Annotated in this window: 50 protein-coding genes, 1 other RNA gene and 3 pseudogenes (2 of these 54 running past the window's edge); 33 read left to right on the top strand and 21 right to left on the bottom strand. The window is 53.6% G+C overall.

Annotated features, from left to right (window positions below; all coding sequences use genetic code 11):
* The 6 genes and pseudogenes from NF683_RS19710 to NF683_RS19685 form a co-directional block, all read left to right on the top strand.
* A protein-coding gene (locus tag NF683_RS19710; protein WP_089037630.1) for a YhdP family phospholipid transporter crosses the window boundary here: on the top strand, nucleotides 1-3,411 show its 3' portion. The gene continues 501 nt to the left of window position 1, outside the view; the window shows 3,411 of its 3,912 coding nt (coding positions 502-3,912); its start codon lies beyond the left edge, outside the window; the stop codon is at nucleotides 3,409-3,411.
* Nucleotides 3,411-4,865 (top strand): metalloprotease TldD, encoded by a 1,455-nt coding sequence (gene tldD / locus NF683_RS19705; RefSeq protein WP_089037631.1) that lies wholly within the window; start codon nucleotides 3,411-3,413, stop codon nucleotides 4,863-4,865. Before NF683_RS19710 ends, tldD begins: the two co-directional genes overlap by 1 nt.
* An 18-nt stretch (nucleotides 4,866-4,883) precedes the next feature.
* Nucleotides 4,884-5,087, top strand: a pseudogene (locus NF683_RS19700) (class II histone deacetylase); the annotation flags it as partial.
* Between the two features lie 56 nt (nucleotides 5,088-5,143).
* Nucleotides 5,144-5,997, top strand: a pseudogene (locus NF683_RS19695) (aminotransferase class IV).
* A gap of 115 nt (nucleotides 5,998-6,112) precedes the next feature.
* The gene (locus NF683_RS19690) at nucleotides 6,113-6,823 is read left to right on the top strand and encodes a response regulator transcription factor (protein ID WP_089037632.1); all 711 of its coding nucleotides are present in this window, start codon (nucleotides 6,113-6,115) and stop codon (nucleotides 6,821-6,823) included.
* Between the two features lie 80 nt (nucleotides 6,824-6,903).
* On the top strand, nucleotides 6,904-8,751 hold the full coding sequence (locus tag NF683_RS19685; protein WP_157697978.1) for a sensor histidine kinase: 1,848 nt from the start codon (nucleotides 6,904-6,906) through the stop codon (nucleotides 8,749-8,751).
* A 193-nt stretch (nucleotides 8,752-8,944) separates the two neighbouring features.
* Here the strand turns inward: NF683_RS19685 and NF683_RS19680 are convergent, their stop codons facing one another.
* The 5 genes and pseudogenes from NF683_RS19680 to yjgA form a co-directional block, all read right to left on the bottom strand.
* Nucleotides 8,945-10,615, bottom strand: a complete 1,671-nt coding sequence (locus NF683_RS19680) for a ShlB/FhaC/HecB family hemolysin secretion/activation protein (RefSeq protein ID WP_232471458.1) — start codon at nucleotides 10,613-10,615, stop codon at nucleotides 8,945-8,947.
* Nucleotides 10,612-10,746, bottom strand: coding sequence for an ESPR-type extended signal peptide-containing protein (locus tag NF683_RS21460; RefSeq protein WP_157697979.1), 135 nt, complete (start codon nucleotides 10,744-10,746; stop codon nucleotides 10,612-10,614). Before NF683_RS21460 ends, NF683_RS19680 begins: the two co-directional genes overlap by 4 nt.
* A gap of 257 nt (nucleotides 10,747-11,003) precedes the next feature.
* Nucleotides 11,004-20,348, bottom strand: a complete 9,345-nt coding sequence (locus tag NF683_RS19675) for an MBG domain-containing protein (protein ID WP_253920763.1) — start codon at nucleotides 20,346-20,348, stop codon at nucleotides 11,004-11,006.
* Nucleotides 20,349-20,518: 170 nt separating this feature from the next.
* Nucleotides 20,519-21,138: pseudogene (locus tag NF683_RS19670) on the bottom strand (hypothetical protein).
* A 73-nt stretch (nucleotides 21,139-21,211) separates the two neighbouring features.
* Nucleotides 21,212-21,733: a ribosome biogenesis factor YjgA gene (gene yjgA / locus NF683_RS19665; RefSeq protein ID WP_089037693.1), complete on the bottom strand. Its 522-nt coding sequence runs from the start codon at nucleotides 21,731-21,733 to the stop codon at nucleotides 21,212-21,214.
* A gap of 96 nt (nucleotides 21,734-21,829) precedes the next feature.
* On the opposite strand from yjgA, the gene pmbA reads away from it, so the two are divergent.
* On the top strand, nucleotides 21,830-23,170 hold the full coding sequence (gene pmbA, locus NF683_RS19660) for a metalloprotease PmbA (RefSeq protein ID WP_089037694.1): 1,341 nt from the start codon (nucleotides 21,830-21,832) through the stop codon (nucleotides 23,168-23,170).
* A 52-nt stretch (nucleotides 23,171-23,222) separates the two neighbouring features.
* Here pmbA and NF683_RS19655 read toward each other — a convergent pair whose 3' ends face one another.
* The 10 genes from NF683_RS19655 to NF683_RS19610 form a co-directional block, all read right to left on the bottom strand.
* Nucleotides 23,223-23,492, bottom strand: coding sequence for an HPr family phosphocarrier protein (locus NF683_RS19655; RefSeq protein WP_089037695.1), 270 nt, complete (start codon nucleotides 23,490-23,492; stop codon nucleotides 23,223-23,225).
* Between the two features lie 45 nt (nucleotides 23,493-23,537).
* Complete coding sequence (gene rapZ / locus NF683_RS19650) at nucleotides 23,538-24,452, bottom strand: RNase adapter RapZ (RefSeq protein WP_089037696.1); 915 nt, start codon at nucleotides 24,450-24,452, stop codon at nucleotides 23,538-23,540.
* 75 nt (nucleotides 24,453-24,527) lie between these two features.
* Nucleotides 24,528-24,998 (bottom strand): PTS IIA-like nitrogen regulatory protein PtsN, encoded by a 471-nt coding sequence (gene ptsN / locus NF683_RS19645; protein ID WP_089037697.1) that lies wholly within the window; start codon nucleotides 24,996-24,998, stop codon nucleotides 24,528-24,530.
* Between the two features lie 4 nt (nucleotides 24,999-25,002).
* Complete coding sequence (gene hpf / locus NF683_RS19640) at nucleotides 25,003-25,311, bottom strand: ribosome hibernation-promoting factor, HPF/YfiA family (RefSeq protein WP_009721972.1); 309 nt, start codon at nucleotides 25,309-25,311, stop codon at nucleotides 25,003-25,005.
* 98 nt (nucleotides 25,312-25,409) lie between these two features.
* Nucleotides 25,410-26,825, bottom strand: coding sequence for an RNA polymerase factor sigma-54 (locus tag NF683_RS19635; RefSeq protein WP_089037698.1), 1,416 nt, complete (start codon nucleotides 26,823-26,825; stop codon nucleotides 25,410-25,412).
* 105 nt (nucleotides 26,826-26,930) lie between these two features.
* Entirely contained in the window at nucleotides 26,931-27,656 is a 726-nt protein-coding gene (gene lptB / locus NF683_RS19630) for an LPS export ABC transporter ATP-binding protein (RefSeq protein ID WP_089040829.1), read from the bottom strand.
* 66 nt (nucleotides 27,657-27,722) lie between these two features.
* Nucleotides 27,723-28,226: a lipopolysaccharide transport periplasmic protein LptA gene (gene lptA / locus NF683_RS19625; RefSeq protein ID WP_089037699.1), complete on the bottom strand. Its 504-nt coding sequence runs from the start codon at nucleotides 28,224-28,226 to the stop codon at nucleotides 27,723-27,725.
* Between the two features lie 8 nt (nucleotides 28,227-28,234).
* Nucleotides 28,235-28,807 (bottom strand): LPS export ABC transporter periplasmic protein LptC, encoded by a 573-nt coding sequence (lptC, locus tag NF683_RS19620; RefSeq protein ID WP_198361449.1) that lies wholly within the window; start codon nucleotides 28,805-28,807, stop codon nucleotides 28,235-28,237.
* Nucleotides 28,807-29,349: a KdsC family phosphatase gene (locus NF683_RS19615; RefSeq protein ID WP_089037700.1), complete on the bottom strand. Its 543-nt coding sequence runs from the start codon at nucleotides 29,347-29,349 to the stop codon at nucleotides 28,807-28,809. The genes lptC and NF683_RS19615 overlap by 1 nt, the downstream gene beginning before the upstream one ends.
* Nucleotides 29,350-29,384: 35 nt before the next feature.
* Nucleotides 29,385-30,371, bottom strand: coding sequence for a KpsF/GutQ family sugar-phosphate isomerase (locus NF683_RS19610; RefSeq protein ID WP_083005806.1), 987 nt, complete (start codon nucleotides 30,369-30,371; stop codon nucleotides 29,385-29,387).
* Nucleotides 30,372-30,664: 293 nt separating this feature from the next.
* Here NF683_RS19610 and NF683_RS19605 point away from each other — a divergent pair, with 293 nt between their 5' ends.
* The 9 genes from NF683_RS19605 to hisD all read left to right on the top strand — a co-directional run bounded on the left by NF683_RS19605 (nucleotide 30,665) and on the right by hisD (nucleotide 37,454).
* Nucleotides 30,665-31,486, top strand: coding sequence for an ABC transporter ATP-binding protein (locus tag NF683_RS19605; RefSeq protein ID WP_089037701.1), 822 nt, complete (start codon nucleotides 30,665-30,667; stop codon nucleotides 31,484-31,486).
* A complete protein-coding gene (gene mlaE, locus NF683_RS19600) occupies nucleotides 31,487-32,287 on the top strand; it encodes a lipid asymmetry maintenance ABC transporter permease subunit MlaE (protein WP_089037702.1) in 801 nt (266 codons plus the stop codon).
* 16 nt (nucleotides 32,288-32,303) lie between these two features.
* Nucleotides 32,304-32,768, top strand: a complete 465-nt coding sequence (gene mlaD / locus NF683_RS19595) for an outer membrane lipid asymmetry maintenance protein MlaD (RefSeq protein ID WP_038485491.1) — start codon at nucleotides 32,304-32,306, stop codon at nucleotides 32,766-32,768.
* Between the two features lie 38 nt (nucleotides 32,769-32,806).
* Complete coding sequence (locus NF683_RS19590) at nucleotides 32,807-33,466, top strand: MlaC/ttg2D family ABC transporter substrate-binding protein (RefSeq protein WP_089037703.1); 660 nt, start codon at nucleotides 32,807-32,809, stop codon at nucleotides 33,464-33,466.
* The gene (locus NF683_RS19585) at nucleotides 33,463-33,795 is read left to right on the top strand and encodes an STAS domain-containing protein (RefSeq protein WP_089037704.1); all 333 of its coding nucleotides are present in this window, start codon (nucleotides 33,463-33,465) and stop codon (nucleotides 33,793-33,795) included. Before NF683_RS19590 ends, NF683_RS19585 begins: the two co-directional genes overlap by 4 nt.
* 122 nt (nucleotides 33,796-33,917) lie before the next feature.
* On the top strand, nucleotides 33,918-34,166 hold the full coding sequence (locus tag NF683_RS19580) for a BolA family protein (protein WP_038485481.1): 249 nt from the start codon (nucleotides 33,918-33,920) through the stop codon (nucleotides 34,164-34,166).
* Nucleotides 34,167-34,179: 13 nt separating this feature from the next.
* Nucleotides 34,180-35,442 carry a UDP-N-acetylglucosamine 1-carboxyvinyltransferase gene (murA, locus tag NF683_RS19575; protein ID WP_038485478.1) on the top strand — a complete coding sequence of 421 codons (1,263 nt, stop codon included), beginning with the start codon at nucleotides 34,180-34,182 and terminating at the stop codon, nucleotides 35,440-35,442.
* A gap of 28 nt (nucleotides 35,443-35,470) precedes the next feature.
* A complete protein-coding gene (hisG, locus tag NF683_RS19570) occupies nucleotides 35,471-36,124 on the top strand; it encodes an ATP phosphoribosyltransferase (RefSeq protein WP_038485475.1) in 654 nt (217 codons plus the stop codon).
* Nucleotides 36,125-36,137: 13 nt separating this feature from the next.
* Nucleotides 36,138-37,454, top strand: coding sequence for a histidinol dehydrogenase (gene hisD, locus NF683_RS19565; protein ID WP_089037705.1), 1,317 nt, complete (start codon nucleotides 36,138-36,140; stop codon nucleotides 37,452-37,454).
* Nucleotides 37,455-37,507: 53 nt separating this feature from the next.
* Here the strand turns inward: hisD and NF683_RS19560 are convergent, their stop codons facing one another.
* Entirely contained in the window at nucleotides 37,508-38,752 is a 1,245-nt protein-coding gene (locus tag NF683_RS19560; RefSeq protein WP_089037706.1) for a Do family serine endopeptidase, read from the bottom strand.
* Nucleotides 38,753-38,890: 138 nt separating this feature from the next.
* On the opposite strand from NF683_RS19560, the gene NF683_RS19555 reads away from it, so the two are divergent.
* Nucleotides 38,891-39,652 (top strand): Nif3-like dinuclear metal center hexameric protein, encoded by a 762-nt coding sequence (locus tag NF683_RS19555; protein ID WP_089037707.1) that lies wholly within the window; start codon nucleotides 38,891-38,893, stop codon nucleotides 39,650-39,652.
* Nucleotides 39,653-39,714: 62 nt separating this feature from the next.
* Here the strand turns inward: NF683_RS19555 and NF683_RS19550 are convergent, their stop codons facing one another.
* Nucleotides 39,715-40,161 (bottom strand): ZapG family protein, encoded by a 447-nt coding sequence (locus NF683_RS19550; RefSeq protein ID WP_089037708.1) that lies wholly within the window; start codon nucleotides 40,159-40,161, stop codon nucleotides 39,715-39,717.
* A 232-nt stretch (nucleotides 40,162-40,393) separates the two neighbouring features.
* Here NF683_RS19550 and zapE point away from each other — a divergent pair, with 232 nt between their 5' ends.
* The 8 genes from zapE (at nucleotide 40,394) to NF683_RS19510 (ending at nucleotide 46,793) form a co-directional block, all read left to right on the top strand.
* Nucleotides 40,394-41,575: a cell division protein ZapE gene (zapE, locus tag NF683_RS19545; protein WP_089037709.1), complete on the top strand. Its 1,182-nt coding sequence runs from the start codon at nucleotides 40,394-40,396 to the stop codon at nucleotides 41,573-41,575.
* A gap of 224 nt (nucleotides 41,576-41,799) precedes the next feature.
* Nucleotides 41,800-42,228, top strand: coding sequence for a 50S ribosomal protein L13 (rplM, locus tag NF683_RS19540; protein WP_009721993.1), 429 nt, complete (start codon nucleotides 41,800-41,802; stop codon nucleotides 42,226-42,228).
* A 13-nt stretch (nucleotides 42,229-42,241) separates the two neighbouring features.
* Nucleotides 42,242-42,631 (top strand): 30S ribosomal protein S9, encoded by a 390-nt coding sequence (gene rpsI / locus NF683_RS19535; RefSeq protein ID WP_038485457.1) that lies wholly within the window; start codon nucleotides 42,242-42,244, stop codon nucleotides 42,629-42,631.
* Between the two features lie 208 nt (nucleotides 42,632-42,839).
* Nucleotides 42,840-43,439 carry a ubiquinol-cytochrome c reductase iron-sulfur subunit gene (petA, locus tag NF683_RS19530; RefSeq protein WP_089037710.1) on the top strand — a complete coding sequence of 200 codons (600 nt, stop codon included), beginning with the start codon at nucleotides 42,840-42,842 and terminating at the stop codon, nucleotides 43,437-43,439.
* Entirely contained in the window at nucleotides 43,439-44,698 is a 1,260-nt protein-coding gene (locus tag NF683_RS19525; protein ID WP_089037711.1) for a cytochrome b, read from the top strand. The genes petA and NF683_RS19525 overlap by 1 nt, the downstream gene beginning before the upstream one ends.
* Nucleotides 44,698-45,465 carry a cytochrome c1 gene (locus NF683_RS19520; protein ID WP_089037712.1) on the top strand — a complete coding sequence of 256 codons (768 nt, stop codon included), beginning with the start codon at nucleotides 44,698-44,700 and terminating at the stop codon, nucleotides 45,463-45,465. Before NF683_RS19525 ends, NF683_RS19520 begins: the two co-directional genes overlap by 1 nt.
* Nucleotides 45,466-45,615: 150 nt before the next feature.
* Nucleotides 45,616-46,242, top strand: a complete 627-nt coding sequence (sspA, locus tag NF683_RS19515) for a stringent starvation protein SspA (RefSeq protein ID WP_089037713.1) — start codon at nucleotides 45,616-45,618, stop codon at nucleotides 46,240-46,242.
* Nucleotides 46,243-46,304: 62 nt separating this feature from the next.
* Nucleotides 46,305-46,793: a ClpXP protease specificity-enhancing factor gene (locus tag NF683_RS19510; RefSeq protein WP_193061302.1), complete on the top strand. Its 489-nt coding sequence runs from the start codon at nucleotides 46,305-46,307 to the stop codon at nucleotides 46,791-46,793.
* A 128-nt stretch (nucleotides 46,794-46,921) separates the two neighbouring features.
* Here the strand turns inward: NF683_RS19510 and NF683_RS19505 are convergent, their stop codons facing one another.
* From NF683_RS19505 to NF683_RS19490, 4 genes are all read right to left on the bottom strand, one after another.
* A complete protein-coding gene (locus NF683_RS19505) occupies nucleotides 46,922-47,494 on the bottom strand; it encodes a BON domain-containing protein (RefSeq protein WP_089037715.1) in 573 nt (190 codons plus the stop codon).
* A 106-nt stretch (nucleotides 47,495-47,600) separates the two neighbouring features.
* Nucleotides 47,601-48,194: a phosphoheptose isomerase gene (locus tag NF683_RS19500; protein ID WP_038485436.1), complete on the bottom strand. Its 594-nt coding sequence runs from the start codon at nucleotides 48,192-48,194 to the stop codon at nucleotides 47,601-47,603.
* 22 nt (nucleotides 48,195-48,216) lie between these two features.
* A complete protein-coding gene (locus NF683_RS19495; protein ID WP_089037716.1) occupies nucleotides 48,217-48,606 on the bottom strand; it encodes a YraN family protein in 390 nt (129 codons plus the stop codon).
* The gene (locus NF683_RS19490; RefSeq protein ID WP_089037717.1) at nucleotides 48,596-50,101 is read right to left on the bottom strand and encodes a penicillin-binding protein activator; all 1,506 of its coding nucleotides are present in this window, start codon (nucleotides 50,099-50,101) and stop codon (nucleotides 48,596-48,598) included. The genes NF683_RS19495 and NF683_RS19490 overlap by 11 nt, the downstream gene beginning before the upstream one ends.
* A gap of 113 nt (nucleotides 50,102-50,214) precedes the next feature.
* Here NF683_RS19490 and rsmI point away from each other — a divergent pair, with 113 nt between their 5' ends.
* From rsmI to mraY, 8 genes are all read left to right on the top strand, one after another.
* Complete coding sequence (rsmI, locus tag NF683_RS19485) at nucleotides 50,215-51,072, top strand: 16S rRNA (cytidine(1402)-2'-O)-methyltransferase (RefSeq protein ID WP_089037718.1); 858 nt, start codon at nucleotides 50,215-50,217, stop codon at nucleotides 51,070-51,072.
* Nucleotides 51,073-51,104: 32 nt separating this feature from the next.
* Nucleotides 51,105-51,465, top strand: an RNA gene (gene rnpB / locus NF683_RS19480) — RNase P RNA component class A.
* 52 nt (nucleotides 51,466-51,517) lie between these two features.
* The gene (gene rsmH / locus NF683_RS19475) at nucleotides 51,518-52,474 is read left to right on the top strand and encodes a 16S rRNA (cytosine(1402)-N(4))-methyltransferase RsmH (RefSeq protein ID WP_089037719.1); all 957 of its coding nucleotides are present in this window, start codon (nucleotides 51,518-51,520) and stop codon (nucleotides 52,472-52,474) included.
* A gap of 2 nt (nucleotides 52,475-52,476) precedes the next feature.
* Complete coding sequence (gene ftsL / locus NF683_RS19470) at nucleotides 52,477-52,812, top strand: cell division protein FtsL (RefSeq protein WP_089037720.1); 336 nt, start codon at nucleotides 52,477-52,479, stop codon at nucleotides 52,810-52,812.
* Nucleotides 52,809-54,515, top strand: coding sequence for a peptidoglycan D,D-transpeptidase FtsI family protein (locus tag NF683_RS19465; RefSeq protein WP_089037721.1), 1,707 nt, complete (start codon nucleotides 52,809-52,811; stop codon nucleotides 54,513-54,515). Before ftsL ends, NF683_RS19465 begins: the two co-directional genes overlap by 4 nt.
* Before the next feature lie 13 nt (nucleotides 54,516-54,528).
* On the top strand, nucleotides 54,529-56,022 hold the full coding sequence (locus tag NF683_RS19460) for a UDP-N-acetylmuramoyl-L-alanyl-D-glutamate--2,6-diaminopimelate ligase (RefSeq protein WP_089037722.1): 1,494 nt from the start codon (nucleotides 54,529-54,531) through the stop codon (nucleotides 56,020-56,022).
* Nucleotides 56,022-57,380, top strand: a complete 1,359-nt coding sequence (locus tag NF683_RS19455) for a UDP-N-acetylmuramoyl-tripeptide--D-alanyl-D-alanine ligase (protein ID WP_089037723.1) — start codon at nucleotides 56,022-56,024, stop codon at nucleotides 57,378-57,380. Before NF683_RS19460 ends, NF683_RS19455 begins: the two co-directional genes overlap by 1 nt.
* Before the next feature lie 9 nt (nucleotides 57,381-57,389).
* A protein-coding gene (mraY, locus tag NF683_RS19450; protein ID WP_089037724.1) for a phospho-N-acetylmuramoyl-pentapeptide-transferase crosses the window boundary here: on the top strand, nucleotides 57,390-57,671 show its 5' end (the start). The gene runs 801 nt beyond the window's last position; the window shows 282 of its 1,083 coding nt (coding positions 1-282); the start codon lies at nucleotides 57,390-57,392; its stop codon lies off the right edge, out of view.

Below are 57,671 nucleotides of genomic sequence, written 5' to 3'. Positions count from 1 at the left end.
AATACTCGTCTGGTGCTGCATGGAAGCCAGCAGGCCGTCACCTTGCACGCGCCTACCTTACTGCTCAATGGCGATGAGCGGCGAACGCGCTTGGAAGGTGCCGTCACGATCTTAGAATCTCAAGGTGTGATTTCGCAAGGAGCAGGGTCTCAAGAAGTTGAGGCCCAAGAAGCACAGGCACAAGAAACGCTGCCGGCCATTGCGATGAACGTGGAGATGCAGCCTGGAGAGCAGGGTTTCCGTGATTTTTCAGCGGCCCTGCAACTGGACATGCAACTGGATCATCTAGTGGCACTAGCCGCTGTTTTACGTCCCGACCGTATGCCTTCCCTAGAGCAAATGGGAGGCGAGGTTACGTTGTGGGGGCGCTGGCATGCCGGGCGCTTAGATGAGGTTCGCTTGGCTGTCGATGTTCCACAGTTGACCCTGCGCCACAAGATTCAATACGCCGTACTGCAAAACATTCAGGCCAATGGCCTTTGGCGGCGAGACGGTGAGGGCGGCGAAGCCTGGCTTAGTGGAGATGCTGAAAACGTCGAGTGGGCGCGTCCAGAAGGTGGAAGTGGTGGCCCAGCCTTACCGCGGCATTGGTACTTATCCCACCAGCCTGATCAATGGGAGGTGCGCACCAGCGCATTTGAACTGGCTTCTTTGGCGGCTTGGCGCGACTATATTTTGTTGCCTGAATCGCTTACTCGAGTGTTACAGACACTATCACCCCGTGGCCAGGTCCAAGGTTTGCGTTTAGGTCAGCATGAAGGCCATTGGGGGGTTGATGCGGCGTTAACCAATGTGGCGGTGCTGCCTTGGGAGCAAGCACCAGGAGGCGGCCCGTTAGATGCTTGGGTACAGGCAAGAGACTTTCGCGGCAGAGTAACGTTTAACAGTGCTGGAAGCAGCTCGCTTAATTTTCCTGAATTGTTTGAATCACCCATGCTGTTGAGCCATGCCGAGGGTGTGGTGGAGTGGGTGTATGACGGCCCGAGCACCATGATCAGTGGTAGGGATCTACGCCTAGATTGGGATGGTGCCGCAGTGAGTGGCGGTTTTGGTCTGATTGCGAGTGAACAAGGCGGCCAGTTTGGGCTTGATATTGCGTTTGCCAATGTTGATGCGCTTAATTACCCGCTCTCTCAGTGGCTGCCCGTCAAAGCTCTTGACCCTGAACTTCGTGAGTGGCTATTAACCGATATAGGCGGTGTTGTTCCCCATGGCTCGCTCAAGCTTAGCTTTCCCTTTACTGGGGAAGAAGCAGGTTCAGAAAGTCAGTTTGCAGATCAAATCTCCTCCACGTTGGCCCTCTCTGTCACCCAGGGGCGATTACCTATCGCGCCTGAGTGGCCCATGCTTGAGGAGGTCGAGGGCAGATTGGTTTGGAAGGATCAGGTGTTGGAGGCGGCTATTCAGCATGCTGAAAGTCAGGGCATTAACGTCTCTGATGGGGTGCTAAAGATGGCTGATGAGACGCTTAATTTGTCGGGAAGTGTCAGCAGTGATAGTGATTCACTGCTGGCGTTTCTCCAGGCAATGCCTGAGATTGATCTGCCTCTGCTTAACGATGTTCGTGCAGAGGGCCGGATCGAGGGTGACATCGCTTTATCGTTACCACTGAGCGCGCCGGACTCATTGGCGCTGGAGATTAATGCTCGACCAAATGTCACAACGCTTGCTTTTCAGCCTGTCGACATTCCGCTAGAAGATCTTCAGGGGGAGGTGACGTGGCAGCAGCACGGTGAAAAAAGCGCTTTGCTCGGGCATGTCTCGGGTCTGTGGTCAGGTAATTCCATCGAAGCGGATATCAATGTTCCGGACGATGGTATTGCCTTGAGCGGTAACATTGATGTCGCCACCTTATTTCAACTGGCCAATATTCCCGCTGAACAAGCTCGCCAGCTGTTTGAGGGGCGTGCTCAGTGGCGTGGGCAGGTCAACCTACAGCCATCACCGTCGATCGTCCTTGAAAGCCGCTTGCTTGGTATTACAAGCAGGTTGCCAGCGCCATTTAGCAAGTCCGCTGAACAGCCATGGCCATGGCGGTTAAGTGCGGACTTCGACAGTGGCCGCTTAACAACACAGTTAGCCGATATCGTTAATGCTCGCGTACAGCTTGATCATGATGAGCTGGCAGGGGTAATTGCTTTGGGCAGTGCTGCCACACCGAGTGGCTGGCCAACACAGCCAGGTTGGAGCGTTGTCGCTCAGGTTGAAGAGTTGCCTCTCGATGACTGGCAGGAGGCGTTGTCACCGTTGATGCAGGCGTCATCTTCGTCGAATGGCGATAGTGAGGATACGCCAATATCAGTCATACTTAGTACGCCTTGCGTGCATTTCCGTGATGCGTGTTTTGGTCGCTTAGAAGCGACAGGCAATATTGAAGGAGACCGCTTGGCTATGCAGTTAAGCGGTGACCTTGTGTCAGGTCGAGTGACTTATCAGCCCGGTAGCGCGCTGCCGCTTGATATCGCTATCTCGTCGCTGGAAGTAGATCGGCTATTTGATATGCCTGCTGCAGCGCATGACAGCAGTGCGCCGACCCCTGGCTCTTGGATGGATGCTGTTGAAACGCAGCACACCACACCAATTGCCATGCCAGAATGGCTTAACCAGCTGCCGGATGGCAGGCTCAGACTAGCCGATATTGGCGTTGGGGAAGGGCGTTTCGGACCGTTAACCGCTTATTGGCAAAGCCAGGGGCAACGTTTTACTCTTTCCCCGGTCGGCCTGACATTAGGGCAGCTCTCTGCCCGCGGAGAACTGGTATGGGAAGGCGACGCTAACAGTAGCCATACCCGCGCTGATGTTTCGATACAGGGGGGTGATGTAGGCACTGCGTTAGAGCGTCTAGGCCAACCAGTCGCCATGCGTAGCCGCTCCACGGATGTCAGCGCAGCGCTGACGTGGCCAGGCGCTCCCTGGCAATTTGAATTAAGTCGGGCGGAAGGCGATATTCGAACCGATGTACGTGATGGGCGCTTTGTGACGCTGGAATCAACACCGGCTCGCTTGGTTGGTCTGCTTAATTTTGACAATATACTGCGCCGCTTGCGTTTCGATTTTTCGGACGTGACGGGACAGGGAACTGCGTTTGATCGGGTGCATGGCACGGCAGATGTCGCCGCGGGCCAATTACTGCTGCGCGGTCCGCTTTCCATTGAAGCGCCATCTACCACGCTAACCCTGACGGGAAGCGTCAATCTTATACAACGTGAACTTGATCAGCGACTAGGCGTCACACTACCTATTAGCCAGAGCTTGCCTATCGCAGCCATAGCCGTAGGTGCTCCGATTGTAGGTGGCGCTCTTTTTGTAGCGGACCAGCTGTTTGGTAGCGCGTTAGATCAAGCAACCACTATCCACTATCGCGTGCGAGGTCCGTGGACGTCGCCGCAGATCACTCTAGAAGGCCCTTAATGACCGCACATAAGAGCGATGTAAATACCGCTGTTTCCATTTTGTTGACACCGAGTGGCCTGGATTTGGATGCCTTAGATACAGGGCTGTCTTATGCCATGGGAGCGGGTATTGATTATGCCGACCTCTACTTCCAGCGTACTTGGCAAGAGGGGTGGGTGCTGGAAGATGGTGAAGTAAAAGAAGCCAGCTATAACATTGATGGCGGCGTTGGTGTGCGCTCCTTAGCAGGTGAAAAGACAGGCTTTGCCTACTCCAATCAAATTACCGCAGATGCGCTAATGGATACTGGCCGTACAGCAGCGGGCATTGTAAGAAGTGGTAAGCAGCTACCTGGACAGCCGGTAGTGGCTGTCAGCGCTGTCGGTCGTTATGCAGGGCTTGATCCGTTGGCGGGGCTTACCGCTGACGAAAAAGTGGCAATGTTAAAAGAAGCAGACCGCATCGCGCGTGCAGCTGACCCCTGTATTAGCCAAGTGAGCGCCTCATTGTCAGGCACTTATGAAGTGGTGTTAGTGCGTGCCAGTGATGGCACCTTAGCGGCAGATATCCGCCCATTAGTCCGTTTTAATGTGAGTGTTATCGCGGCTAAAAACGGTCGGCGAGAGCGAGGCGGTGCTGGCGGGGGCGGTCGTTACTCTATGTCCCGGCTGCGAGATGAAAACGTAGCGGAGCGCTATGCAAAAGAGGCTGTTCGCCAAGCCTTGGTTAACCTAGAGGCAGTCGATGCACCTGCTGGTCAAATGCCGGTTGTTCTCGGCGCTGGCTGGCCAGGTATTTTGCTTCATGAAGCGGTGGGCCATGGACTAGAAGGCGATTTTAATCGTAAGGGCAGTTCAGCGTTTGCAGGGCAGATGGGGAAACGTGTTGCGGCGAAAGGTGTGACGGTTGTCGACGATGCTACCGTTGCTGACTGCCGTGGTTCGTTAAGCGTGGACGATGAAGGCACGCCAGGGCAATACACGCCGCTGATTGAAGACGGTATTTTAACTGGCTATATGCAAGACAAGCTTAATGCACGGTTAATGGATATGGCACCAACGGGTAATGCGCGGCGTGAATCTTTTGCCCATTTGCCGATGCCGCGTATGACCAATACTGTCATGCTGGCAGGCCAGGATGAACCCGCCGACATTATCAAAAGTGTTAAGCGCGGTATCTATGCGGTCAGTTTTGGTGGCGGTCAGGTCGATATTACATCGGGCAAGTTCGTATTTTCCGCTAGCGAAGCCTACCTCATTGAAGATGGCAAAATTACTGCGCCTGTTAAAGGGGCAACCTTGATTGGCAACGGTCCTGAGGCAATGGGGCGTGTTTCAATGATTGGCCATGATATGGAAATGGATACAGGAATAGGTGTCTGCGGCAAAGAGGGGCAGGGAGTGCCGGTAGGCGTCGGTCAGCCCACCCTTAAGCTGGATGAGCTGACGGTCGGCGGTACCCAGTCTTCGTGACTTGATTGCCATCACTAGGTCTTTATTCACGAAGGTGGCTATTCAGAAGCCTATGCACCTCTCTGCGGCCACGCGGTGAGCCAAGCCCTGGCAGGCAGTACTATTGCCGTGCCCGATCCGCAAAACGATGAAATTGCCGCTTGGGGCTATCAAGCCCTGCAACCGCACCAGCAAGCATTAATAGGCGAATGGAGCCAACAGTGGGAACAAACAACCCGATGACACCTCTTTATAACCGCGACGGTTGGGTTTGGCAGGACGGCGAATGGCGCACCTGACTGAGCTGTTTTGAGGGTGTGCGTGCATACGCTGGCCCTAACGGCACGCATTTATTTCGTGCTGCTGAACACGCTCGCCGCTTGGCAGAAAGTGGCCATTCTCTGGATATGCCGCTGTCGTTTAACGAAGCTGAATTGATCAATGCCCGGTGCGAGTGCCTGACCAATAATGGCCTGAATAATGCCTACCTGAAACCTATTGTATTTTTTGGTCTAAAGGCTTAGGGCTACGGGCCCGGGGGCTAACTAATCATGTGATGGTGGCAGCGTGGTATTTAGGCCCCTATATTTCACCACAGGCCGCCACCCACGGTTTGCGCGCTGGGTGTGCCGCCGTCAATATCAGCCTCTGACGGGCGAAAACCAACGGCCACTACGTCAACTCGATATTGGCACTGAACACGGCGATCAAGGCTGTGCTCGATGAAACCATTATACTTGACCCGGAGGGCTATGTGGCTGAAGCCTCGGCGGCGAACGTCTTCTTTCTCCGCAATAGCGTGCTGCACACTCCGGAAGTGACCTCCTGCCTGCAAGGCTTCACCCGAGATAGCGTGATTCAACTGGCGCAAAAAGTGCTGGGTATTGAAGTGTGTGAGCGGCGGGTTAGCCGTGATGAGTTATACACCGCCGACGAGGCGTTTTTAACTGACATCTCTGCGGAAATACTTCCTCTACGTGAGCTGGATGGACGCTATATCGGTGGACGGACGGGAGCGTCGAAACGAGGTGGGTCGATTGATGCTGATAGTGTCACAGGCAAGCTACAGCGTCTCTATCGTCAGGCGGTGCGGGGTGAGCTTGAAGCGTTTCAGCGCTGGCTGGCACCCATTGCAATGCAAAGAGTGAGTTGAACGCCTACAGCTTTATTAATCTCGGCTCAAAATCACTACTTTCAGGGATGCATTGAAGTAGTAACCACGCAATAATAGTGGCCAGATAGCCTGCCGAGTACAAGGATAGCATGTCATGACAACCAGTGAGCAGTTGCTACCTATTCCGGTGTTGTTGGTCGAAGATGAGCCAGAAATGCGTTTACGCTCAGCACGTATTTTACGCGATATTGGCTACCATGAATCAGCTATTGATCATGCCGATTGTGTTAAGAGTGCGCTGGAGTATCTCGCCAATCAGACGCCCTCTATGGCACTTGTTGATCTCGGTCTGCCTGATGGCAGTGGCGCTGATGTAATTGCAAGCTTTCGTCAGCACAGTCCTGCTATGTTGATTTTGGTCATTTCTGGGATGAGCAGCCAAGAAGCTATTTTGGGTGCGCTGATAGCAGGAGCCAACGGCTATTTACTAAAAGAGAGGGATGATCTAGAAATCATGCTTTCAATCCGCTGTGTAATGAGGGGGGGGGCACCAATTGACCCTTTTTTGGCTAGAAGTATCATCGATAATTTTATGCTCTTCAATAAAAGCAAAGTGGGTGGAAAAGAGGGTCACAGTGAAAAAACCTTGAGCGCCGTATCGGAAAGCCATGAGACGCTCACCTCACGACAAATGTGTATTTTACAGCTGGTGTCAGATGGCTTGAGCAATAGGGAAATTAGTGAGCACCTTTGCATTTCCAAGTATACTGTTGAAAGTCATATAAAAAATATTTATCAAAAGCTTACAGTATGCAATCGTGTTTCTGCCGTTATTACCGCACGTTCTTTGGGGCTACTCTCATAATCTTGAGCTTGGCTTCTTCACCGCTATCTGCCGCTCAGCTACCCTGCAGTGAAGACATTATTAGTGCAGAGGTCGCTAAGGTGTCTTCTATTCCAGTTCCCCTGCATACGCCTGATGATGTATGGAGTGAAGTTAGCCTACCCGACCTGCGCTGGCATGAGCGCTGGCCTGATTATCAAGGATGGGCATTATACCGTATAACGTTTCGGGCTGACTGTTTTCAAAAGGGGCAGTTGGATGACCCTTTAACGCTGGTAATCAGCTATTTGAATGCCGCTGGCGCAGTCTATGTAAATAGCCAGTTATTGCATCGTGATATTTCCTTGAGCGAGCCATTAACCCAAGGGGTAAATACGCCGCGTCACTGGGTATTAACAGACTCTGATAGCCATGCCGATAACCTGAATACTCTCCATGTTTATGTGAAAGGGGTGCCTCAGCGTATACCTGCTGGGCTAGGTAGCATAGTCATTGCGCCCTACCATGAGGCCATGCCCATTTATAACACTTGGCTGTGGAGCAAACTGCGCATTCCCTGGATAAGCATTATGGTTTCGTTTGCTTTTGGTTTGACAAGCCTAGTGGTATGGATAAAGAATCGGCAACTAAAAGTGTTCTTCTGGTATGGCGCTGTTAATTTAGCCTGGGTGTTTTTTTATGGCGTGTTACAGTTACAGGATCCCTGGCCACTATCTGGTACACAGGCGATATTAAAAGTGAGCAGCATAGCCTTTGTGTTCTATGTGGCCTGCTTCTGTATGTTGCTATGGAGATTTGCTGAGCGCAGGTCACCACGCTTGGAGTCTAGCCTATGGACAAGTGTGGCGATCGCTAGCGTAGCGTTGCTTTATGTGCCGAACTCCTCTTTGAGGCCCATCGTTGATGTGGCTGTGTTTCTGCTGTTTGTTATTCTGCTATTAAGTGTATTCATCCAGTTCATTATCTTTACCGTTGCATATCCCCGTACGGAGCGTGTCATTGTTTCTGCTACCTTAATTATTTTTGCCCTGATTATGCTCCACGACCTTTCCTTGATTTTTGCCTCTGCTAAGAGCGGAGAGCTCACTATGTGGGCTCCCTATGCTACGTTACCGGCAGGTGTCTGTATGGCAGTAGTGTTGACTTTGTTTAGTCGACGCACTATCCAGCGGCTAACATCATTCAACGCAGAGTTGGAAAGTGAAGTCGAGGCGGCGCGTCAAACGTTACACAAGCAAATGGAAGAGCAGCAACGCTTGCGTATTGCTAACTCAAAACTTCACGAGCGCTTGAAATTAGGACGTGAGCTTCATGACGGTTTAGGAAGTTCGCTGGTGAGTGCCATTGCTCGTATGGAAAGGCATCAAGGCACTTCTCAGCATAATACTAAAACGCATCGAATTGCTCTCGCGACACTCAAGCTGCTGCGTAATGATCTCCGGCATATTATTGATAATGCTTTTACCTCCTCACAGCAAGCCTCCTCAGAGCCAGGGCCATGGATTGCCCCTATAAGGCAGCGTTACAGTACATTATTTGATGAACTGGACATGCGTTTGATTTGGTGTATCCCGACCAAGTGGCACCAGCCCCCCACTGCAGAGCGGTGTATGGCACTGGCACGCATTATGGAAGAAGCACTTACCAACATTATCAAGCATAGCCGAGCCAAAACGGCACGTATTACCATACGCCAAAATAGACATAACATCTTTTTGGCGATTGAAGACGATGGCATTGGCTTTGATGTGTCGCTAGTGAAAGAGGCCGGTTTTAGCGTTGGTATTCAAAGTATGCAAATTCGTGCCAAGGGGCAGTCAGGACATTTATGGTCCCACTCTCACCCTGGTATTACTCGCTTAGTAGTACGACTGCCGAATAAGGAAGTTTTGGGCACTAAGCGCTGGAGTGACGAGTCGCTGGAACATCCTGGTGCCGTGCATAGTTAATGCTGTCTTATTGTTGATTTTGTAGTGTCAAAGAGGCAACTCCGCTAGTGGATATCGTCCCTATGCATCGCGAGTCGCCTACTTTTCTCTAAAACTTTTCGTTGGTTTTCGGTAACAGCCTGGGCTGCGTGGATCAGTCGTATTCGGCAAGATTTAACGGTCTCAAAGCCTTGCTATCTTGTACTGAGAATGATCAGAAACGATAGCTTGTTGAAGCCCAGACGGTAGGGGTGCGCTGCTGGTTATCAGCCTGGGCATCGCCGCCATCCAATTTCCATGCGCTACTGACATTTAGGCTAATGCGTTCATGTTGATAGCGCAGCCCGATACCGGCTCCCGAAAGCGACCGTGTGTCATCATCGTTATCGCCTCCAGGGGTGCGTCCGCCATCTACAAATACATACGGCACCATGCTGTTGCCTACATGGTAACGAGCCTCTAGTTGAGCTAGCCAGCCACGACTATCCGACCCTTCGCCAACGGGATAAGCGCGTACTCCGTATGGCCCTCCTAAAGAGAAACTTTCAGAGCCGTCAAGACTATCAACATCTGCCCACTGGGCATTGACGCGGCCATATATTTCAAAACCACTGCCTAGTGCTTGAACCCTGGCTGCGTCCAGCGTTATGTAAGTAAAGCCGTAGTCAGCATCGTCCAATCCAGTTTTTGCTTGGGAGAGTGTGCCAGGTGCCAGTGTCACTGTGCCGTAGGTAACACCCCCTGCACCTAAAGCATCCCGGTGATCAAAACGTATACCCAATGGTAAGCTATGGCTACTAGTGGCTTGGCGATAGTTAAAGAGATCAATATCATCGTGCAGGTCTTTATAGAGATATCGTGCGCTTAATGACACATTAGACTGTTGGCTTCGTACTAGTGGATAGTAGACACCCATAGAATAAGCGTCCGCTGTGCCGGTATACCCTTCAAATCCTTTACCGAGAGCATAATCGGTATAAGCATAACTTAGTTCACCGCGCAGACCGCTGGTACCCAGTGGGCTTGAATAGCGTAAATCGCCTAACCAGGTACTCTCGTTGGAGTAAAGGCTAGTGAGGCTTAACTCGTCGCCCAACGTCGCTAAATGATGTGCTGAAAGGCTAACTCGGCCACGGTATTCCCCGGAAAAACGGCTACCGTGGTTATCAGCTCCAATGCTACCCATAATACGCTGACGGCTATGCACTTGAACCTCCAAATCGCCCTCACCCAGGTCGGTGCCAGGGCGCATAATAGGGGTGAACGATACTCCTGGCAGGTCACCCAAAAGCAGCACTCTACGCTCCAAAGAAGTAGACTCAATAGGCATGCCTGTACGTAAAGAGGATAACCAGGGGCTGGTAGCCGCGGCTAGAGTAGGGTCATCGCTGGTAGCCGTCACTTGACCATAGCGCCCTTCAACTACCTGAAGCTCAAGTATGCCATTATCCAGTGATTGTGCAGGAATAAGGGCTTGTGCAAAAGAATAGCCGTTATCGCGGTAATGCTGGCTGATTCGGTTAGCAATCGCCTGAATGCCCGCCAGATCCTGTGGGCGATTTATCTGATCTTGAACAAGTTGGAGAAGCTCGCTGGTGGTGAAGTGGCTATTACCTCTAAAGCGAATACTGTTCAAACTGATTTGCTGTCCACCTGGGGTAGCCTCAGCAAGCGGCTGCCCTTGGAGGTTCAACTGAACCGTTGAAGATTGAGGGCCAGCAGTGCGGGGCTCGCTTTGTTGCAATATCTGCCCTGCATCGGGCGGTAGTTGAGCGAAAGCGCCACCGCTCATTAACAAGTAAGTGCAAAGAGACAGATTGTATTTTAATCGATTAGCTGGTCGAAAGAGGGGGCTGGTGTAGGCCCGTGAGTAGCGCTGTTTCATTCAGTACTCCATCTAAGTTGTTCAGCCAGCAACATATTGGCGAGACTATTTTTGGTAGAAATTCCTGGCTCCGAAATGGCTTGCCAAACACCCTTGCGATGGTTCCAGGCGATACGGTAACAACGATTCATAAACACGGCTTCCAGGTGATTCCCGTGGTTCATCATCGCTGTGTATGAAAAACGGGGATAACAGTGATGAGAGGTACTTATAAACTCCGCACCCATGTAGGCAGAATTTAAGCAGGTACTCCCGTCTATCGTTATCCCTGTAATTAGGTATATTGAGGTTAAAACCTGAAAAGGAATTACCCGCGATGAGGCTGCTTGGTCGCGGGTAATTCAGTGGCGTCCCTTTGCCAGTCTTCATAAGGGACGCCGTATTCTGGTTAGTGCTCGTCCTCGCTGTTGTTAGATAATTGAATACCGTGTTGGATGACCACCAGCGGCATAGTGCCATCCTGGACGTTATCGAGAGTCGTGGCACGCGCATTATTGCTCGCGGCGTTAGCCATTTCCTGTTGCAACATGTTGATGGCAACCTGAGCACGCCAATCAGGGTGACCCTGTTCCGGCTCGGGCTCGGGCTCGGGCTCGGGCGTTGGCGTTGGCTCAGGTTCAGGCGTTGGCTCAGGTTCAGGCGTTGGCTCTGGCTCAGGTGTTGGCTCTGGCTCAGGTGTTGGCTCTGGCTCAGGTGTTGGCTCTGGCTCAGGTGTTGGCTCTGGCTCAGGTGTTGGTTCTGGTTCTGGCTCAGGCGTTGGTTCTGGCTCAGGTTCTGGCGTTGGCACTGACGCTATGACTAGCTCGCCAGGCTCGAAGGTAATCGCGTAATTGGTATTGTGGTTGTCCGTTACCGTGCCCTGTTGGATCGTGTATTGGCCTGCCCCTTCTCCTGCATCACGTTCGAGCTGGCCTGCGAGGTGTTCACCTTCGGCGAGGCCACAGTCGGCGCTAAGCGCGCCGCAACCGGCTTGCCAGGTCAACTCGGGGTCAGGGCTATTTTCGGTTTTACGCTGATGGTCAGCGGTGACGGTCACGGGTCGGCGTTGGACGGTCAGGGTGCCGTCCACAAAGGTCAGGTCGTAGTTGCCATCGGTGCCGCTGGCGGTGTGCGTGTAGGTACCGGCGTCGGTGCCGCTGCCGCCGGTGGTGGTTACGTCTGCCAGCACGCTGGCGTTTTCACCACCCACCAGGCCGGTGGCGGTAAAGCCGCTGACGTTTTGCAGGCCGCCGTTGTAGGTGGTTGTGTTGCTATTGGCGGTAACGGTGGCCGTTGCCTTGTCGATGGTTAAAGCACCGTCCACAAAGGTCAGGTCGTAGTTGCCATCGGTGCCGCTGGCGGTGTGCGTGTAGATACCGGCATCGGTACCGCTGCCGCCGGTGGTGGTTACGTCTGCCAGCACGCTGGCGTTTTCACCACCCACCAGGCCGGTGGCGGTAAAGCCGCTGACGTTTTGCAGGCCGCCGTTGTAGGTGGTCGTGTCGCTATTGGCGGTAACGGTGGCCGTTGCCTTGTCGATGGTCAGGGTGCCGTCCACAAAGGTCAGGTCGTAGTTGCCATCGGTGCCGCTGGCGGTGTGCGTGTAGGTACCGGCGTCGGTGCCGCTACCGCCGGTGGTGGTTACGTCTGCCAGCACGCTGGCGTTTTCACCACCCACCAGGCCGGTGGCGGTAAAGCCGCTGACGTTTTGCAGGCCGCCGTTGTAGGTGGTTGTGTTGCTATTGGCGGTAACGGTGGCCGTTGCCTTGTCGATGGTTAAAGCACCGTCCACAAAGGTCAGGTCGTAGTTGCCATCGGTGCCGCTGGCGGTGTGCGTGTAGGTACCGGCGTCGGTGCCGCTACCGCCGGTGGTGGTTACGTCTGCCAGCACGCTGGCGTTTTCACCACCCACCAGGCCGGTGGCGGTAAAGCCGCTGACGTTCTGGCTGCCGCCGTTGTAGGTGGTTGTGTTGCTATTGGCGGTAACGGTGGCCGTTGCCTTGTCGATGGTTAAAGCACCGTCCACAAAGGTCAGGTCGTAGTTGCCATCGGTGCCGCTGGCGGTGTGCGTGTAGGTACCGGCGTCGGTGCCGCTGCCGCCGGTGGTGGTTACGTCAGCCAGCACGCTGGCGTCTTCACCACCCACCAGGCCGGTGGCGGTAAAGCCGCTGACGTTCTGGCTGCCGCCGTTGTAGGTGGTCGTGTCGCTATTGGCGGTAACGGTGGCCGTTGCCTTGTCGATGGTTAAAGCACCGTCCACAAAGGTCAGGTCGTAGTTGCCATCGGTGCCGCTGGCGGTGTGCGTGTAGGTACCGGCGTCGGTGCCGCTGTCGCCGGTGGTGGTTACGTCAGCCAGCACGCTGGCGTCTTCACCACCCACCAGGCCGGTGGCGGTAAATCCGCTGACGTTTTGCAGGCCGCCGTTGTAGGTGGTCGTGTCGCTATTGGCGGTAACGGTGGCGCTAGCCTTGTCGATGGTCAGGGTGCCGTCCACAAAGGTCAGGTCGTAGTTGCCATCGGTGCCGCTGGCGGTGTGCGTGTAGGTACCGGCGTCGGTGCCGCTGCCGCCGGTGGTGGTTACGTCAGCCAGCACGCTGGCGTCTTCACCACCCACCAGGCCGGTGGCGGTAAATCCGCTGACGTTTTGCAGGCCGCCGCTGTAGGTGGTCGTGTCGCTATTGGCGGTAACGGTGGCCGTTGCCTTGTCGATGGTTAAAGCACCGTCCACAAAGGTCAGGTCGTAGTTGCCATCGGTGCCGCTGGCGGTGTGCGTGTAGGTACCGGCGTCGGTGCCGCTGCCGCCGGTGGTGGTTACGTCAGCCAGCACGCTGGCGTCTTCACCACCCACCAGGCCGGTGGCGGTAAATCCGCTGACGTTTTGCAGGCCGCCGCTGTAGGTGGTCGTGTCGCTATTGGCGGTAACGGTGGCCGTTGCCTTGTCGATGGTTAAAGCACCGTCCACAAAGGTCAGGTCGTAGTTGCCATCGGTGCCGCTGGCGGTGTGCGTGTAGGTACCGGCGTCGGTGCCGCTGCCGCCGGTGGTGGTTACGTCAGCCAGCACGCTGGCGTTTTCACCGCCGACCAGGCCGGTGGCGGTAAAGCCGCTGACGTTTTGCAGGCCGCCGCTGTAGGTGGTCGTGTCGCTATTGGCGGTAACGGTGGCCGTTGCCTTGTCGATGGTTAAAGCACCGTCCACAAAGGTCAGGTCGTAGTTGCCATCGGTGCCGCTGGCGGTGTGCGTGTAGGTACCGGCATCGGTACCGCTGCCGCCGGTGGTGGTTACGTCAGCCAGCACGCTGGCGTTTTCACCACCCACCAGGCCGGTGGCGGTAAAGCCGGTCACGTTCTGGCTGCCGCCGCTGTAGATGGTCGTGTCGCTATTGGCGGTAACGGTGGCCGTTGCCTTGTCGATGGTTAAAGCACCGTCCACAAAGGTCAGGTCGTAGTTGCCATCGGTGCCGCTGGCGGTGTGAGTATAGATACCGGCATCGGTACCGCTGCCGCCGGTGGTGGTTACGTCTGCCAGCACGCTGGCGTTTTCACCACCCACCAGGCCGGTGGCGGTAAAGCCGCTGACGTTTTGCAGGCCGCCGTTGTAGGTGGTCGTGCCGCTATTGGCGGTAACGGTGGCCGTTGCCTTGTCGATGGTCAGGGTGCCGTCCACAAAGGTCAGGTCGTAGTTGCCATCGGTGCCGCTGGCGGTGTGCGTGTAGGTACCGGCGTCGGTGCCGCTACCGCCGGTGGTGGTTACGTCTGCCAGCACGCTGGCGTTTTCACCACCCACCAGGCCGGTGGCGGTAAAGCCGCTGACGTTCTGGCTGCCGCCGTTGTAGGTGGTCGTGTCGCTATTGGCGGTAACGGTGGCCGTTGCCTTGTCGATGGTTAAAGCACCGTCCACAAAGGTCAGGTCGTAGTTGCCATCGGTGCCGCTGGCGGTGTGCGTGTAGGTACCGGCATCGGTGCCGCTGCCGCCGGTGGTGGTTACGTCAGCCAGCACGCTGGCGCTTTCACCACCCACCAGGCCGGTGGCGGTAAAGCCGGTCACGTTCTGGCTGCCGCCGCTGTAGATGGTCGTGTCGCTATTGGCGGTAACGGTGGCCGTTGCCTTGTCGATGGTTAAAGCACCGTCCACAAAGGTCAGGTCGTAGTTGCCATCGGTGCCGCTGGCGGTGTGCGTGTAGGTACCGGCGTCGGTGCCGCTGCCGCCGGTGGTGGTTACGTCAGCCAGCACGCTGGCGTTTTCACCACCCACCAGGCCGGTGGCGGTAAAGCCGCTGACGTTTTGCAGGCCGCCGTTGTAGGTGGTCGTGTCGCTATTGGCGGTAACGGTGGCCGTTGCCTTGTCGATGGTTAAAGCACCGTCCACAAAGGTCAGGTCGTAGTTGCCATCGGTGCCGCTGGCGGTGTGCGTGTAGGTACCGGCGTCGGTGCCGCTACCGCCGGTGGTGGTTACGTCTGCCAGCACGCTGGCGTTTTCACCACCCACCAGGCCGGTGGCGGTAAAGCCGCTGACGTTCTGGCTGCCGCCGTTGTAGGTGGTCGTGTCGCTATTGGCGGTAACGGTGGCCGTTGCCTTGTCGATGGTTAAAGCACCGTCCACAAAGGTCAGGTCGTAGTTGCCATCGGTGCCGCTGGCGGTGTGCGTGTAGGTACCGGCGTCGGTGCCGCTGCCGCCGGTGGTGGTTACGTCAGCCAGCACGCTGGCGTCTTCACCACCCACCAGGCCGGTGGCGGTAAATCCGCTGACGTTTTGCAGGCCGCCGTTGTAGGTGGTCGTGTCGCTATTGGCGGTAACGGTGGCGCTAGCCTTGTCGATGGTCAGGGTGCCGTCCACAAAGGTCAGGTCGTAGTTGCCATCGGTGCCGCTGGCGGTGTGCGTGTAGGTACCGGCGTCGGTGCCGCTGCCGCCGGTGGTGGTTACGTCTGCCAGCACGCTGGCGTTTTCACCGCCGACCAGGCCGGTGGCGGTAAAGCCGCTGACGTTTTGCAGGCCGCCGCTGTAGGTGGTCGTGTCGCTATTGGCGGTAACGGTGGCCGTTGCCTTGTCGATGGTTAAAGCACCGTCCACAAAGGTCAGGTCGTAGTTGCCATCGGTGCCGCTGGCGGTGTGCGTGTAGGTACCGGCGTCGGTGCCGCTGCCGCCGGTGGTGGTTACGTCTGCCAGCACGCTGGCGTTTTCACCACCCACCAGGCCGGTGGCGGTAAAGCCGCTGACGTTCTGGCTGCCGCCGTTGTAGGTGGTCGTGTCGCTATTGGCGGTAACGGTGGCGCTAGCCTTGTCGATGGTCAGGGTGCCGTCCACAAAGGTCAGGTCGTAGTTGCCATCGGTGCCGCTGGCGGTGTGCGTGTAGGTACCGGCGTCGGTGCCGCTGCCGCCGGTGGTGGTTACGTCTGCCAGCACGCTGGCGTCTTCACCGCCGACCAGGCCGGTGGCGGTAAAGCCGCTGACGTTTTGCAGGCCGCCGCTGTAGGTGGTCGTGTCGCTATTGGCGGTAACGGTGGCGCTAGCCTTGTCGATGGTCAGGGTGCCATCATTCAGAATTAGGTCGTAACCTTGTTGGGAGGAGTACAGCCCTTCCAGCGCCACTGCATAACCCCCTGCATCGGTACCGCTGCCGGAGACGATACCCGTGCCGAGTATCAAGCTGGCATCGTGGGGAGCGTCTGCGTACCAGGTGCCGGGGCCGGTCTGGGTGGCGCCATTGTAGGTCACCGTGGCGTCATCTGCGTTCACATCAAGCGTGGTCAGAAAGGTGCGCAGCAGCGGGGTGGTATGGCCTTCGTAAAGGCGCCAGACGCTACCGGTGCCGCCTTCAGCGTCGATATCCGCGCCCCAACTGGCAAAGGTTGCCAGCTCTTGCAGTTCGGCGTGAGTTTTGCCGATCCCCGCACCCGCACCAGCCGCGTCGCTGTTCCAGAAGCTGTTGATAATGGTGCTCCAGTTCTCTCCCACCAAACCGCCGACACTGGCAGTGCCAGTAACGTCGCCGGTGGCATAGCTCTGGCTGATAGAGTCATCGTTGACTCCCACCAAGCCGCCGACATAGTAAGTGCCAGTGACGTTGCCAGTGGCATAGCTCTGGCTGATAGAGTCATCGTTCATTCCCACCAAGCCGCCGACATAGTTGACGCCAGTGACGTCGCCAGTGGCATAACTTTGGCTGATAGAGCCATTGTCGTTGATTCCCACTAGGCCGCCTACAGCTGCATTACCGCTCACGTCGCCAGTGGCATAACTTTGGCTGATAGAGCCATTGTCGTTGATTCCCACTAGGCCGCCTACAGCTGCATTACCGCTCACGTCGCCAGTGGCATAGCTTTGGCTGATAGAGCCACTTCTGTTGACTCCCACTAGGCCGCCGATATAGGTGACGCCAGTTACGTTGCCAGTGGCATAGCTTTGGCTGATAGAGCCACGGTTATCTCCTACTAGGCTACCGGTGATGTCCCTCCCCGTGATATCCGCCGCGACCAAACCGATACCAGTCAGGCTGGCGGGTGCACTGGTGATGCCGAAGAGGCCAACGTTATGTTCCCTGGGCCGGTTGATGGTCAGGCCGTTAATCACCAGGCCCTGGCCATCGAGGCTGCCGGTGAATTGGTTACTGAAATCGCCAATGGGGTTGAAGCCTTCGCTTGCTGTGCCTACGTTGTTCCAGTGGGCGGTGCCACTGGCGTCGATGTCGTTGGTGAGTGCAGAGTGCTGTCCCAGCAGGGTGAGGGATGCCATGCCCTGTAAGCCGTAGATGTCAGTGAGCTGATAAGGGTCGGCACCGTTGCCGCTGCCCCCCTGCACGCGTAGGAAACTGGCGGTGGCTTCCTTAAGGCGGAAGTCGTTGGCGGTGAAGGTGGGCAGATTGGTGCTGTTCTGCACCCAATGGCCACTGGCCAGGTCAAACACGCTGTCGGCACCACCATTGATGTCGTCTGCGGTAATCGTGCCGCTGGTGTCGATGCGCAGGGTGCCGTTGTCCCAGCTGACACCGTGGGTCAGGGCGATGTCGCCGGTGGTGGTCACATTGCTGTCGTTGATCACGCGGGTGGTGATCAGGTCGTAGCCTTGCTGGTCGGAGTAGACATCGCTGAAGGCATCGGAGGTCGCCAGGTATTCCCCGGTATTGTCACTGCCGGTGAGGGTCAAGGTGCTGCCCGTACTCAAGGTGCCGGTACCAAACACATGGTGGGTGTCTGCGGTATTCCAGGCTTCCGTGTTCACGGCGGCAATATTACTCTGGTGCGTACCACTGCCATCATACTCTGGCCGCACGTCCAGCGGCGTAAGAAAGGTGCGCAGCAGCGGGGTGGTATGGCCTTCGTAAAGGCGCCAGACGCTACCGGTGCCGCCTTCGGCGTCGATGTCCGCGCCCCAACTGGCAAAGGTTGCCAGCTCTTGAAGCTCGGCGTGAGTTTTGCCGCTGGTGTTGGTCACCGTGCCACTATTACCGTCTCCTATACCGGCGCTGCCTCCCGCCGCGTCGCTGTTCCAGAAGCTGTTGTTAATGGTGCCCCTATGAACTCCCACCAGACCGCCGATAATGTTAGTGCCGCTCACATCGCCAGTGGCATAGCTCTGGCTGATAGAGCTATGGTTGAGTCCCACCAAGCCGCCGACATAGTAAGCGCCAGTGACGTCGCCGGTGGCATAGCTTTGGCTATTAGAGCTATTAGAGCTATTGTTGACTCCCACCAAGCCGCCGACATAGGTGAAGCCAGTGACGTCGCCAGTGGCATAGCTCTGGCTGATAGAGCTATTGTTGACTCCCACCAGGCCGCCGACATAATAGTTATCGCCAGTGACGTTACCAGTGGCATAGCTCTGGCTGATAGAGCTATTGTTGACTCCTACCAAGCCGCCGATAAAGGAGGTGCCAGTGACGTTGCCAGTGGCATAGCTCTGGCTGATAGAGCTTTGGTTGAATCCCACCAGACTGCCGGTGTAGTGCCCCCCCGTGATATCCGCCGCGACCAAACCGATACCGGTCAGGCTGGCGGGTGCTCTGGTGGCGCCGAAGAGGCCAACGCTATGTTCCCCGGGCCGGTTGATGGTCAGGCCGTTAATCACCAGGCTCTGGCCATCGAGGCTGCCAGTGAAGGGGGGGCCGCTGAAGGGGGGGCCGGAATAGCCAATGGGGAAGAAGCCTGCCCCAGCGTTCCAGCCAACGGTGCCACTGGCGTCGATGTTGCCCGTCAGTATGAAGTCATCGCTTAGCAGGGTGAGGGATGCCATGCCCTGTAAGCCGTAGATGTCAGTGAGCTGATAAGGGTCGGCACCGTTGCCGCTGCCCCCTTGCACGCGTAGGAAACTGGCGGTGGCTTCCTTAAGGCGGAAGTCGTTGGCGGTGAAGGTGGGCAGGTTGGCGCTGTTTTGTTGCCAGTGGCCGCTGGCCAGGTCAAAGACATCAACGTCGATAGCACCGGTGCTGGTGATATCTTTAGCGGCATCCAATACCAATGTACCGTTTTGCGCGGTAATGGACTGGTTGATGTTAATGTCGTTGTGGGCCTTCAGGGTGAGGGTGGTGGCGGTATTCCAGCTAACGGCGGCGTCTACATAGATGTCCCCGTTATCGCTGCCGGTGGCCACGGTTTGCAGGGTAACGTCAGTGTTGGCCAGATTGGCACTGAGGGTGTCCGCGCCAATGCCACTGTCGGTTTTCGAGTCACTACCGGTATTGATGTAGAAGTCGGTGGGGTCGATCAGCCATTCGCCGGTGTCGCCGTGGGCGGCGTGGGTCGTCACTTGTACCTCATCGGTGAAGCTAACCCTGGCCGCCGAGGTTTCGATAAAGCCGCCGTTGCCGCCATTCGGTGCCGAGGCATCCAGGGTGCCTGCTACTTCGACACGGCCACTGGTCATATCGCCCATCAGCATAATTTGACCATTCTCGCCGGTGGCCAGGGTGCGGGCCTGGGTAATGCCGGTGTGGTTGATCACGCTGGCGGTGAGGTCGTTGGCCGCTTTGGCAGTGAGGTAAACCAGGCCGCCGTCGGCGTGAATCGCACCGCCCTGTTCTATGTGGGTGGCCAGGCGCGCTTCTTCCACTTCAATCTTGACCGGGCCGCCCAGGTCGAGGGTGACACGGCTACCCGCGCCCATCAGGGTGCTGCCCTGGGGCGTTGCGATGCTGCCCGTGTTGATGATCTCGGCGGCGATCATCGCCACATGGCCCCCGGCAGCGCTGGTGATATTCCCGGCGTTGATGACCGCGTTGCCGCTGCTACCTTCGAAGGTGTAGTTGCCAGCCATGAAGTCTTCGGTGGAGATGTCCAGCGTGGAGGCGACCAGTGCCCCCACATCCACGCGTGCCGTTGAAGAGAAGTGTATGCCGTTGGGGTTGACCAAAAAGACCCGGCCATTAGCCTCTAGCGCACCGCGGACAGTGGATACTTCGCTACCGGTTACCCGGTTTAGGACGGCGGCATCCGCATTGGGCTGGTTAAAGTGAACGCGGTTGTGCTCACCAATGGAAAAACGCTCCCAGTTGATCGCCGTATGCTGGCTGGTTTGGTCAATGGTAAGCGTGTTGCCATGCGGGCTAAAGGCCGCATCACCGGCCACCACTGTACCGCCACTGGGTAGCTCGGCGTACGCATTGGAAGCGATGAACGAAAGCCCCAGGGTTGCCGCTGCCGGTATTGCGCCAATGGCCAAACGGCAAGTGCTACCCCGTGCTTTGATAGATGTTCCTACCTCCGAAATGGCTTGCCAAACACCCTTGCGATGGTTCCAGGCGATACGGTAACAACGATTCATAAACACGGCTTCCTGGTGACTCCCGTGGTTCATCATCGCTGTGTATGAAGAACAGGGATAACGGTGATGAGAGGTACTTATAAACTCCGCACCCATGTAGGCAGAATTTAAGCAGGTACTCCCGTCTATCGCTATCCCTGTAATTAGGTATATTGAGGTTAAAACCTGAATTAAGTCGGTGTGGCGATTGCCTGTTCAAGAATTGCCAAGCGCCCAGGCACCAAAGCATCCGCCACGGCGGTAATGCGTATCACGTTGGCAAGTTCTGGGTACGCCAGCCGTGCCACCAAAGCGCGTTCCGCCAACAGTTGCTGATGCACCGTCGCGGCAATGTCAGCGCTGGGTAGGCGAATGCCGATGAAGTTGGTGGCGTTGGGGAGTACGTCGGCACCCCTGGCCTTTGGCAAAATATCCTAAGGTGGAGTAGGTGTCTGCGGTGCTGGCGACGGTTTCTCCCTGTTCGTAGGTAGTGCGCAGAGCCAGGGCAATCAAGCCGTCAGCACCGGCATCTACTAACAGAGTTTCCAGCGCAATACCTTGCTGAGCACTCAAGTGTTGGCGCATACCCAGCGCTTCGGCATCGCCGTAGCAGTAAACGTGTTCGGCCAGGGCATCGCCAAAGTGTTCGCGCAGTGCGCGGTCGGGCATATCCAGGCCTTCATTAGAGCCCAGCCGATGGGGGGGGGTCCTTGCCAATGCGGCGTTCTAATACTTTGATACCTGGGAGGGGGTTATGCGGGCCTTCGCCAGTTAAGTGCTTAGGATAACGGGGTGTGCTTTGGCAGGGCATGGTAAGTCCTAAAACAGTGTTAATGAATAACTTAAAACGTTTATTATGAACCAGTCATTGAGACATGCAGGGGTTAGAGTGCCAGCGTATCGCGTAAGTGCTTGAACAGCTTGCGCGAGCTGGTCGGTGGTTTACTTTGCTCACGCTCTTTACGCGCATTGCGTACCAGTTGTCGTATTGCCTGGCGATCAGCGTTAGGGTATTCCGCCATAAATAGATCGACAGCGCTGTCACCTTCTTCGACCAACCGATCGCGCCATTTTTCTAGCCGGTGAAAGGCATGATCGCGCTGCTCTTTTTCCTGCTCGATAGCGTCGAAGACACCCTGTATGGCAGTAAGGTCCTCTTTGCGGATAAGCTTGCCCACATATTGCATATGGCGACGGCGGCCTTCATGGGAGCGGATGCGCGAGGTTTCTTCTATGGCGCGTAACATGTCGTCAGAGAGCGGAAATTTTGCGCGCTCGGCAGGTTTCATCGCGATAAGCGTTTCGCCAAGCGCCTGAAGGGCATGCATTTCCCGCTTGAGCTGAGATTTACTGGGGCGCTCTTCTTGTTCATCAATATCGAAGGGCTCGGGGCGTTGCTTAGGCATACTAGAACTCACTAATTAGTTTCGTTTGCAGCATTATATCAGGCTGCGACCACAACATTGATCCGCCAATGCGATTCAGGCGAAAAGGAGGCCAAAATGGCACAAGCATTTGATGCAGCGGCCCAGCAGGTACTGTTAACCCAGCGTGCTGAAGAGGCGCTTGCGCTGGCAAAAAAATTAGGCGCAGATGCTGCTGAGGTAGGCGCTAGTGTAGATCAAGGTCTTGGGATAAGCGTGCGTCTTGGTGAAGTTGAAACTGTTGAGCTTTCACGTGATCAAGGGATTGCCATTACGCTATATGTTGGGCAGCGCAAGGGCAGCGCCTCGTCTACCGATGCCAGCAGCGCGTCAATTAAAGCCACGGTAGAGAAAGCCCTGGCAATTGCCCGTTATACGGGTGAGGATCCTGCCGCAGGGTTAGCAGATGCGTCGCTAATGGCAACTGACCTACCTGACCTTAAAGTGCATTATCCCTGGGCGTTGACGACCGATGAAGCAATCGATTTGGCGCTGGCATGTGAGCAAGCGGGGCGTGATGTAGCGGGAATTCATCAGTCGGAAGGCGCTTCGCTATCCAGTGGTGAGGGAGTGCGAGTTTACGCGAACAGCCACGGTTTCCTCGGCACCCAGAAAGGCAGCAGCCATTCACTTTCCTGTATGCTGATTGCACAGGATGAGAAGGGCATGCAGCGCGATTACGATTATACCTCGGCTCGTAATCCTGCCATGCTTCGAGATCCTGCGGAGGTTGGCCGCGAAGCGGCATTACGCACGCTACGTCGGTTAGGCGCTCAACGGCCGCCAACAGGCACCTTCCCAGTGCTGTTCGACCCATCACTTTCCAGCGGCTTGGTAGGTCACTTGATGGGGGCGTTGGCAGGTGGGGCGCTTTATCGCGAATCCTCTTTCTTATGTGATCGTTTAGGTAGCCCGCTATTCCCGAGCTGGTTTGGTTTGGAAGAACGGCCTATGGAGGTGGGGGCGACGGCTAGCTCGCCGTTTGATGCTGAAGGCGTTCAGACTCGCAACAATCGCTTTATTGATCAGGGTAGTGTGGCCAGCTATATGCTGTCTGCTTACAGTGCGCGGCGTTTAGGCATGCAATCGACAGGTAATGCAGGTGGGGCACGCAATTTACGTTTGTTAGCGCCGCTGACGCCCCGAGATGATTTGCTGAAGCAGATGGGGCGTGGCATTTGGGTGACTGAGCTAATGGGGCAGGGGGTTAACGGCGTGACTGGCGACTATTCGCGAGGCGCGGCAGGCTTCTGGGTAGAAAATGGCGAAATACAGCACCCTATCGAAGAATTCACTATTGCCAGTAATTTGAATAGCATGTTTGCTGGCTTGGTCGCCGTCGGTGATGACATCGATACCCGTGGCAGTATTCACACGGGTAGCTGGCTAATTGATGCAATGACCGTCGCTGGTAACTAACAACTGAGCTAACAGCTCAGTTAGCACGTTGGCTGACGCTGTTTTGCTGATGTTAGTGCTCTTCGTCAAAACGTGCGTCGAACAGCGCTTCAATCGCCTCTAGCGCTTGTTCGGCGTCGTCGCCTTCCGCATGAACTCTAAGTTCAGTGCCACAAGGGGCGGCCAGCATCAATAACGACATAATGTTGGCCGCGTCTGCCATTTGTTGTTGTTTGTAAACGTGAATGTTGGCAGAAAATTGTTGGCCACACTTGACGAGTTTTGTCGCTGCGCGAGCATGAAGGCCGCGCTGATTAGTGAGTGTTAAGGTTCTTTCTGGCACTCTGGTTCCTTTTAGCCGAGTGGGGTCGTGAAGAAAAGGCGTTGCTTATTGCGCGTCTGTTGAAGGCGCGGATGTGGAGGGCTGCTGCTCACTGAGGGTGTACTGCAGGCCTAGCTCACGATGACGGAGTTGAACCTCTCCCGCTTGTTTTACCAGCATTTGCGCCAGTTGTTCCACCATGAAGACAGAGCGGTGCTGCCCGCCGGTACAGCCAATCGCAATCGTCATATAACTGCGTTGGCTATTTTGGTAAGCGGGTAGCCACTTTTCCAGCCATGTCTGGATATCATTGCGCATTTCTTCTACGACAGGATATCCCTTCAGAAAGTGGATGATATTGGCATCACGGCCAGTGTATTGGCGCAGTGTAGGATCCCAGTACGGATTTGGTAGGCAGCGCACGTCAAAGACGAGATCTGCGTCAAGTGGGACGCCCCGTTTATAGCCAAATGACTCTAGTGTCAGCGTTAATCTATCTTCACGCTGTTGGGCAACCTGATCCGTTATCCGGCGGCGCAGGTCATGAACCGACAGACGCGATGTGTCGATCATCAGGTCAGCCAGATCACGGATGTCGAGCAGGGTTTCTTCTTCTTTATTGATGGCCTCTTCAAGCGTCATGTCACTATCACGCGTAAGAGGGTGGCGACGACGCGTGGCTGAGTATCGCTCAAGAAGAATTCGCGCATCGGTGGTTAGATAGATAACCTGGAAGTGAATGCTTTTCTGGCGCAAAGATTCAAGCATTTTTGGCAGTTGCTTTAATGCAGCAGGTAAATTGCGCGCATCGATACTTACCGCTAGTTGGGGGCGTGCCCCTTGCTCACGAAGCTCATCCACCAGGGAGCTGAGTAGCATGGCGGGCAGGTTATCGATGGCACAATAGCCAAGATCTTCTAACGCTTGTAAGGCGATAGATTTACCGGACCCTGAACGGCCGCTAATGATCACCAATTGCATAGAGTTTCTCTTGGCATGCCAATAAAAATGGAGGTAAACGTTGGACTTAGTAGGCAGTGTCTAGCGGTGGACCCTTTAGCTAACAGGCTGTTCACGAATTTTTGCTGTTATAAGGTCCAATAGCTCACGTTGGCTAGCCGCTCTACGAAGCTGCTGACGTGTGTCAACGCTGTTCATGATAGACGCCACTTGCCCTAATAAGGCTAAGTGCGTGTCGTCCGCCTCTTCGGGTACTAAAAGTACGAAAACAAGGTCGACGGGATCGCCATCAATAGCATCGAAATCTACAGGCTCGGCTAACTTTAAAAAACCAGCGATAGGCGAGCTGCAGTGAGGGCTACGGGCGTGAGGAATGGCAACGCCGTTGCCTATTCCAGTGCTACCCAAACGCTCACGACCAATCAGGCGGCTGAAGACTTCTTGGCTATCTAGGCTTGGCGTGTTTTGCGCAATAAAGGTGCTGAAAAATTCCAGCACCCTTTTTTTGCTGCCCCCGGGGACGTCATACAGCACGCGCTCCGGGGGAAGTATGGTTTCCAACGTCATTGAGTTAACGCACGCCAGCGCCTTGGGCGCGAGCTTGTGCTTTTTCCTTGTGTTTAACGAGTTGACGGTCAATTTTGTCCGCTAGTGCATCAATCGCAGCATACATATCATTGTCTAATGCTTCTGCGTGTAGATCGGCTCCTGCAGCATGCAGGGTGCAGGCAGCTTGCTGACGCTCCTTTTCAACAGATAAGGTTACTTGTACGGTGGTGATGTTGTCATAATGGCGCTCAACGCGTTCCAGCTTCTCATTTACATAGTCACGCAAGGCGTCAGTCAGATCTACGTGATGACCAGTGATATTTACTTGCATTGACGTGCTCCTTATCCATCGGACTGTTCTTCGATTGTAACCCTTTTTGCGCTATTGCAAAGCCCCTAGACAGACTTTGTCTCGTTAGCACTGTTTTATTAGCGTAAACGGCGGCGCTCGCTTGAAGAGGGAATGCCCATCGACTCGCGATATTTGGCCACCGTTCGCCTTGCTACATTAATGCCACCCTCTTCCAATAGCGCCACGAGGCGGCTGTCTGAGAGCGGTTTGCCGGGCGGTTCATCTTGCACCAGTTTTTTGATTCGAGCCCGGATGGCGGTGCTGGAATGACTGTCGCCGCCGTCCTGGCCACTTACTTGGCTGGAAAAGAAGTATTTGAGTTCGAACACACCGCGCGGGGTATGGATATATTTCTGGGTGGTGACCCTGGAAATAGTAGATTCATGCATTTCAACGGCGTCTGCGATGTCGGCTAAAATCAGCGGTTTCATGGCTTCTTCACCGTGTTCCAGAAAGCCTATTTGGCGCGCTATGATTTCTCGGCCCACCCGCAGTAGCGTATCATTTCGACTTGAAAGGCTCTTGATGAGCCAGCGCGCTTCCTGGAGATGCTCTTTTAAAAACTGGTTATCTTGGCTCTTGTCAGCCCGTTTGATGAGGCTTGCGTAGTCAGGTTGAATGCGCAAGCGCGGCAGTGCCTCTGGGTTTAGCTCCAGGTGCCATCCTTCGTGGTCATGGCGGACGACTAAATCTGGCGTTACATAGCTGTCATCTGTGTCGCCAAAGGCACTTCCTGGGCGAGGATCAAGGCTGCGGATCAAGCGAATGACGTCATCAAGCTGCTCATCATCCAGGCTTAACCGCCGCTTTAGCAAACGCACATCATCCTTACCGAGCGCTTCAAGAAATTGACGCACTAGCCGCTTGGCAGGCATCAGCAGCGGTGTATCTTCGGGTAGTGAGGCGAGCTGCAGCATTAAGCACTCCCGCAGGTCGCGCGCAAATACACCGGTGGGCTCAAACTGTTGAAGGCGCAGCAAGGTTGTTTCAACTTCACGCTGGCTAAGGCCTTCATGCCCTTGGGCTTTAAGTCCTTCGCGAATGTCATTGAGAGGCTGGGTTAGGTAGCCGTTGGCATCCAGTGCATCGATGAGGCTTTCAGCAATGGCATGGTCGCGTGGTGAAAAATCTGTCATGGCGAGTTGCCAAAGTAAGTGGCCATGCAAACTTTGACCCGCGGCTTGACGCTCAAAGTCAGGCCCCTCGCTGCTGGTGCCATGGCTGCCTAGGTCTTGATAAGTGTCTGACCAGTCACTGTCAGTAGAGAGTTCATTAGGAATGCTTTCGGACCATTCAGCTTCCTGGGGTTCACTAACGGCCTGTTCGCCGAACTCATCTTCCTGCTCAAGCATTGGATTGGCATCAAGTGCTTGCTGAATTTCTTGACGGAGGTCCAGCGTTGATAGCTGTAACAGGGCGATGGCCTGCTGCAGCTGAGGTGTCATGGTCAGCTGTGTACCGATACGCAATTGAAGAGAAGCTTTCATGACCATCTGAGAACCACTCGTTAATCAGAAAGCTCCACCCTAGTGCGAGTTATGGCTTGGTGCAAGTGCAATAACTATGCCACCACTACTATTTTTTCTGCAGGTGGCTGTTTACAGGCGGAAATCAGCCCCCAAATAAACGTCTCTTACCCGCTGGTTGTTGAGAATTTCCTGAGGGGGGCCACTGGCGATGATATGACCGTCACCTACAATGTAGGCAATATCGCAAATATCTAGTGTTTCCCTGACGTTATGATCAGTGATCAGCACGCCGATATGGCGTTTTTTGAGGGCTCGAATGATCGTTTTAATATCACCCACTGAGATCGGGTCAACGCCGGCAAATGGCTCATCAAGCAGAATAAAGGCAGGCTCTGTCGCGAGGGAGCGTGCGATCTCAACACGTCTACGCTCTCCGCCCGAAAGACTCATGCCGAAGTTGTCACGAATGTGCGTGATGTGGAAATCTTCGAGTAGCGACTCAAGGCGCTGCTCCCGGGCGTTACGATCGAGTTCTTTACGAGTTTCCAAGATTGCCATTATGTTGTCGGCGACAGAAAGTTTGCGAAAAATAGAGGCTTCCTGAGGCAAGTAGCCAATACCTGCCATTGCACGTTCGTGCATGGGGGCATGGGTTAAATCAAGCTCGTCAATGCCAACCTTTCCCGCATCAGACTTTACCAAGCCGACAATCATATAAAACGATGTCGTTTTGCCAGCGCCATTGGGGCCTAGCAGCCCTACCACGCTGCCTTGAGATATCTCTAGGTTAATATCTTTAACGACACGGCGGCGTTTATAGCTTTTGGCTAGGTGGCGAGCATAAAGGGTTTTTATCGGCGCTGATTCTGAGGCTGTGGTTTGAGGTGCAGGCTCTGCGTTATTTGTCGCCACTGGACACTCCTATTGTTCCGGCTGAAGAGTCATGCGGATACGTTGTGGTTCACTACCACTAACATCAGAACGCGCCTGAACCACACCTTGGTCGATAAAATACTCTAAGCGTCCACCTTCAAAGCGATCTGCTTGCTGGGTCAGTTCCGCTTGGTCAATGAGCTCTACCCGACGCTCGGCAACATGATAAATAATGCGCTTTGCCCAGCCTTCCATTGGGCTAGCTTGGTCTTCGAGCTGGTTGCGTATATAGGCTCGTCCACCGGTTGCAACGGCGCGCGATAGCTCGCCAGCATCGTTGCGCTGAATCTCAACGCGATCTCCGCGCAGTTGCATATTGCCCTGCCGAATATCGACGTTGCCTGAATACACAGCAGTGCCTGCGCGTTGATCGAGATCTAAACGGTCAGCCTCTACTTCTACGGGGGCTTGGCTTTGTGCCATGACCGGTAGCGCTGCCGCTGAAATGGGTAGTGCAATGACGAAGAGTGCCGTGCGAATAAGAGCGTTCATCGCGACTCCTACTGAGAACGAGTGGCAGGCGGGTGAACGCCGCGCACGTTATTGGTTAAGCGGATCTGGCTATCATCCAGCCATACATCCATGCGTGAAGCGCCAATGCGCTGGGGCGGTTGCTGAAGTATGGTTTCGGCATCGCTCCAAGCATGACGGGTGGTGCCATCATAATGTAATAACTCTGTATTCAGCTGCCAGCCCTCGTCGGGTGCAAGTAATTGGGCTGAGCCAGCTAGCGTGAGCACCTGCGTGTCAGTATTTAGGGTGCCGGTCTTCGCCGTCGCTAGCCATTGACGCTCTTCGCTATCGAATAGTGTTGCCCTGGGGGAGAAGACATCTGTCATCGCCGTTTGAGGGGTATGGACTAAGCGCGGCGTCGTCAGCGACTGCTGGATGGCACCGGTGTCACCAAACAGAGTGATTTCTGCATTCTCTAATACATGGCCGGGCTCTTGAGCGCGAGCCTCAGCGTCGATTGATTGGTCTTGAGGGCCGCGTGGATCCAACCATACCAGTATGCCACCTAAGGCAAGCACCATGATGGTTATCCAAATGCGTTTTTTAACCCAAAAGCGCATTACGATTGGCCGTGCAGGTACGTATCTAAAACAGCATCCCAATGGCCTTGAGACATCAATAAAGTGTCGCAGATTTCACGCACAGCGCCGTGGCCACCAAGCCGGTCGGTGATCCAGTCAGCGTGGGTATGCATATAATCAGGAGCATTAGGGACGGTGATGCCTACGCCAGAACGTTTCATTGGAGCAAGGTCGGGTAGGTCGTCACCACAATAAGCAACCTGCTCAAGCGTAATATCTAGGCGTTGGCAAAGCGCGCGTAGCGTAGTGAGTTTATCCTCGCACCCTTGATACACATGGGTAATGCCTAACGACGCAGCACGTTGGCTGACCATGGGAGAATCACGCCCAGTAATTAAGGCAACATGGATTCCGACGCGCTTCAAAAGTTTGAGGCCGTGGCCATCTTGGGTATGAAACGCTTTGATTTCGATACCGTCAGCTTGGAAATAGAGGCGGCCATCGGTAAGTACGCCGTCAACGTCAATGGCAAGCAATTTTACGCGACGAATCCGGTCTTGTAGAGCGTCAGGTAGGGCCATGAAGCCTCCGTATTATTAATGTCTGAAAGGAATGATTAAATGACACCGCTAGCAAGTAAGTCATGCATATGCAGCGCGCCAATGGGGCGCTGCTGATCATCCACGACCGCCAGTGCGGTGATTCGACTGTCTTCCATGATGCGTACCGCTTCAGCTGCTAACACATCGGGACCGATACGTTTTCCAGGGCGTGTCATCACATCATCAACTAGGACGTCACGTAGGTCATGAAACTGATCCAGCGTTCGGCGTAAGTCACCGTCGGTATAAACGCCGGCAAGGCGTCCTTCGCTATCGACGACGCAGGTAAAGCCCAGCCCTTGGCGAGTAATTTCCAACAGTGCGTCCCGTAGCGGGCTGCCTAATGCTACTTGGGGGAGGCGTGATCCGTTGTGCATTAAATCCTTTACACGCAAAAGTAGGCGTTTGCCGAGGCTTCCACCTGGGTGTGAGAGCGCAAAATCTTCCGCGGTGAAGCCACGTGCTTCTAATAATGCCACGGCTAAGGCATCACCTAAGGCAAGTGCCGCAGTGGTTGAACTAGTCGGCGCTAAGTCGAGAGGGCAGGCTTCGCGTTCAACGCCGCTATTAAGGTGAGCATCGGCGTGTTTGGCTAATGTGGACCCCGGGCGTCCCGTCATGCTGACAAGGGGGGTTCCTAGGCGTTTCAACAGCGGAAGCAGCGCGGTGACCTCTGCGGTTTCGCCAGAGTTCGAGAGGGCTAGCACAACATCTGCGCGGGTGATCATACCGAGATCGCCGTGACTGGCTTCACCTGGGTGTACAAAAAAAGCAGGCGTACCGGTGCTTGCCAGCGTTGCAGCTAGCTTGCCCGCAATGTGGCCGGACTTACCCATGCCGGTTACCACTACGCGGCCCTGGCAGGCAAGGATAAGTTCACAAGCGTGGTCAAAACTCTCATCAAGCTTTGCCTGAAGCCCACCGATAGCGGCTTGCTCAATTTGCAGTGTGCGCAGCGCACTTTCACGCAGTGGGCTAGGTGTCGATAGTGGCTGGCGCATGAGGGCATCTCTTTTCATAAGCGGTCAAAAGTAGGTCGCTAAGAATAACATCTTGGCGCGGTTTGTAGGTAAGGCGCGTATCCTACTCCTCAGTGCGGTTGCAATGAGCGCATCTGTTACTGTGAGTAGCGTTCAGTTACGATGTTCGATAATATTTCGAAAACACTGTTTTTTAAACTGTCTGTGCTTTTAAACTAGCTGTTTTTTTGAATTATTTGTTTTTAACTAACTCATGCGTAGCCAGCATATACTATTGCTGCTGCGGCAAGACGACCATCAAGGCCAGCCAGCCCATGACCGATGCTCCCTTCATCGAAATTGAAGATTTGTACTTCTCGCGGGGTGATCATGATATTTTTCGCGGCATCAATATGACGATTTCGCGTGGCCAGGTAACGGCCATCATGGGGCCAAGCGGCACCGGCAAGACGACCCTTTTAAAGCTAATTGGTGGGCAATTAACGCCTGACCGGGGGCGAGTGCTAATCGATGGTCAAGATGTCCATCGCCTATCGCGTAAGGCCTTGTTTACGCTGCGTAAGCGTATGGGTATGTTATTTCAGAGCGGCGCACTGTTTTCGGATCTTGATGTATTTGAAAACGTAGCGTTTCCGCTTCGGGTGCATACTGACTTGCCTGACCCTATGATACGCGATCTAGTACTTCTTAAGTTACAGGCAGTGGGTTTGCGCGGGGCTAGGCACTTGTCGCCTGCTGAGCTTTCGGGGGGGATGGCAAGGCGTGTGGCATTGGCACGGGCGGTAGCGCTTGACCCAGAGTTAATCCTTTATGATGAGCCTTTTGTCGGGCAAGACCCCATTTCTATGGGGGTGCTTGTACAGCTAATTAAGCGGCTGAATCAGGCACTGTCGCTTACGTCAGTGATCGTTTCGCACGATATCAAAGAGACCCTCAGCATTGCGGATTATCTGTACCTCATTGCCGATGGGCAGGTGGTAGCCTCTGGCACGCCAAGTACCTTAGATACGAACCAAGATCCCCGAGTAAGCCAGTTTATTCATGGTGAGCCAGATGGGCCGGTGCCGTTTCACTATCCCGCTGAGACGCTTTACCGCGATATTCTAGGCCAAGCCTCCGCAGGGAAGGTGCGTTAAATGCAATCAAATATTAAACATGCTATTTCGCATGTTGCTCGGCTGGGGCAAAAAGGGTGTGATGCCTTAGAGTCGTTAGGGCGCGCAGGTGTCTTTCTTGCTCAGTCGGCTGTAGGGGTGCCTTCTCGGGAAGGGTGGTCGCTGTGGCTGCGCCAAGTGCACTTTGTCGGTGTACTGTCTCTGGCTATTGTGCTGGTGTCAGGGCTGTTTATAGGCATGGTGCTTGCGCTACAGGGGTATACCATTTTGGTTGACTTTGGGGCAGAGCAGGCGCTTGGCCAGATGGTTGCTCTTTCGCTTCTTCGAGAGTTGGCGCCGGTGGTTGCTGCGCTACTGTTTGCTGGGCGCGCGGGCTCTGCGTTGACGGCGGAAATTGGCCTGATGAAGGCGACTGAGCAGTTAACCAGCATGGAAATGATTGGCGTTGACCCACTGCGCCGGGTTGTGGCGCCAAGGCTGTGGGCAGGTTTTATTGCGCTACCCATTCTGACCGTTGGTTTTAGCGTGGTGGGGATTTGGGGTGGCTATCTGGTTGGTGTGGAATGGCTGGGGGTTTTTGAAGGCTCTTACTGGAGCAATATGCAGGCTAGTGTTTCGTTTGTTGATGATATCGGTAATGGAATCATCAAAAGCCTTGTATTTGCAGTGGTCGTCACCTGGATTGCGGTGTTCCAAGGGTATGACTTAGTGCCTACCTCTGAAGGTATTTCACGTGCGACAACACGCACGGTGGTGTATTCATCGCTTGCTGTTTTGGGGCTGGATTTTGTATTGACCGCCGTGATGTTTGGCGGCCTTTAATGGGTGGAGCAATAACATGAAGCGCAGTAAAACCATGGAGTTTGGCGTTGGTCTGTTTATGCTTGCGGGCATTCTGGGGCTTGTTTTTTTGGGCTTGCGCGTAAGCGGTATGACGCTTTCAACATCGTCCGACACGTTTCGTCTTGAGGCCAGTTTTTCCAATATTGGCAGCCTGAAACCACGTGCGCGAGTCACCATGGCCGGTGTTACTGTGGGGCGGGTAGAGGCCATTGAGCTTGATACCGAGTGGTATGATGCGCGGGTGGTGTTGAGCCTCGATAGCGACCTTGAAGGTCAGCTTTCGCAAGATACTACTGCGGCTATTTTGACGGCTGGGCTGCTCGGTGAGCAGTATATTGGCCTGAGCGTTGGCGGCGCTCCTGAAGTGCTTGAAGAGGGGGATGTTATTCGAGACACCCAGTCTGCCTTGGTGCTCGAAGAACTTATCCAGCAATTTGTATCCAATATGGTTACTAACTAAGCAGCGTGGGTGCTGTCAGTTGTCATGAGGTGACTTTAATGAAAGATAATAGCGTAATGTTGGCCCGTCGTTGGCTCTGTTTGATAATGCTGGCGGTTGTTCTGCTGCCTTTTGCTGCCCAGGCTCAGTCGAAATCGCCAGAAGCGTTGGTTCGTGACAATGTCAATGAGTTCATGGAGCAGATTAACGGTAGAGAAGATTATTACGCCAATAATCTTGATGAACTTAAAGCGTTAGTCAACGATAGTCTGAATGGTGTGGCGGATTTTCGTTATATTGGCGCTAGCGTGATGGGCAGCTACTTTCGCAATGCAACGCCAGAACAGCGTAGTCGGTTTGCCGATGTCTTTCGTCAAACTCTGATCGACACGTACACGCGTGGCCTCGTGACCTTTGATTACGATGAGTTGAGAGTGTTGACCGACCAGCGCGGCCAGCGCTATGAAGATCAAGCTAGTGTTGATATGGAAGTTGTTGCCACTAATGGTCAGGTTTACCCCGTTAGTTACAGTCTGCGACTTTCAGATGGTGAGTGGAAAGTAGTCAATGTGATTGTTAATGGCATCAATTTAGGGCTGACCTTCCGTAATCAGTTTGACCAGTCGATGCGCGAACATAACCGAGACTACGATGCCGTCATTCGTAGCTGGTCACCCGAAATTGGTGTCGACGAGCTTGAGCAAGGGGGCAACGCGTGACGACGCTGTTATCTACGCCCTATGTTTCGCTGATTGCGCAGTCTTGCGCGCTGGCGGTTCAGGGTGATCTCAATGTCAATGCAGCGGCCGAAGTGGCCGCTGCAGGCGTTAAATGGCTTGAAAGTACTCGATTAACGGATGTTGTCCTCGATTTTTCAGGCGTTTCAAAGGCGAGTAGCGCGGCGATTAGCGTTCTGTTTGAATGGCTGCGTGCGTGTCACTCGCTAGGCATTGTCGTTACCTCGATTGCATTGTCTGCTCCGCTTGAGCGTTTAACGTCGCTCGCTGAGCTCGATGCGCTAATAGGTTCGCCCAACGCTGAAGCGTGAGTGTTCGTCTGGCATCGCCAAGCGTGCCGCTTTTCTTTATCATGTTCCCCCTGTTCCTCTCTAATTCAACGACCCCCTATTTCAACCACCTAGTTTAATGACCCAAAGGAGTTTCCTGTCTTATGCAACCCAACGAGGTAAAAGCACTGCTTGAGTCCCGCATCGATGGATGTGATTTTCATATCCAGGGTGAAGGCTGCAATTTTCAGGTGATCGCGGTTGGCGAAGCTTTTGAAGGTCTTTCTCCTGTAAAGCGTCAGCAGCTGGTCTATGCGGCGCTAAATGACGAAATTGCATCCGGCGCTCTGCACGCCATTAGTATCAAAACGTTTACTCCGGCGCAGTGGCAAACTGCACCGGAAAACGCATAGTAGCGGCTTCTCTATGGATAAATTAATCATTACCGGCAATGGGTCGGTAGATGGCGAAGTGTGGGTGAGTGGCGCTAAGAATGCGGCGTTGCCAATTTTGTGTGCCAGCCTTTTGGCAGATGGTCCGGTCATTATTGGTAATTTGCCTCATTTGCAGGACATCACTACGACGCTGGAGCTGCTAGGGCGGATGGGCGTTGAGCCGGTGATGGGGGAGAAGCTCAGTATCCAGCTTGACGGCTCTCAGGTAACGCAGTGTCATGCTCCCTATGAACTCGTTAAGAAGATGCGCGCCTCCATTCTGGTGTTAGGCCCGTTGTTAGCACATTTCGGTAAGGCAGATGTTTCTCTTCCAGGCGGGTGCGCCATTGGTTCACGTCCGGTGGACTTGCATATTCGTGGTCTTGAGGCGATGGGCGCAGAGATCCGCGTTGAAGCGGGTTATATTCGTGCCCGAGTTGATGGACGCTTGAAAGGGGCGACTATCTTCTTTGATACAGTGACGGTAACGGGTACTGAGAATCTGCTGATGGCGGCAACGCTCGCTGAGGGCACCACTATTCTTGAAAATGCTGCACGCGAGCCAGAAATTGTCGATCTCGCCGAGTGTTTGATCAAGATGGGGGCCAATATTCGTGGGCATGGTACTGACACAATCGTGGTTGAGGGCGTTGCGACGCTGCACGGCTGCGAGCACGATGTCATGCCTGATCGTATTGAAACGGGTACTTTCCTGGTGGCTGCTGCCATGACGGGTGGCCGCGTGAAAGTGAAGCGCACCCGTGCTGATATTTTAGAAGCGGTGCTTGCGAAGCTTGAAGAAGCCGGTGCTGAGATTACCAGTGGCGATGATTGGATCGCGTTGGATATGCACGGTAAGCGCCCAAAAGCGGTTAATATTCGCACTGCGCCCTATCCAGCATTTCCTACCGATATGCAGGCCCAGTTTGTGGCGATGAATGCTGTCGCTGAGGGGCATTCCCGGGTAGTGGAAACCATCTTTGAAAACCGCTTTATGCACGTGCAAGAGCTAAACCGGATGGGGGCGAATATTGCCCTTGAAGGTAATACGGCACTGATTGAAGGCGTAGAAAAGCTTTCAGGTGCGCCGGTAATGGCTACCGACCTTCGTGCGTCAGCATCATTGGTGATCGCGGCAATGATGGCTGAAGGCGAAACGCTTGTAGATCGTATTTATCATATCGATCGTGGTTATGAGTGCATTGAGGAAAAATTACAGCTGCTGGGTGCGCGCATTCGCCGTATTCCTGGCTAAGCCATGTTATTAACCATTGGCCTAAACAATGAGTAAGCAACTGATTTTGGCCCTTTCAAAAGGGCGTATTCTGGACGAAACGCTGCCGCTGTTGGCGGATGCGGGGATTACCCCGGCAGAAGATTTGGGTAAAAGCCGTAAACTGTTGTTCGATACTAATTTGCCAGATGTAAAGTTGGTGATTATACGGGCAACCGATGTGCCGACCTATGTGCAGCTGGGTGCCGCAGATGTGGGCATTGCGGGTAAAGACGTTCTGCTTGAGCATGGGGCTGAAGGTCTATACGAGCCCCTAGACCTGGATATCGCTCGTTGCAAGCTGATGACTGCTGGTGTGACGGGTCAGTTGCCAGCTGAAGCGCGTCGTCGTGTAGCTACTAAGTTTGTAAACGTAGCGAGGCGTTACTATGCAGAGCAGGGTATTCAAGCCGAAGTGATTAAGCTCTATGGGGCGATGGAGCTTGCTCCGCTGATGAATTTGGCCGACGAAATTGTTGATATCGTGGATACCGGCAATACGCTTCGCGCCAATGGCATGGAGCCTCGAGAGCTCATTGCCCATATCAGCACCCGCCTGGTGGTTAATAAAGCCGCCATGACCATGAAGCATGATCGTATTAAGCCATTGTTAGCCCGCCTGGAAAGTGCGGTTAAAAAGCGTCAGACTCAGCCTATTGAATGACACGAGGTTTACCATGAGCGATAAGTCCACAGCCACCATTGCCCGTCTCTCGACTGTTGATGGGGCATTCCATCAGCATTTAGACGCGCTGCTGGATTGGGAAGGGGTGTCTGATAAGGCAGTACAGGCTCGTGTTGAAGAGATATTGGCAGATGTTAAACGGCGAGGTGACAGTGCGGTGGTTGAGGCGACAAATCGCTTTGACCGCCTGTCAGCCGAGAGTATGGAGCAGCTACGCCTATCTCCTGAGCAGCTGAAAAAGGCCTTTGACGGTCTGCCTGCTGAGCAGCGCAATGCGCTGTCAGCCGCTGCTGAGCGTATTAAGCGTTATCATGAGCGCCAGAAGCCAAGCTCGTGGCAGTACGAAGAGGCTGATGGAACGGTGCTGGGCCAAAAGGTCACCCCGCTGGACCGCGCAGGTATTTATGTGCCAGGCGGGAAAGCCGCTTATCCTTCATCGGTATTGATGAATGCTATCCCTGCCCATGTGGCTGGTGTGCGCGAGATTGTGATGGTTGTGCCGACTCCGAACGGTGTGCTGAATGATCTTGTGCTGGCAGCTGCGCATCTGGCGGGCGTCGATTATGTGTTCACGATTGGTGGCGCACAGGCGGTCGCGGCGCTTGCTTATGGCACTGAAAGCGTTCCGCGGGTAGATAAAATCGTAGGGCCTGGAAATATCTACGTAGCGACTGCTAAGCGCGCGGTATTTGGTCAAGTTGGTATTGATATGATTGCTGGCCCCTCTGAAATCATGGTGGTGTCTGACGGTCAGACAGATCCGGATTGGTTAGCAATGGACTTGTTCTCTCAGGCTGAGCACGACGAGGATGCCCAAGCGATTTTTGTTAGTTGGAAGGCTGATCATCTGGATGCCGTTGAGGCTTCAATTGAGCGATTATTGCCGACGCTGGAGCGGGAAGATATTGCCCGTGCTTCACTGCAACGTCGTGGTGCATTGATTCTCTGCCAAGATCAAGCCGAAGCCATTGAGTTGATCAATCGTATCGCACCGGAGCACCTTGAGCTTTCTGTCGAGGCGCCCGGCGACTGGCTTGATGACGTGCGTCACGCTGGGGCTATCTTCATGGGGCGGCATACGTCGGAAGCTCTGGGTGACTATTGTGCAGGGCCGAATCATGTGCTGCCCACGTCTGGAACCGCCCGTTTTTCATCGCCACTGGGGGTTTATGATTTCCAGAAACGCTCCTCCATTATTCACTGCTCGCCTGGTGGTGCGTCTGAGCTTGGTAAAATAGCCTCTGTACTTGCCCGGGGAGAATCGCTGACGGCCCATGCTCGTTCGGCGGAGTATCGTATTAACGATTGAGCATTGCCTGAGAAGGCGCCGTCTGAACAAGCGCCGATAACCATCAGAGCGACTTACGAGTCGCTCTGATGCTCTCCTGACGTAGCATTAATGGGTACCGGCCGTTCACCTACTTCCAGTGTCATATCCATACGCTCACCGCTTCGTACGATCGTCAGCGGTAGTTTTGTGCCGGGTGGAATGGAAGCAATCGCGCTCATTGTTACCCGAGCATCCAAAATCACTTGGCCGTCAATAGACAGCAGAACATCGCCGGGCTGTAAGCCTGCTTTAGCGGCCGGCCCGTCCTTCACAACGCCAGCCACAATCACGCCTTGAGGGGTTCTTAGTCCAAATGATGCGGCTAGCTCGCGGGAGAGGGCTTGTGCTTCTATGCCTAGCCAGCCGCGTATGACGCGGCCGCGGGTAACCAGTTCATTCAAGATGCTGTGAGCAAGGTTAGCTGGAATCGCGAAACCAATCCCTTGTGATCCACCTGACCGTGAGAAAATAGCCGTATTAATGCCCACTAAAGCGCCGTCAGGATTGACTAATGCGCCCCCGGAATTGCCTGGATTTATCGCTGCGTCTGTTTGAATAAAATCCTCGTAGGCATTTAAACCTAAGTGGCTGCGCCCCGTCGCGCTGATAATGCCCATGGTAACGGTTTGCCCCACGCCGAAAGGATTGCCAATAGCAAGTGCTACATCGCCTACGGCTACCTGTTCTGAATCGGCAAGCTCAATTACTGGCAAGTCATCAAGGGTGATGCGTAAAACGGCAAGGTCGCTTTCTGGGTCAGTGCCAATTACCTCGGCAAGTGTTTCCCGGCCATCGCGAAGTGCTACCTGTATTTGATCGGCGCCATTAATGACATGATGATTGGTTAGCACGTAGCCGTCATGGCTGACGATAACGCCAGAGCCCAGGCTCGACAGCATTCGCTGCTGAGTGGTTGCATCGTCGCCGCTGAAGAACTGCTGAAAAAAAGGATCGGACATCAATGGGTGCTGATCGCGTTCAACAATGCGTGATGAATAGATATTAACGACGGCTGGCGCCGCTTGGTTAACAGCATTGGAGTAGCTTGCAGGCCCTTGGTTGCGGTTGAGCGGTTCTGCTTGGCGAATCTCAGGGGCAGGTCGACTGGCTGCCGACTCTCCGCTAGTAGGCACCAGCGAAGAAGGGGGTTCGACCGTTGCGGGTGGCGTTTGCCGAAACGGATTGGGCAAATACTCTGGGAAAGCAAGTAGCACCAAGGCGGCGAGCAATAGCCCGGTGATAATTGGCCATATATAGGGCAGCACAGAGCGGTGCATGCGAAATTTCCTCAGCGGGTGATAGTCTAAATGGTCGCGAGGTTCGCGATAACGCGAAGCGAGATTTACAATAGTTCCATCGTAACACTTTATTGAGATGTTCCTCACGATAGCTTGTTAATCGGTTAAGGAGTCAGTGTGATCCATCGCGACCAACTAGTTGCTGCTTGCGACCATCAATTGCGCTCATCGCAATTTAAAGATTTTACCGTTAATGGCCTTCAGGTGGAGGGGCGTGACACTGTAACGCGGGTGATGTCAGGGGTGACGGCATGTCAGGCGTTATTGGAGGAGGCGGTCGCTTGGCGAGCGGACATGGTGTTAGTGCACCATGGTTATTTCTGGAAGAATGAACCGGTGGCCATTACCGGCATGAAGCAGAAGCGAATTAAAACGCTACTGGATAACGAAATGAGCTTGCTGGCTTACCACTTGCCGTTAGATGCGCATGCCGCGTTTGGCAATAATGCCGAGCTGGCCAAGCGTCTGGGGTGGAAGGTCGAGGGGTGCATTGATGGTGAGCTTGGCGAAGGGTTGTTGTGGTCCGGCCGATTAGCTGAGCCGCTAAGCGTTGCGGAACTGGGCAGTCAATTGGCTGCCGTGCTCCATCGAGCGCCTTTAGTGGTCGAGTCGCCTTTAGTTGGCTCTGTGGAGCGGATCGCATGGTGCACTGGAGGTGCTCAAGACATGATTACGGCGGCTTACGATGCAGGGGCGCAAGTTTTCGTGTCTGGGGAAATATCAGAGCGCACGACGCACTTGGCTAGAGAGATGGGTATTCATTACATTGCTGCTGGTCACCATGCTACTGAGCGTTTTGGTGTTCAGGCGCTGGGTGAGTGGTTGGCGAGTGAGTATGATGTAGAGCATCGATTTGTCGATATCGATAATCCCGCCTAGCGCTAATTTGTACAAGGCATCCGCAGCGGTTTGCTATGCGGATGCTTTGATCTTGTTAGTTATTAATAACGAGGGGGTTGCGGGGCAGGCTCATCATGTTCTTTCAAGCTGCCTTTTAGGCCAAAGTCTTCGGATAGCGTACCGCTTTTGCCATCTGCATAATCACGCGGAGTGTTAACATCACCTTCGTCCTCTGTGCTAGGCGCGAGCTTGTTTGTGGAAGGTGTTATGGCCGTTTCCAGTTTCCATTCAGCAGCTTCACTGTCTATTTGCTGTTCTAGCCGATCAGCTTCCTGGCGAATATTAATGATGTGCTGCTGGATGCCAGTGAGGTGGCTTCCCATGCCTTTCTTAAGCTCGGCTATTTGATGTTCACGCTCAAGCAAAGCCTGCTTTAGTGTGGCGTGGTCACGTTGGCTTTTGCTGAACAGGCGATAACACGCCAAGCCGATAACAAATCCAATAACGAGACCGATAATCGCAAAAGTGAATGGCGAGCTTGCTTCCACAGTATTCTCCCTAGAGATGATGCACGCCACCAAGCGCATGGCGGGGTTTGGCAAATAGTTTAACAAACAGCTTAACAAAGCGTGACCATTATAGGCGCGTATCCGTCGGTTGGGTCAATCCGCTCATGCGCTCAGTTATTATGCAGCGTATAATATTGTTTTTTTATTTGGGCAGGCTGTGTTCTTACAACGTCACAGTTCCGTTCACGATGTGTGCTGTGGGAGCGAGTTGATGTCATCATTATCTGCACGTCAAGACAGCGAGCAGGCGAGCCGATTAACGCCTTTTGCGCGGTATCAGGAAGACTTAAAGCGTGACGATTTTCAGTACGACCCTGCTCAAGAGCAGGCGGTTAAGCACCTTCAGCGCCTTTATGATGAGCTGCTAGCCAGGCCCGCTAGTGCTCCTAAAGCCGTCGTTGCTAACAAAGGATTAAAGGCAAAAGTTGCCGGGTTGCTGGGTAAAAAGGCCAGTGTCGGCGAGCCAGTGCTGCCTGATGTTAAGGGGCTCTACTTTTGGGGAGGCGTGGGGCGTGGGAAAACGTATCTAGTCGATACTTTCTACGAGGCGCTGCCGTTCCCTGAAAAAATGCGCACCCATTTTCATCGTTTTATGCAGCGTGTCCACAATGAGTTGACTCACTATAAGGGCGAGAAGAACCCATTGACGCTGATTGCTGGCAAGTTCGCTGCTGAGGCACGCGTCATCTGCTTTGATGAGTTTTTTGTCAAAGACATTACCGATGCAATGATCTTGGCAAATTTGCTTGAGGCACTGTTTGAGCGTGGTGTGGTGTTGGTGGCGACATCAAATATAGTGCCGAACGACCTTTACAAAGATGGGTTGCAGCGCGCACGGTTTGTTCCCGCCATTGAGCTAGTGAATCGTCACTGCGAGGTCGTTAACGTCGATTCTGGTGTTGACTACCGTTTGCGTGCCTTAGAGCGGGCTGAGATTTTTCATGCACCGCTTGATAAAGCGGCCGAGCAGGAGCTAAGCAGAAGCTTCAGAGAAATAGCCGGTCATGAAGGTGAGGAGGGGGCGCCTCTTGAGATTAATCATCGCGTTTTAAAGACGCGTCGACTCCACGACGATGTAGCATGGTTTGAGTTTGTCGAACTCTGTGATGGGCCGCGCAGCCAGAATGATTACATTGAGCTTGCCAGAGAATTTCATACGGTTTTGGTATCTAACGTCACCCAGATGAATGTCAAAACAGACGATCAAGCTCGCCGCTTTATTAATATGGTTGACGAGTTTTATGATCGCGGGGTTAAGCTGTTGATGTCGGCAGAGGTGCCAATTGAAGCGCTGTATCGCGATGGCAAGCTGACCTTTGAATTTCAGCGGACGCTGTCGCGTCTGCAGGAAATGCAGTCTAAAGAGTATTTAGCGTTACCCCATAAGCCCTAGTATCGGGTGCGCCGATAAATACGCTGCAAGCAAGAATAATATCAATAAGAGCGATATCAATAAAAAAGAGTGGCGGTACTTAACTTGCGGTGATACTTGCTGTAGAATGCCGCCTCGCTGCATGTTGCTGGTTTTTTCTGGCAACCAAAAAAAATAGGGATGGTGCTTCATCGCTTACGTAGCGGTGTAAGCTACCCAACACACTTAATCTGGTGATTTTATCCATGAAGACGTTCAGTGCTAAGCCGCAGTCCGTCCAGCGCGACTGGTACGTAGTCGACGCTACGGACAAAACGCTCGGTCGTCTGGCAACCGAGATTGCTCGCCGCCTGCGTGGCAAGCATAAGCCCGAATTTACTCCTCACGTTGATACTGGCGATTACATTGTTGTTATCAACGCTGAAAAAGTCCATGTGACCGGCAACAAGGCGAAGGCTAAAACCTACTACCGCCACACTGGTTACCCGGGCGGTCTGCGCTCTATGACATTCGACAAAATGCTTGATCATGCCCCTGAGCGCATTATTGAGTCTGCCGTTAAAGGTATGTTGCCGAAAGGTCCTTTGGGTCGCGCCATGTACTCAAAATTAAAAGTGTACGCCGGTGCCGAGCATCCGCATGCTGCCCAACAGCCGCTTGAACTGAACATCTGAGGAAATCTTCGCCATGACACAGCAGTATTACGGTACCGGGCGCCGCAAGACTTCCACCGCTCGCGTGTTTATGAAGCCGGGCTCTGGCAAAATTACTGTCAACGATAAAGATCTTGACCTGTATTTTGGTCGCGTAACTGGTCGTATGGTTGTTCGTCAGCCGCTTGAGTTGACTGAAACGCTGAATCAGTTTGACATATTCGTCACTGTTGCTGGCGGCGGCGGCTCCTCTCAAGCAGGTGCCATTCGTCACGGTATCACTCGCGCCCTGATGAACTACAATGAAGATCTGCGTCCGACACTGCGCGCCGCTGGTTATGTAACCCGCGATGCTCGTCAGGTCGAGCGTAAGAAAGTCGGTCTGCGTAAAGCACGTCGTCGTCCGCAGTTCTCTAAGCGTTAATTTTACGCTATGCGGCAAAAGCGCCCAGGTCAAAGACCTGGGCGCTTTTTATTGGAATATCAAAAAATTATAACGCTTATACCACCATGGTCACGGGCGGTTGTTCTTGTGCAGAGCGCTTTGTTTTTTTAACATAGAGCGTATTTGATATTCGTCGTCGCAAGACGCCTTTGCGGCGGAACGGGTAAGCTGATGGGAGAAACCAGAAATGGCAGATAACGGCGTAAACAAAGGTCGGCGCCGTTTCCTTGTAGGCGCCACCTCCGTTGTGGGGGCGGTGGGCGCTGTCGGGGTTGCGGTCCCCTTTGTGGCTTCTTGGCAGCCTAGTGCCAGGGCAAGAGCGGCAGGTGCGCCTGTTCAAGCTGATATATCGAAGCTTGAGCCTGGGCAGCGTATGACCGTTGAGTGGCGCGGTCGGCCGATTTGGATTATTAATCGTACGCCTGAAATGATCGAGCGAACTGAGGCGTTAGGGAGCGACAGTTTAGCGGATCCTGATTCGGAAGTGCCGCAGCAGCCAGCGTATATCCAGGGTGGTTTGCGCTCTATCAAGCCGGAAATAGGCGTGTTGATTGGTATTTGCACGCACTTGGGTTGTTCGCCCCTGTTCCGACCTGAACCGAATGCCGAGGGGGTGGGTGTGGAGAATTGGCCGGGTGGTTTCTTCTGTCCATGTCATGGCTCTCGCTTTGACTTGGCCGGTCGCGTATTCAATAACGTACCTGCGCCGATCAACCTTGAGGTTCCACCCTACCGCTTTGAGAGTGATGACATTATTGTCGTTGGCGAAGATGAGGAGGCTGCCTGATGGGTAATCCGAATAAAGCCAAGGCGGAAAAGGGCCTCATGCGTTGGGTAGATGATCGCTTCCCTGCTACTCAGATGTGGCAAGAGCATCTTTCCAAATATTACGCGCCTAAAAACTTTAACTTTTGGTATTTCTTTGGCTCATTAGCGCTGCTGGCGTTGGTTAACCAAATCTTGACCGGGGTTTGGTTAACCATGAGCTTTAACCCCTCTGCTGAAGGTGCATTCGATTCTGTCGAATATATTATGCGTGATGTGGAGTGGGGGTGGCTGATTCGCTATATGCACACCACCGGCGCTTCGGCCTTCTTTCTTGTCGTCTATCTGCATATGTTCCGTGGCCTCTTGTATGGTTCCTACAAAGCGCCTCGCGAATTAGTGTGGGTGTTTGGTATGACGATTTATCTGGTGCTAATGGCAGAAGCCTTTATGGGCTATTTGTTGCCATGGGGTCAGATGTCTTACTGGGGTGCTCAGGTTATTATTTCGTTGTTCTCAGCGATTCCTGGCATTGGCCCTGATCTGGCGCAGTGGGTGCGTGGTGACTTCCTGATTTCAGGCATTACCCTCAACCGTTTCTTTGCACTGCATGTGGTTGCTCTGCCAATCGTTATTTTAGCGCTCGTCGTGCTGCATATTATTGCGCTACACGAAGTGGGTTCAAATAACCCTGACGGTATTGATATTAAGCAGAAGAAAGATGAGGCGGGCGTGCCGTTGGATGGGATTCCCTTCCATCCTTACTACACGGTAAAAGACTTGGTGGGTATTGCGGTCTTCCTGTTTGTTTTCTGTGTAGTGGTGTTCTACTTCCCAGAAGGCGGCGGCTACTTTATTGAAAAGCCAAACTTTGATCAAGCTAACCCGCTACAAACGCCTGATCACATCGCGCCCGTTTGGTATATGACGCCTTTCTATGCCATTCTTCGCGCAATCACTTTCTCAGTGTTCGGCTTAGACGCTAAGTTCCTCGGTGTTATCTTTATGGGGGCTGCGATTGCAATATTGTTCGTTCTGCCCTGGCTGGATCGTAGTCCGGTGCGCTCAATGCGCTATAAAGGCTGGATGTCGAAAACCATGCTGACGCTGTTTGCTATCAGCTTTGTCATCCTTGGTGTTTTGGGTGTGTTGCCATCGACAGAGGGCAGGACGCTGCTAGCCCAGGCGTGCACCGTGATTTATTTCGCCTTCTTTGTCTTGATGCCGTTCTACACCAAGCTGGAGAAGACTAAACCCGTTCCGGAAAGGGTGACTGGCTAATGAAAAAGTATCTTTTGGGACTCCTTTTCGCCTTAGTGCCAGTAACTGCGATGGCTGCCGGTGGTGCGAGTGTCCCGCACTCGATGGAGCCTGATCTGCATGATCAAGCCTCGCTGCAAAATGGCATGAAGCTCTATGTTAATTACTGCATGGGCTGCCACTCGCTTCAGTATCAGCGCTTTGCGCGTGCGGCTGACGATTTGGGGATGCCTCAGGATTTGGTTGAAGAAAATCTGATTTTCTCGTCGGATTTGGGCTACAACGACCAAATGCATAATGCCATGAACAGTGGTGATGCGGAGGGTTGGTTTGGTGCGCCGCCTCCGGATCTATCGCTCAAGACGCGTGTGCGTGGAACGGATTGGATCTACTCTTATCTGCTTAGCTTCTACAAAGATCCGAGCCGCCCCACTGGTGTTAACAACACGGTATTTGACCTGGTAGCGATGCCTAACGTGTTGGAGCCTCTACAAGGCGTACAAGAGCTGGTGTGTTCGGAAACGGATCATCCGGTGGCGGGGCAGTCACCCGATCCTTTGTCGGGTAAGTACCAGTCTTGTGATGTGCTGCAAGTGACTCAGCCAGGTTCCATGGAGCCTGCTGAGTTTGAGGAAGCAGTGTATGATCTTACTAACTTCCTAGCTTATGTGGGTGAGCCCTCCAAGCTTCAAGCTCAGGCGTTAGCACCTAAAGTGCTGATCTTCATTTTCATTTTTGGTGTGATTGCCTACTTGCTTAAGCGTGAGTACTGGCGAGATGTTCACTAATTATTAAGTGATGAGCGGCATGTCGGGCGCACGGCGGAAGCCGTGCGCCCTTTGTTTATCTAGTCAGTCGTAATGCAAAGCGGGTTACCATCCCATAAGCTAGCGCTGGCGTGTTATTATCAAAGATTGTTTTGATGCGAGGATGCTTTCATGGGTGTTGTGGCCAAGCGGTCGTCGATGATCTTTTACTCTGGTAATGATGATCATTTTAGTCATCGTGTGCGCATTGTTCTGGCTGAAAAGGGGGTGGCGGTTGATATCGTTGATGTCAGCGATGAGCGTCCACCTGAAGAGTTAGCAGACCTCAACCCGTACAACAGCGTGCCTACGCTGCTAGATCGTGACTTAGTGCTCTATGAGTCTAAGGTCATGATGGAGTATCTGGATGAGCGTTTCCCTCATCCTCCTCTGCTGCCCGTTTATCCGGTGGCGCGGGCGCAAAGTCGTTTGTGGATGCATCGTATTGAGCGCGAGTGGTGCCCAATGCTGGAGCAGATACGCACCGGTGGTAAAAAAGAAGCGGAAAAGGCGCGTAAAGAACTGCGCGAAAGCCTCATTGGGATTTCGCCTATCTTTGAAGATATGCCTTACTTTATGAGTGAGGAGTTTACGCTTGTAGACTGCTGTTTAGCGCCGATTTTATGGCGTTTGCCTGAGCTGAATATTGAGTTGCCTGAGAAGCAGGTAAAGCCTCTGTTGGGCTATATGTCGCGAGTATTCGAACGTGAAGCGTTTAAAGCATCTTTAAACGAGCGTGAAAAAGAGATGCGCGCTTGAATTCATACTGCCTCTTCTCCTTAATCGGGTAAGGGGCATATTTGTCAGGAGGAGGGAGTCTTATGAAATCGAGCCGTCCCTATCTCGCCCGAGCTCTCTATGAGTGGTTGTTGGATAATGAGTTGACGCCTTATGTGGTGGTTGATGCTACTCAGCCTGGCGTGGAAGTACCGCGTCAGTTTGTTCAAAATGGACAAATTGTGTTGAATGTAGCGCCGACCGCTGTGCGTGACCTGTTTATGGAAAATCAGGCTATGGGGTTTAACGCTCGCTTTGGTGGCCAGCCTATGCAGGTAATGATTCCTACGCCTGCGCTTATCGCGATCTACGCTCGTGAAAATGGTGCTGGAATGGTGTTTGGGCATGAGCCAGAGCTGGATGCGGCAGAGTTTGATGATGCCGAACTGGATGGCGATTTTTCAGACACTTTTGACGAATCGTCCAAGCCTGAGTTAACGGTAACAGAGCCTGTTCCTGAAAAAGAGGGTGACGTTTCTGCACTGCCGTCTAAGAAGGCTAAGAAAAAGCCAACGCTACGCGTGGTTAAGTAGCGTGGTTTTTAGCTAAGTTGTTAACTTGTGCTTTTGAGCGTCGGTTTTTCTTAGCAAGCAGTTGATGAATAAAAAACCTCGTCTCGGTGAAAAGCCGAGGACGAGGTTTTTTTATGGCGGTGTGTTAATCAATCCATATAGTCAAAGACTTTAACGATTCGCTGAATGCCGCCAACCGCTGATACCGCGTTAGCAATTCGGTTGCCTTCATCTCGAGTTACCATGCCCATCAGATACACCGTCGCGTTTTCTGTGGTGATTTTTAGCTTTGATGAGTCGATGCGGTCATTAGTGGCGAGTTGGCTCATGACATTGGTGGTTAGCCAGGTATCGTTTAGGCGTTGGCTAGCGGGTAGGTTTGCAGCAATACTGAGTTCGTTGTGTACTTGGTCTACGCCGCGTAGAGAGCTGGCGACTTCACCTGCTTTATTGCGCAGTTCCTCGCTAGGCACTTGCCCTACCAGAAGTAATGAGCCGTTATAGCTATGTGCTCTAATGCGTGCATCTCTCAAGCGGGCGTCTGAGCGCTCCAGCGCACGTGGCGCTTCACGTTCAATGGTTGTGTCAATGGCTTCGACATCACTGCTGCGCTGACCATAGTTGGAAGGGTTAGATGCCGCGTTATTAGCACATCCAGTTAGTAAAATAACGCTTAGTGTCGCAACGGCAATCAGTTTGTATAAAGAATAGCGTAGGGCCATGGCGATGACTCCTTTCAAAATGTAAAGTCAGTAGGTATTAATCTACCCGTTTGATTGTGTCTGTGCAGTTTAATCTGCTCAGTTTAATTTGTTTGGTGCTGACTATTTAGTCGACTCCGCCAAAGAGCTGCTCGTCAATTAAATCACATAAGCAGTGGATGACGAGTAGGTGAACCTCTTGAATGCGTGCAGTAGATGTTGCTGGAACGCGAATCTCACAGTCATCCTGGCCTAGTAATGACGCCATATCGCCGCCATCTCTGCCCGTTAGCGCGACTACCGTCATGTCGCGGTCATGGGCCGCTTGGATAGCTTGAACGATATTGGCTGAGTTGCCGCTGGTGGAAATGGCTAATAAGACATCACCGGGCTGGCCTAGCGCCCTGATCTGCTTGGAAAACACTTCATTATAACTGTAGTCGTTGGCGATCGAGGTCAGCGTTGAAGTGTCGGTTGTCAGTGCTAGTGCGGGTAGGCTGGGGCGCTCACGTTCAAAGCGATTCAATAGCTCGGACGAAAAGTGCTGGCTATCGCCTGCGCTGCCGCCATTGCCGCAGGCGAGAACTTTACCTTCGTTAACTAAGCACTGAACCATCATTTGGCTGGCGACTTCGATAAAAGGCGGCAGCACTTCGCTGGCATATGTCTTCGTGTCTATGCTGGCGTTAAAGTGATTAAGTATGCGTGATTGAAAGTCCATTAGGGCTTCCTAGGTAAAAGTATCAGTAAGCATCAAAAGCCGCTTTTTCCCACTGGAATTCAAGCGCGGGAGGCGTGCCTGTGATCGCTAGGATATCAAAGCGACACGGACTTGAAACAGCATGCCGAGCGATATAGAGCTTGGCTGCTCGTATTAAGCGGTGGCGCTTCTGTGCAGTGACGGTCTCTAAGGGGTGGCCGTAACGAGTAGTGGTGCGATGTTTGACCTCGATAAAGACCAGGATGTCCTGGTCTTTCATCACAAGATCAAGCTCACCGCCTTTAACGTGATGATTGCTAGTGACAAGCGTTAAGCCATGTTGCTGCAGCCATTGAGCGGCTAGTTGCTCAATGGCTGCGCCCCGTGTCCGCGCTGTTTGCGGAGTATTGGGATTCTGATAACTATTGGTCATCGTTCAGTAGGCCAGGAATCAAAATGGGCGAAGGCACGCCATTTTGGAATTTCGCCCACGGTAATTCTCGAGAAACCCTGCCATCACCTGATAGGCGAAGCGTACCAGTGCTTCCATTCATGCCGTCAAGGGCTGATAAGTCTGATAGGCGGATGCCAAGTTCGTAAGCATCCACGCCCATTGCCATTAGGCGAAACATTGAAGGGTCTGACTCGTTGCGAAGCTCTGCGTACGTCGAATAAAAGGGCAGCGCCTCTTCCCCGCCAACCGCTGCGTCAGGGATTTGCCAGGGAATATCGATAAACATTACATCATTTAGGTCTTGATCTAAGCGTGTCTGTAGGCGCCCTTCATGCAGGTGCGAGGTGGCATAAATAGGCAGGTTGGGGGCGTAGTAGTAGTCCATGGTGGGCGGCACTTGGCGTGCGTATTCGGGGAGTGCCAGTAAGAATAGTGCATCAATGTTCCCTAGACGGGCGCGATCGCCGCTGACATTGAGGGCTGTTTTGACGGCGTTAGCTACGGCGCTGCTAGGGTTATAGCGGACGGCATTGGTGATTTCGCCGCCCTGGCTTTGCCACTCATTCCAGAAAGCTTCACCGACGCGCCGTCCCCAGGCATTGTCGGGCACCATGATAGACATTTGACGATGGCCGTCCTGAAAGGCTCGGCGAGCTGCTTGACGAGCTTCATCTTCAGCAGATAAACCATACTGAAGCAGTTGAGGTGCTTGATTGCTTGCGCTGTTGCCATAGTTCAGAGCCAGCGTCGGTAGTGGTACACTATCGCGCTGCTCAAGTTGGGTGACTTGGCCTTTGTCAATTGGACCAATCAAAAGTTGAGCGTTCATTTGCTGTGCACGTTGGTAAATTTCATCTAGTGAATATTGAGACGCATTGATGAAATTAAGTTGTACATTATCTCCGCGCAAATCGTGATGACGGCGCATGGCAGAAGCGATAGCGTTAGCCACACTACTTAGTGGGCCAGATTCTGGTAATGCCACTGCTATGCGGCGTATTTCGACACCCTCTAATTCAGGTATGGATACTTTCGTATATTCAGTTTGATCCAAGGCTTGACGTGCCCACTGCTGCCGTTCTGCAAGGGTTTCTTGCTGGTTTGCTTGCATAGGCAGTTCGTCGTCAAGCACCTGGGTCGCGCGGAGGACTGCGCGGGGATCGTCCATGCCGCGAGCAAGTTCAGAGAAAAGCATTGCCCAGCGCACCCGATCCGATTCTGAAAGCATGTTTTCATCAACCGCATCGGCTGCGTCAAAAGCATTTTCGCGTTGTCCTTGTCTGGCGAGGATATTAGCCGCTTCCAGTCGCGTCTTGGCAGCTTGTTCAGGCGCTTGCTGCTCTGCTTGACTAAGTAATCGGCTAGCATCCTGATCAGGGACGCGGTCAACCACGCTTGGGGATTGCATAGCGCACCCTGTAATCAGAAGCGCCATGAAGGCAGTGGCTAGTAATCCACGTATTGACTGTTTCATGTATCCTTCCTTAGTTTCCATTTGCGCTGCCGTCGCTCGATGAGCGGATAAATTTATCATTGCACAAGCATGGCGCACCGTCAGTGCAGGCTATTAACAAATCGGGAGTCACGATGACACACCAGCATCCGGGTATATTGTACGTGGTTGCAACACCAATTGGGAATTTGGAAGACTTATCGCCACGGGCTGCTCGGGTATTAGCGGAGGTATCACGTATTGCTGCGGAGGATACACGCCACAGCGGTCGCTTGTTAGCGCATTTGGGCATTAATAAGCCGATGCTCTCACTGCATGAGCATAATGAAGCACGGCGAGTCGATACGCTGGATAGTTACTTAATGGCGGGGGAAAATGTTGCCCTAATTAGTGATGCGGGGACGCCGCTTATATGTGATCCGGGGTTCGTGTTGGTAAGAGAGTTGCGATTGCGGGGTAGGCAGGTGGTGCCGCTTCCTGGGCCTTGTGCACTAGTCAGTGCGCTGTCAGCGGCTGGATTGCCGACTGATAGGTTTACATTTGGTGGGTTTTTGCCGTCCAAGCCAAGTGCGCGACGGCAAGCGCTTGAAAAATGGCAGTCTCGAGAGGAAACGTTGGTTTTTTACGAGTCACCTCACCGTATTGAGCACACGCTCGAATCGTTATGTGAGCAAATGCCTGAGCGAGCGGTTGTTCTGGCGCGAGAATTAACCAAAACGTATGAGACTTTTTTGCAGGGTTCGCCTTCCTCATTGCTTGATCAGCTTAGGCAAGACCCTAACCAAGGTCGTGGAGAGTTTGTCGTAATGATTGCTGGGGCGCCGCCCGCTGTTCAAAGCGATGAGCAATCTATTACTGCTGATGAGCTGCTTAAAGCAATGCTAGCAGAGGGTGTTGGCGTCAAGCAGGGGGCAGCCGTTGCTGCAAAAATGCTAGGCGGCCGAAAGCAGGAATGGTACGCAAGATTGCAAGCATTGAAAGGTGGGCATTGAGGCGACGGCGGGGCGCTGGTATGCTTGCCGCCGGAGTTGGCCAGACAGTCGCCGCTAATACACTTGTAAAAGTGTGTTGGGGGAGGAAAGTCCGGGCTCCATAGGGCAGAGTGCCAGGTAACGCCTGGGCGGCGTAAGCCGACGGAAAGTGCAGCAGAGAGTAGACCGCCTAAGCCTTTCGAGGCTGGTAAGGGTGAAAGGGTGCGGTAAGAGCGCACCGCGCGCCTGGCAACAGTGCGTGGCAAGGTAAACCCCACTCGGAGCAAGACCAAATAGGGATCCAATGGCGTGGCCCGCGCTGGATCCGGGTAGGTTGCTTGAGCGCTGTGGTGACGCAGCGCCTAGAGGAATGACTGTCCACGACAGAACCCGGCTTATCGGCCGACTCCCCATTTCCATAAAAGGTGCGCCGTTCGCACCTTTCTTAACACTGTGTGAGATTAACATGCCTTCTCCTGACGCTGACCAGGTTACTTCCCATTTTCGCCACACCAGCGTCTTACTAGAAGGGGCGGTAGATACACTTGTTCATAATCCCGATGGTATTTATTTAGACGGCACGTTTGGGCGAGGCGGGCACTCCCGCGTTATTCTTTCGCGCTTGAGCGAACAAGGTCGTTTAATGGCCATGGATCGTGACCCTCAAGCAATAGCAGCCGCTAAAGATATCGATGATCCTCGTTTCGACATAACGCAGCGAGAGTTCGCTCGGTTAGTTGAATATGCACAAGAGCAAGGGGTTTACGGAAAGCTTTCAGGGGTATTGCTAGATATTGGTGTTTCTTCCCCGCAGTTAGATGATCCAGAGCGTGGCTTTAGCTTTATGCGCAACGGTCCTCTTGATATGCGTATGGACCCTACCCAAGGAGAGAGTGCAGCCGCGTTTTTAGCCCGGGCTAGCGAAAGTGATATTGCCAATGTGTTTAAAACCTATGGTGAAGAGCGTTACGCAAAGCGCTTGGCGCGTGCTGTTGTTACGCGACGTGTGGAAAAACCTTTTACGCACACTGTTGACTTGGCCGAGGTATTAAAAGAGGCTCACCCCGCTTGGGAAAAGGGCCGTCACCCAGCGACCAAAGCGTTTCAGGGGCTGCGTATTTATTTAAATGGTGAGCTCGATCAACTGGATGCAGCGCTTGAGGGGGCATTGGAAGTGTTGGCTCCTGGGGGGCATCTGGTTGTGATTAGCTTCCACTCGCTTGAAGATCGTCGTGTAAAACGCTTCATTCGTCATCATGTGCGGGGTGATACGCACTTGCCACGGGGCGTGCCGATTCGCGATGATCAGCTAAATCGCCGTCTTGAAGCCTTGGGTAAAGGAATACGCCCAAGTGACGAAGAGGTAGACGCTAACCCCCGGGCGCGCAGTGCCGTCATGCGAGCCGCCCGTAAACGAGTGTGATCATGAGCATGGATCGGATAGAGCGTTGGGCGTCAACGCTGCGCACCGAATGGCCTTTCAAGCTACGTTTTCGAGCTTGGCCGGTTATCCTTGTTGCGCTGTTCTTAGCGTGTGTCGTTACCGGTGGTTTAGTGGTTGCCACCACGCATATGACGCGAGTGCAGTATGCGCAGCTACAGCAGTTAGAGCAGGAAAAAAATCAGCTGCAAACCGAGTGGGGGCAGCTGCTATTGGAAGAGGGGGCGTGGTCTACTCCGGCCCGTGTAGAGCAAATTGCTACGGAACGGCTTGAAATGCGCATTCCCGATGTGAATGATGTCGAGGTGATTCGACCATGAAGCGCGAAAGTCGGGGAGGGATATCCCGTCAAATGCCTATTGCTCCGCCATTAGCTGGCGGACGCTTTTTATTTATTCTCATTGTTGTAATGGTGGCGTCGGCCATTTTAGTCGGCAGGATTACGCTGCTTCAGGTAATTGATCGCCCGTTTTTACAGAGCCAGGGTGATGCCCGTACGCTGCGCCATGAGGCAATACCCGCACACCGCGGTATGATCACTGATCGTAATGGTGAGCCTCTGGCTGTTTCTACGCCTGTTGTGACACTTTGGGCGAATCCTCAAGAGCTACCTACCGATGCCATTCAGCGAGTAATGCTGGCGCAAGCTTTAGGCATGTCGCTCGATGACTTTGAATCCCGTGTCTCTCGATATAGCAGTCGAGAGTTTATGTACCTTCGTCGTCAAATGACGCCAGATGCGGCCCAACGTATATTGGATTTACGTACGCCTGGTGTTTATCAGCAGCGTGAATACAAACGTTATTATCCAGCCGGTGAAGTGGCGGCGCAGTTGCTGGGTGTTACCAATGTGGATGATGTGGGTCAAGAGGGACTGGAGCTCTCTTATCAGCCCTATTTGGCGGGGCATCCTGGACAACGCCGAGTCTTAAAGGATCGACGCGGTCGGTTAGTTCGTGAGCTGGGTGTTATTCGTGAAGCGCAACCTGGTGGTGAGTTAACGCTGTCGATTGATCAGCGTATTCAATATATGGCCTACCGTGAGTTGCGTGCTGCTGTCGCTGAGCATGAGGCAGACGGTGGGGTGTTGGTAATGCTCGATGCGCGCACAGGGGAAGTGTTAGCGATGGCTAACTTGCCTTCTTACAACCCAAATAACCGCGCTGGGTTAGATCCGCGAGGTTTGCGCAACCAGGCACTGGTTGATGTGTTTGAACCTGGGTCTGTTATGAAGCCTTTGGCGATGGCTGCAATACTGGAAAGTGGTGTTGTAGATCGCGATGCTGTCGTTGACACCTCGCCTGGCTGGATGCGCCTGGATCAGTTCACTATCCGAGACTTCCGTAATTATGGCGATTTAGATTTAGCGGGGATTCTACAAAAATCTTCAAACGTTGGTATGTCTCGTTTAGCACTGCAGCTAAGTGATACGGCCATTTGGGAAAAATACAATCAGCTAGGTCTTGGGCAAGCACCAGGAACCGGCTTTCCTGGTGAGGCGACAGGCAGTTTGCCAGCGCCAGTTCGCTGGTCTCGAAGTGAACGAGCGACGCTCTCCTATGGCTACGGTCTTTCTGTTTCAGCCGTTCAATTGGCCAGTGCTTTCACAGCGCTCGCCAATGATGGCGTGCGTTTACCGCCCTCGCTGTTGAGGCTTTCTGAGCCTCCCCAGGGGAGTCCTGCTATATCGCCCACAGTGGCTAATGATTTGCTGAATATTTTAGAAACGTCGGTCGCCGCCTATACCGGCGGGCGCCGAGCGCAGGTTGAAGGCTATCGTGTGGGGGGGAAAACAGGCACGGTGCGCAAAATAGGGCAGCAAGGTTATACCACCGATGCTTACCGCAGTGTTTTTGCGGGGATTGCGCCTATTTCCGACCCGCGTATTGTTACCGTCGTTATGATTGACCACCCCCGCGCTGGCCAATTTTATGGTGGCGCAGTGGCTGCTCCGGTGTTCTCTAGCGTGACAGGTAATGCCCTACGTTTGCTGGACGTGCCACCCGATCATGAGGTCGAGTAGCAAAGGAGATTGCATGAGGTTGTCCCCAGAAAGTCTATGGATAGCGCTAAAGCAGGTTTGGCCCAACGCCGTGTTACCTAAGGAGCTGCCTAAATTGCCAGAGCAGCTTCGCTTAGTGACGGATACACGTAAGTTAGCGATGGGTGATGTATTTGTGGCTGTCCCTGGTAGTCAGCGTGATGGTTATGAGTTTGTTGATCAAGCAGTGGCGGCAGGTGCGTCACTCGTTTTGGCGCATACAAGAGAAGGTGGTGTTTCACTGGACGGGCAAATACTTTATTTGCCGCATCTGTCTATGCGACTTGGCGAGCTAGGTCGCACACTGTTTTCTGTTCCTAAAGACCTTCAGGTGATTGGGGTGACGGGCACCAATGGGAAAAGCTCTGTTACCCATTATATAGCAGCGTTAAGTGAACTGCTTGGCAAGCCTGCTGGGGTGATTGGGACATTAGGTGTTGGTCGCCTCGGCCAATTGGTCGACACAGGCCTTACTACGCCTGGCTCATTGGCAATGCAAGAAACCTTGGCTGATTTGGCTAACCAGGGAGTGAAGCGTGTGGCGCTTGAAGCTTCTTCACATGCCCTTGAGCAACGCCGTTTAGACGCAGTGAACGTCGCCGCAGGCGTATTCACCAACCTGACGCGAGATCACCTTGATTACCATGGCAGTATGGCGGCTTATGCCGCTGCAAAAGCAAAGTTGTTCCGGCGTTCTGAGCTTGTGCTTGCGGTCGTCAATGCAAATGATCCTCTTGCGCGGCTAATGTTGGCAGGTTGTGATAGCCGTGTGCGTGTTTTGGCAGTAGGCGACGATGAAGCAGTGACGCTGCGCGTGATTGGTTGGCATCCCCATGAACATGGTCAGCAGGCTCTTGTTGCTACGCCAGAAGGTGAAAAAACGCTTAATCTTGGTTTGATGGGGCGGTTTAATCTAGACAATGTGCTGTTAGCCATTAGTGCGCTTTATGGATTGGGCGAGCCTTTAGAGCAGTTGTTTGAGTCGGCAACTGAGTTGGGCCCAGTGCCTGGGCGTATGGCGTTATACCGCGAGGTTAATGCGCCCAGCGTTGTTATCGACTATGCCCACACGCCGGATGCATTAGCTAATGCTCTCGAAGCGCTGAAAGAGCATTTAGGGAGCACCGGAAAGCTGTGGTGCCTGTTCGGTTGTGGTGGTGAGCGTGATACGGGAAAGCGAGCAGAAATGGCTGCTGTAGCGGAGCAGCGAGCTGACCACGTGATCGTTACTGACGATAATCCGCGTACGGAGTCTGCCGAGCAAATTCGCCAACAAATTATGTCGGGTTTTTCTGCTGCGGCTGCCTTTACGGAAATAGGTGATCGTAGTCAGGCGATTTGTCATGCGGTTCAGCAGGCTGATCCCCAGGACGTTATCTTGGTGGCCGGAAAAGGGCATGAGGCCTATCAGCACATCGGTAACGTGCGTCATGACTACCAAGATAGCGAACAAGTGATAAAAGCCTTCAAACTTAGGGCTGCCATGTGATGAACTGGTCGTTAGCTAGTATTGCTTCAGCGCTAAAACTTTCTGTCCCGCAAGCTTTATGCCAGTTGTCGGTGACGGCGGTCATTACCGATACGCGTCATATTGTGCCGGGCTGTCTGTTTGTGGCTTTGAAGGGGCCGCGTTTTGATGGCCATGATTTTATTGAGCAGGCGCTTGAGAAAGGCGCTGCAGCTGCTCTGGTTGAGCGCCCGGTAAGCAGTTTGCTTCCTCAACTGGTATGCGCAGACACGCGTTTGGGCCTTGGCCTGCTGGCCCGGGCTTGGCGTGAGCATTGTGAGCTGCCGCTGGTGGCTGTCACCGGCAACAGCGGTAAAACAACCGTTAAAGAGATGACGGCTGCGCTACTTTCTCCATTAGGCGGTGTGCTTGCTACCGAGGGCAACTTAAACAATGATATTGGTGCGCCGCTGACGTTGCTGCGTTTAGCAACGCACCATCAGGCAGGTGTGATTGAGCTAGGGGCTAATCATTTGGGCGAAATTGCCTGGACCAGCCAGTTGACCTCCCCTAATGTCGCCATCATTACCAATGTAACAGGCGCGCATGTCGGAGAGTTTGGCGGTATGGGGCAAATTGCCCAAGCCAAAAGCGAAATATTAGCCGGGCTAGCGGAAGATGGTATTGCGGTGCTAAACCGCGATGACGACTACTTTGAATTTTGGTCAGCCTGTGCGGGAAGCAAGAAAGTTGTAAGCTACGGCTTACATGGCGATGCGGACGTTCACGCGTCCGCACTTTCGTGTGACTCTTTGGGGCGGTATGCTTTTACGCTTGTTGAACGTGGCCAAATACTGGGCGACGTACAGCTGCCCTTGATTGGTAAGCATAATGTGAGTAATGCGTTGGCGGCTGCTACGGCGGCTCTCGCATTAGGCGTTACGCCAGAGCAAGTAGTGACGGGGCTATGCGAATTGTCCTCATTGTCTGGTAGGTTAAGCATCGTGCCCGGCGTGCGCAATACGACGTTGTTAGACGACACGTACAACGCAAATCCTGGTGCTGTGAAAGCGGCGTTGGATGCGTTAGCGAACTTTCCTTCACCGCGCTGGTGCGCGCTTGGCGCAATGGGGGAGCTGGGCAATGAGTCTCATGCCCTACATGCTGAGATCGGTCATTACGCTGCGTCACTGGGTATCGATACATTACTGACTTTTGGTGATGCCGCCCGTTCAGCAAGTGAAGCCTTCGGTCGCGGGCTGCATTTTGACGACCACGAGACGCTAGTGCGTCATGTTATTAATACTCTGCCGCCTAACACCACACTGTTGGTGAAAGGATCGCGTAGTGCAGGCATGGAAAATGTCATTGCTGCGCTACGTGCGGATGAAACAAGGTAAGCGCCGTTCATGTTACTTCACCTGGCGAATTTTCTAGCCCAATATCAGTCTACTTTCCAAGTTTTTAACTATTTAACCTTACGTGTCATTCTCGCAGCGTTAACGGCCCTCATGCTATGCCTGTGGCTTGGGCCCTGGGTTATACGCCGGTTAGTGGAAGGCCAGATTGGCCAAGCAATTCGTGATGATGGCCCTCAATCTCATTTGTCTAAAGCAGGTACGCCCACGATGGGTGGGGCAATGATATTGTTGGCTATTGCTATCAGCACGCTGGTCTGGGGCGATTTAACC

This window comes from Halomonas sp. MS1, assembly GCF_024182575.1.
Lineage (GTDB): Bacteria > Pseudomonadota > Gammaproteobacteria > Pseudomonadales > Halomonadaceae > Vreelandella.
Note: the sequence above shows the minus strand (reverse complement) of the source record. Positions and strands in the feature narration are given on the sequence as shown.

Coding starts and splice junctions, on each gene's coding strand:
- NF683_RS19490 (WP_089037717.1), bottom strand. CDS start 50,101: ATGAAACAGTCAATACGTGGATTACTAGCCACTGCCTTCATGGCGCTT.
- NF683_RS21460 (WP_157697979.1), bottom strand. CDS start 10,746: ATGAATCGTTGTTACCGTATCGCCTGGAACCATCGCAAGGGTGTTTGG.
- NF683_RS19455 (WP_089037723.1), top strand. CDS start 56,022: ATGAACTGGTCGTTAGCTAGTATTGCTTCAGCGCTAAAACTTTCTGTC.
- petA (WP_089037710.1), top strand. CDS start 42,840: ATGGCAGATAACGGCGTAAACAAAGGTCGGCGCCGTTTCCTTGTAGGC.
- NF683_RS19605 (WP_089037701.1), top strand. CDS start 30,665: ATGACCGATGCTCCCTTCATCGAAATTGAAGATTTGTACTTCTCGCGG.
- NF683_RS19520 (WP_089037712.1), top strand. CDS start 44,698: ATGAAAAAGTATCTTTTGGGACTCCTTTTCGCCTTAGTGCCAGTAACT.
- NF683_RS19510 (WP_193061302.1), top strand. CDS start 46,305: ATGAAATCGAGCCGTCCCTATCTCGCCCGAGCTCTCTATGAGTGGTTG.
- NF683_RS19465 (WP_089037721.1), top strand. CDS start 52,809: ATGAAGCGCGAAAGTCGGGGAGGGATATCCCGTCAAATGCCTATTGCT.
- lptC (WP_198361449.1), bottom strand. CDS start 28,807: ATGCGCTTTTGGGTTAAAAAACGCATTTGGATAACCATCATGGTGCTT.
- NF683_RS19495 (WP_089037716.1), bottom strand. CDS start 48,606: ATGACCAATAGTTATCAGAATCCCAATACTCCGCAAACAGCGCGGACA.
- NF683_RS19675 (WP_253920763.1), bottom strand. CDS start 20,348: ATGAATCGTTGTTACCGTATCGCCTGGAACCATCGCAAGGGTGTTTGG.
- ftsL (WP_089037720.1), top strand. CDS start 52,477: ATGAGCATGGATCGGATAGAGCGTTGGGCGTCAACGCTGCGCACCGAA.
- rapZ (WP_089037696.1), bottom strand. CDS start 24,452: ATGCAATTGGTGATCATTAGCGGCCGTTCAGGGTCCGGTAAATCTATC.
- NF683_RS19460 (WP_089037722.1), top strand. CDS start 54,529: ATGAGGTTGTCCCCAGAAAGTCTATGGATAGCGCTAAAGCAGGTTTGG.
- hpf (WP_009721972.1), bottom strand. CDS start 25,311: ATGCAAGTAAATATCACTGGTCATCACGTAGATCTGACTGACGCCTTG.
- NF683_RS19615 (WP_089037700.1), bottom strand. CDS start 29,349: ATGGCCCTACCTGACGCTCTACAAGACCGGATTCGTCGCGTAAAATTG.
- NF683_RS19505 (WP_089037715.1), bottom strand. CDS start 47,494: ATGGCCCTACGCTATTCTTTATACAAACTGATTGCCGTTGCGACACTA.
- rsmH (WP_089037719.1), top strand. CDS start 51,518: ATGCCTTCTCCTGACGCTGACCAGGTTACTTCCCATTTTCGCCACACC.
- rsmI (WP_089037718.1), top strand. CDS start 50,215: ATGACACACCAGCATCCGGGTATATTGTACGTGGTTGCAACACCAATT.
- NF683_RS19635 (WP_089037698.1), bottom strand. CDS start 26,825: ATGGTCATGAAAGCTTCTCTTCAATTGCGTATCGGTACACAGCTGACC.
- tldD (WP_089037631.1), top strand. CDS start 3,411: ATGACCGCACATAAGAGCGATGTAAATACCGCTGTTTCCATTTTGTTG.
- lptA (WP_089037699.1), bottom strand. CDS start 28,226: ATGAACGCTCTTATTCGCACGGCACTCTTCGTCATTGCACTACCCATT.
- NF683_RS19580 (WP_038485481.1), top strand. CDS start 33,918: ATGCAACCCAACGAGGTAAAAGCACTGCTTGAGTCCCGCATCGATGGA.
- pmbA (WP_089037694.1), top strand. CDS start 21,830: ATGGCACAAGCATTTGATGCAGCGGCCCAGCAGGTACTGTTAACCCAG.
- NF683_RS19500 (WP_038485436.1), bottom strand. CDS start 48,194: ATGGACTTTCAATCACGCATACTTAATCACTTTAACGCCAGCATAGAC.
- ptsN (WP_089037697.1), bottom strand. CDS start 24,998: ATGACGTTGGAAACCATACTTCCCCCGGAGCGCGTGCTGTATGACGTC.
- murA (WP_038485478.1), top strand. CDS start 34,180: ATGGATAAATTAATCATTACCGGCAATGGGTCGGTAGATGGCGAAGTG.
- mlaD (WP_038485491.1), top strand. CDS start 32,304: ATGAAGCGCAGTAAAACCATGGAGTTTGGCGTTGGTCTGTTTATGCTT.
- mlaE (WP_089037702.1), top strand. CDS start 31,487: ATGCAATCAAATATTAAACATGCTATTTCGCATGTTGCTCGGCTGGGG.
- rpsI (WP_038485457.1), top strand. CDS start 42,242: ATGACACAGCAGTATTACGGTACCGGGCGCCGCAAGACTTCCACCGCT.
- NF683_RS19590 (WP_089037703.1), top strand. CDS start 32,807: ATGAAAGATAATAGCGTAATGTTGGCCCGTCGTTGGCTCTGTTTGATA.
- NF683_RS19560 (WP_089037706.1), bottom strand. CDS start 38,752: ATGCACCGCTCTGTGCTGCCCTATATATGGCCAATTATCACCGGGCTA.
- zapE (WP_089037709.1), top strand. CDS start 40,394: ATGTCATCATTATCTGCACGTCAAGACAGCGAGCAGGCGAGCCGATTA.
- NF683_RS19525 (WP_089037711.1), top strand. CDS start 43,439: ATGGGTAATCCGAATAAAGCCAAGGCGGAAAAGGGCCTCATGCGTTGG.
- hisG (WP_038485475.1), top strand. CDS start 35,471: ATGAGTAAGCAACTGATTTTGGCCCTTTCAAAAGGGCGTATTCTGGAC.
- NF683_RS19690 (WP_089037632.1), top strand. CDS start 6,113: ATGACAACCAGTGAGCAGTTGCTACCTATTCCGGTGTTGTTGGTCGAA.
- sspA (WP_089037713.1), top strand. CDS start 45,616: ATGGGTGTTGTGGCCAAGCGGTCGTCGATGATCTTTTACTCTGGTAAT.
- NF683_RS19680 (WP_232471458.1), bottom strand. CDS start 10,615: ATGAAACAGCGCTACTCACGGGCCTACACCAGCCCCCTCTTTCGACCA.
- NF683_RS19610 (WP_083005806.1), bottom strand. CDS start 30,371: ATGCGCCAGCCACTATCGACACCTAGCCCACTGCGTGAAAGTGCGCTG.
- rplM (WP_009721993.1), top strand. CDS start 41,800: ATGAAGACGTTCAGTGCTAAGCCGCAGTCCGTCCAGCGCGACTGGTAC.
- hisD (WP_089037705.1), top strand. CDS start 36,138: ATGAGCGATAAGTCCACAGCCACCATTGCCCGTCTCTCGACTGTTGAT.
- yjgA (WP_089037693.1), bottom strand. CDS start 21,733: ATGCCTAAGCAACGCCCCGAGCCCTTCGATATTGATGAACAAGAAGAG.